Genomic DNA, 56477 nt, shown 5'->3' on the forward strand with positions numbered 1-56477 from the left:
CGCCGACGGTGGGGGCGCGCACGCCGGGACCACCAGCCGGGGACATCGATCCGCGGGCAACGCACGGGCGACCTCGTAAGCCAGCAGCGCCCCGACGCCCTGAACACTCACGACCGGGGTCACCAGCCGGAGGGGAGGGGGCGGCCTTCGGCGAAGCCGGCGGCCGACTGGACGCCCAGCAGCGCGCGCTCGTGGAACTCCTCCAGGGTGCGCGCGCCCGCGTACGTGCACGACGAGCGGACGCCGGAGCCGATCGAGTCGAGCAGGTCCTCGACGCCGGGGCGGGCCGGGTCCAGGGACATCCGCGACGACGAGATGCCCTCCTCGAACAGCGCCTTCCGCGCGCGCTCGAACGAGTTGTCGGTGCGCGTCCGCGCGCCCACCGCGCGCTTCGACGCCATGCCGAACGACTCCTTGTAGGGACGGCCCTGCTCGTCGAACCGCAGGTCACCGGGGGATTCGTAGGTGCCGGCGAACCACGAGCCGACCATCGCCGCGGACGCGCCGGCGGCCAGGGCCAGCGCGACGTCGCGCGGGTGGCGGACCCCGCCGTCGGCCCAGACGTGCTTGCCCAGCTCGCGGGCGGCGGCCGCGCAGTCGGCGACCGCGGAGAACTGCGGGCGGCCCACCCCGGTCATCATCCGGGTCGTGCACATCGCGCCCGGCCCGACGCCGACCTTGACGACGTCGGCGCCGGCCTGGATCAGGTCGCGCGTGCCCTCGGCGGTGACGACGTTCCCGGCGACCACCGGGACCTTCGGCGACACCGACCGGACGGCCTTCAGCGCCGCGATCATCTTCTCCTGGTGCCCGTGCGCGGTGTCCACGACCAGCACGTCGACGCCCGCGCCGAGCACGGCTTCGGCCTTCGCCGCGACGTCGCCGTTGACGCCGACCGCGGCGGCCACGCGCAGCCTGCCCGCGTCGTCGACGGCCGGGGTGTAGATGTCCGCGCGCAGCGCCCCGACGGCGGTCAGCACGCCCGCGAGGCGGCCTTCGGCGTCGAGGCCGAGGGCCAGGGTCGCGCCGTGGCTGTGGAGCTGCTCGAAGACCTCACGCGCCGGTGTGGTCAGCGGCACCGCGACCGACGCGGGCTGCGCGACGTCGGCGAGCCGTGCGAAGCGGTCGACGCCCGCGCAGGCCGCTTCGTCGACGATGCCGACCGGGCGGCCTTCGCCGTCCACGACCACGACGGCGCCGTGCGCGCGCTTGTGGACCAGGTTGAGCGCGTCGGCGACCGCGTCACCGCCGGTCAGCACCAGCGGGGTGTCCCACACGGTGTGGCGGCTCTTGACCCAGCCGACGATCTCGCTGACGGCGTGACTGTCCACATCCTGGGGCAGCACCACCAGGCCGCCGCGGCGGGCGACGGTCTCGGCCATCCGCCGTCCGGCGACCGCGGTCATGTTGGCGACGACGATCGGGATGGTGGCGCCGGTGCCGTCCGCGGTGGCGAGGTCGACGTCGAAGCGGGACTCCACGTCCGAACGGTTCGGCAGCAGGAACACGTCGTCGTAGGTCAGGTCGTGGGCAGGCCGGTGGCCGTCGAGGAAACGCACGAGTCACCAGGCTACCCGTGGCAGGATCGGGGGCATGAGCCGCCGCGACCGCGACCCCGAAGGACGGGCACGCAACGCACGCCCGCGCGACGGCCTCGGCCGGCCGTTGCCGTACGGCGCCGACGGCGTCGAGCGCCAGCCCGAAGGCATCGCGAGAACGCCGGCGCAAACTCTTGCGGAGGCGCAACGGCTGCTCGACGACGGCAAGCCGTTCCACGCGCACGAGGTCTTCGAGGACGCGTGGAAGACGACCGACGGCCCCGACCGCGAACTCTGGCGCGGCCTGGCCCAGCTCGCGGTGGGGCTGACGCACGCGGCCCGCGGCAACAACGTCGGCGCGGTGTCCCTGCTCGAGCGCGGCGCGGCGAACATCGAGCCGTTCCGGGGTGAGCCGCCGCACGGGATCGACGTCGCCGGCCTGCAGCAGTGGGCGCTCGCGCTGGTCGAAGAGGCGAAACAGCGCGTCCGGGTGTCGCCGACGCCGCCGCGGTTGACGTGCTGACGGCGGTCGGAGCCGCGGCCATCGCGGCCGTCGCGTCGCTGATCGGCGTGACGCTGGGGGCGCTCGTCGAGCCGGTGAAGCTCAACGCCGCCCGGCGCGCGAAGCTGCGGCAGGACCGGGCCGACCGCTGTGCCGGCCTGATCGAGGCCGCGACGCGGGCGCGCAAGCACATCATCGACATCAACGTGATCCACCGCCGTCGGGAGCTCGACGTGGACTCCGAGGCTGAAGCGGAACGCGAAGCGACGTATGAGGACGCGTACTACACGGCTCGCACCGACATCCGCGCGTTCTACGGGCTGCTCGTGATGAGCGGGCCGGACGAGCTGGTCGAGCAGGCGGACCTGCTCCGCAGGAAGGAAGTGGAACTCCACCGCACCCGGTGGGAGCTCGACGACGACAAGAAGTTCGACCGGGAGTTCCTGCCCACGCCGGTCCGGCAGGCCAGCGCCGCCTTCGACCGGGCGATCGAGGAGTTCGCCCTCGTCGCCCGGAAGCACACCTCTTAAGGCTGGTCCCAGCCGCTCGAAGCGGCCTTCTCGGCGCCGATCGTGGTGCCGTCGCCGTGGCCGGTGTGGACCTTCGTCGACTCCGGGAGGGTGAACAGCTTCTCGCGGATGGACTTCACGATGGTCGGGTAGTCCGAATAGGACCGTCCGGTGGCGCCGGGGCCGCCGTGGAACAGGGTGTCGCCGGTGAACAGCACGCCCAGTTCCTCCGCGTACAGGCAGACCGCGCCCGGGGCGTGGCCGGGCGTGTGGATGACGCGCAGGGCCGTGCCCGCGATCGTGAGGGTCTGGCCGTCGGTCAGCTCGCCGTCCGGGGCGCGGTCGGGGTGGGTGAGGTTCCAGACGACCCGGTCGTCCGGGTGGAGCAGGATCGGCGCGCCGGTCGCGTCGGCGAGTTCCGGGGCGGCGTTGACGTGGTCGTTGTGCGCGTGGGTGCAGACGATCGCGACCAGCTTCCGCTCGCCGACGACGTTTTCGATCGCCTTCGCGTCGTGCGCCGCGTCGATCACGATCACTTCCGCGTCGTCGCCCACCAGCCACACGTTGTTGTCGACGTCCCAGCTGCCTCCGTCGAGCCGGAAGACACCGGACGTCACCAAGTTCTGCACGATCGCCGTCATGCGCCCGACCCTAACGGTCATTCGACGGGTAGATGACATACCGGCAGTATGCTACTGTCGCGTCACCTTACTGCGAGTAAGTTCGAGGAGCGACGCGATGACCGCGACCCGGGAACTCCTGGCGGAGCCGCTGAAACTGCGCTGCGGCGCGGTCCTGCCGAACCGCCTGGTCAAGTCGGCGCTGAGCGAGCAGCTCGGCGACCGCCGCAACGCGCCCACCCGCGAGCTGGCCGAGCTGTACCGCACCTGGGCCCGCGGGGGCGCCGGCGCGCTGATCACCGGGAACGTCATGGTCGACCCGGCCGCCTTGGGCGAGCCGCGCAACGTCGCCGCCGCCGGAGACCCGGACGGCTACCGGCCCTGGGCCCGCTCGGTCGAGGGCACGGACACGCAGCTGTGGGTGCAGCTGAACCACCCGGGCCGGCAGAGCCCGCGCTACCTCTCGCGCGAGCCGGTGGCGCCGTCCGCCGTGCCCTTCGGCAACCGCGGCATCCGTACCGCCTTCGCCGCTCCGCGCGCGTTGTCCGGCGAAGAGATCGAAGCGATCATCGAACGCTTCGCCGTCGCGGCGCGCACGTTCGTCGAAGCGGGCTTCGCGGGGGTGCAGATCCACGGCGCCCACGGCTACCTCGTGTCCCAGTTCCTTTCCCCGCTGACGAACCTGCGCACGGACGAGTGGGGCGGCGACGCGGTCCGCCGGCGCCGCTTCCTGCTGGAAGTCGTGCGGCGCGTGCGGGCGGCCGTCGGCGACGGCGTCCCGGTGTCGGTGAAGCTCAACAGCGCGGACTTCCAGCGCGGCGGCTTCACCGAGGAGGAATCGCTCGAAGTCGTGCGTGAGCTCGGGGAAACCGGGCTGGACCTGCTCGAGGTATCGGGCGGCACGTACGAAAAGGCCGCGATGATGGGCTCCGGGCGGGCCAGTTCGCTGGCGCGCGAAGCGTATTTCCTGGACTACGCGGCGAAAGCACGTTCGGTGTCCGACGTCGCCCTGATGGTCACCGGCGGGTTCGCGACGCCGGGCGGGATGAGCGAGGCGCTGCGCTCGGGCGCGCTGGACGTCATCGGGCTCGGCCGGCCGCTGATCGTCGACCCCGGGCTGCCCGCGCGGCTGCTCGACGGCGAGGACGCCCGCGCGGAGCGGCGGTGCCCCCAGACCGGCGTCCGGCTGGCCGACAGCCTCCTCGAGATCCAGTGGCACACCCGGCAGATGCACCGGATCGCGGCGGGCAAGCCGGTCGACCGGCGCGGCGCGCTGCCGACGCTGGTCCAGGCCGGGCTGACCGACGGGCTCAACGCGTTCCGTCGGGTGCGAGGCTGAGCCGGCGGTCGTAGTAGCGCGCGCCCGCGGCGAGCGCGGTGAAGAACAGGCCGATGAAGACGCAGTTGAGCGCCACCTGGCCGTAGCCGAGCGCGCCGGCGTCGACGAACGGGTACGGGTAGAAGCCGGTGATCGCGCCGCGCGGCAGGGTGAACGCGAGCCAGGCCAGCGGGTAGAGCAGCGACCACCAGACCGTGCGCCAGGTCAGGACGCCGCGCGGGGCCGCGAGGAGCCAGCCGAGCACGAACAGGATCGGCGTCACCTTGTGCAGCATGGTGTCGGCGAAGAAGGCCAGGCCGTCCAGCTCGTACAGTCCGGCGAGGGCGACCTGGTAGACGATGCCGGTCACGATGATGCCGACCAGCGCGTCGAGCCACAGCACGGTGAACAGGCGCCCGCGGGCCCGGCCCAGCGCGACCAGCGCCGAGGTGAGCGCGACCAGCAGGTTCGAGTCGATGGTGAAGAAGCAGAGCAGGTTCGCGACCCGGCCGTCCCCGGACGCGGTGGACACCACCTGGCTGACGAGCCCGGTCAGCGCGACCACGGCGGTGACCGCGAACCAGGCGCGGGTGAGCTTCTCGCTGCGCATTTCGGGAGCTTAGCTCCACAGTGGACTCCTCGATCGGGATGACTCGATCGAGGCGCGTCGGGTTGCCGGGGTGATCGTGCCGCTCTGTTCGCCGAGCGGCACGATCACGAGGTCAGCGGAGTGCTTTCACCAGGGCCGGCACGAAGACCGACGCGTCGACGGTGCCCCAGCCGCTGGCGATGTCGAAGCCCTTCGCCGCGGTGAAGCCGACGACGCCGTCCTGGCTGTTGTCACCTTCGGTGACGTCCACGATGCCCGCCTTCGCACCCGCCGGGCCCAGCTTCGTGTACAGCGCCGGGTTGATCTGGCCGAGCTTGCCGTGCTTGGCCTGCACCGCGAGCGCGAGGACGCCGGCGAACAGCGGCGCGGACTGCGACGTCCCGTAGACGCCTTCCATGCTGATGTCCGGGAACGAGCGCATCTTGCTGCCGGTGATCTTCTTGACGCCGTCCTGCCAGTTCGGCCGCGCGTAGGCCTTCGACAGCCCGGCGCCTTCGGAGAAGCCGTTGTCGGCGACGTTCACCACGTCGTCGGCCCTGGTGCGGGTGCCGTTCGCGTCGAGGTGCAGCTGCGTGCCGCCGAGCGTCGTGACGCGCGGGTCGGACGCCGGCCAGCTCGCGACGCGGTACGGGTAGTTGCCCGGGCCGTAGAGGTAGCCGCCGGTCGGGCCGTCGTCGCCGGAGGAGGCGACCATCGTGATGCCCGCCTTGCTCGCGCGGTCCAGCGCCGGGTCGAGCGTCTTGATCGAGTCGAACGACGGGAAGTTCTCTTCGGTCGTCCCGAAGCTCATCGAGATCACGTCGACGAGCTTGTGCTCGGTCATGTAGTCGACCGCGTGCATCATCTCGGGCAGGCCGGTGAAGCCCTGCGTCTCGGCGACCGGCGTCGCCGCGACGACGATCTTCGCGTTCGGCGCCATGGCGTGCATCATCGTGACGTCGAGGTCGGTCTCGCCGCCCCAGCCCTGGCAGGTGGCGGTGTCGACACCCGGGTCGGTGCACGCGGGCACGGCGCCGGACGGCTCGATCACCTCGACGTTCGCCGGCGGCAGGCCGTGGTTCTTCGAGTAGGTGTCGAGCACCTCCTTCACCTTGTCGTCCCCGAAGGACACCAGTGTCGCCACGGTGCTGCCCGCGCCGGTGATGCCGGCGTTCCACAGCTTCGTCGCGTTGTACGCGGTGCTCTCCTTCGGCAGCGACGCCATCGCCGCCTCGAGCTTCGCGACGCGCTTCTGCACGGTGTCGGCGCCGACGAACGACCGCGCGGCCGCCGAGAAGTGGTGCTTCGACGGCTGGTGCCCGGCGTCCGGCGTGCTCGGCACGGGCGTGGCGAGAGCCGGTGCCGCGAACGCGGTCACGAGCAGGGTCGTGCTCGCGAGCAAGCCGGACACAGCGCGCAATCTCATGCTTTTCTCCCGTGGCTGAAGGAAACTCCGTCAGCCACTCTGGCCAGAACCGGGAGGGGGCAACATCGACTTTCGTCTTTCCTTTTACGAGGAAAGCACCCCGGAGACGCGCGATGTCGTGATCGAGACTTTCGTAGTCAGCTCCTTTCGCGTCCACGTCGGTCTGGAGGTCCTCTGCGAGCAGCTGATGCTCCGGGCCACCCTCGCTGGCCTTTCCGGCCGTTTGCGTTCAGCTGGATGTACTGCAGTAGTGCTGCACGAAGCACGGCCGACCGATCTCGGTGCTGCCTGGCGGCGAGATCGTGAAGGCATCCAGGACTGCCTCGTCGACGCGGAGTGAAATTCGAGCTGTCATGGGATCCAGTGGGCCCACCGGATGCGCAGGGGGGATGCCCGTAGTCAGCTCCCTTCCGACCGGTCGCCGTGCAGGAGGCCGCGGACCGTGTCGATCGTGTCCGCGTCGGCCGGGTCCTTGTCCGGGCGGTAGCGGACCACCCGGGCGAACCGCAGCGCGAGGCCGCCCGGGTAGCGCGTCGAAACCTGGGCGCTGTCCAGCTCGATCTCCACCACCACCTCGGGCCGCACGTACACCGTCCAGTCGTCGCGGTGGGTCTCGATCTCCTGGAACCTCGTCGTCTGCCACGCGAGGATCTCGTCGGTCATGCCCTTGAACGTCTTGCCCACCATGATCGGCGGGCCGCCGTCCGGGTCGCGGGCGCCCAGGTGGAGGTTGGACAGCTTGCCGGTGCGCCGGCCGTGCCCCCACTCCGCCGCGAGCACCACCAGGTCGATCGTGTGCACCGGCTTGACCTTCAGCCACGCCCGCCCGCGCCGCCCGGCCGCGTACGGCGACGCCAGGTCCTTGACCATCACCCCTTCGTGCCCGGCCTCCATCGCCGCCTCCAGCACGGCATCCGCCCCCGCCACGCCCACCTCGCCGGGGATCACGTGCGCCCCGGCGACCTTGCGCAGCGCCGCGTTGCGCTCGGACAGCGGCGCGTCCAGCAGGTCGACGCCGTCGAGGTGCAGGCAGTCGAAGAAGTACGGCCGCAGCAGCAGCGCCTTGACCTGTTCCTCGCGCGTGCTGCCGAACCGGCTCATCGTGTCCTGGAACGGCCGCGGCCGCCCCGCGTCGGTCAGGGCGAGCGTTTCGCCGTCCAGCACCACCGATTCGCACGGCAGCGCCCGCACGAGCTCGACCAGCTCCTGCACGCTGGAGGTGATCTCGCGCAGCGTCCTCGTCCAGACGTGCACCTCGTCGCCGTGGCGGTGCACCTGGATCCGCGCACCGTCCATCTTGTACTCGACGATCGCCTCGGCGTGCTCGGCGACGGCCTCCTCCAGCGACTCCGCCGGTGAGGCCAGCATCGGCTTGACCGGCGTGCCCAGCGTCAGCCGGAACTCCGCCAGCGCGGCCTGCCCGCCGGTCATCGCCGCGACCCCGGTGGTGCCCAGCTTCCCGGACAGCATGAAGGCCCGCCGCACGTCCTCGGCCGGCACCTCGGCCGCGGCCGCGACGGCGTCGACCATCACGCCTTCCAGCGCGCCCTGCCGCAGCTCGCCGGTGACCAGCCGGAACAGGAACTGCTGCTCCTCCTCGGTGAGCCGGACGAACAGCGCCCGCAGCACGTCCTGCCGCCGCGTCGACGAGCCCGTGCCCGCCGCGACGCCCGCGGCCTCCGTCAAGGCCGCGTCCACCTCCAGCACCGTGATCGTGGGCTCCGACGCGGGCGACGCGCCGAGCCCGGCCAGGGTGCGCCAGCCCGCACCCAGCCGGTCCTGCGCCGTCTGCCCGGTCAGGTACGCGATCACCGTGGCCAGCTCGGGGAACTCGGCGGCATGCAGCAGCGCGGCCAGGACGGCGATCTTCGCCTTCCTGGACCTCGTCGCCGCCAGCTCGGCGGACGCCCGGACTATCTCGCTCAGCAACACCCGGACATCATGACCCGCACCACCGACAATTTCAGTCCGGTCAGATGTCTCCCCTGGTGCAGAGGGGGTCGAGCAGGCCGTCCCTGGTCACGCAGGGGGTGTACCCGGCGTCCTGCAGCTCGGCGCGGGCGGTCGCGCTCGCCAGGTAGTCGAGGAACCGCTTCAGCACGCTCTCGCCGTCCGGTACGCCCTTCGTGTAGAGGTACTCGACGGTCCAGAAGCGGTAGCCGGCACCGATCGTCGTGGTGTCCGGGTAGTGGCCGTCGAGCTGCACGATCGTCACCTGCTGGTCGCGGGCGGCCGCGGTTTTGGCCGCCGGGACGTCGGCGTAGCCGATCGCGCCCGGCACGTTCGCGACCTCGGTGAGCACCTCGGCCGTCGTGCCGCGCTCGCAGCGGGTGGTCGCCGCGGCCGGGTCGCGCTCCGGCTTGCGGCACGAGTCCGACGTCAGCCGGTCCTCGGCCCCGCCGAGCACCTTCTGCTCGAACGTCTTGCGCGTGCCGGACTCCTGTCCGCGCCCGACGATCCCGATCGGCACCGACGGCCCCGGCCGCAGCTGGTCCCAGTTCCGCACGCGGCCGCTGAAGACGTCCTCGACCTGCTGGGTCGTCAGCTTGTCGACGCCGGCGGCGCGGTTGACGACCAGGCTGTAGACGACCACCGCGACGGCCTTCGCCTCGAGGTCAGGCCCGGCTTCCCCGGACCGGCCGTCCGACAGCACCGCCAGCCCGTTCTTGCCCGCCGCGTCGACCGGGGCGAGCGCGCGGACCCCGGTGACGCTGCCGGTCGCGCGGGTCGTGATCGCGGCGCCGTCGCACTGGCCGTGGTACTCGGCGGCGATGCGGTCGATGATCGGGACGAACGCGCTCGACCCCTCGACCGACAGCTTCCCGGTGGCGCACTGCGCGGAGACGGCCGGTCGCGACCAGGACACGAGCAGCGTGGCCAGCAGGGCACCGGTGAGCAGCACCCCGACCGCGGTCGTGATGACCGGCCAGCCGAACCGGCGCTGCTTGCGGTCGTCCTTGATCCGGCCGGCGGCGAGCCGCGCGTGGTGCTCGATCTCCTTGCTGATCTCGCCGTCGTGCCCGGCCGATTCGCGCAGGACGACGACGAGCTTGAACTTCTCCTTGCGCTTCAGGGAAAGCCGCGCCAGCCGCACGCCGTGCCACTCGGGCGCCTCGGGCGGGGGCTCGGCCGCGGTCAGCCCGGCGAACCGCTTCGGCAGCCACGCGCGCACGCGGGCCAGCTGCACGGCTTCGACCGGCCGTTGCGGGCTCTCGCGCGTGAAGAACTCGAGGCCGTCGCGGACGTGCTGGCGCAGGCCGTCGTCGGTCGCGTCGGACACCCGCGCGTCCCAGACGATCCGGCTGCCGAAGGTGAACGACAGCGGGATTTCGAAGTCGCCGGGCGCGATGTCGAACCCGCCGGTGTTGTGGATCCGGATGACGACGATGCTCATCCGATCGAGCAGCCGCCCGACCTGTTCGAGCTGCGGGGCCGCCTGCGCCGAGCCGTTCTCGCCGTCGTGCAGGTCGATCGGGGACAGCCCGATCTTGGAGTTGTAGAGCACGCGGAACGTCAGCCGGCGCCGCCGGATGAAGTAGCGGTCGATGAACGGCGCGGCGATCGCGACCAGCGCGGCGACGCCGAGGACGAGGCTGCCGGAGTCGGAGCTCAGTATCTCGGCGAGGGACTGCATGGTCGCGCCGACACCCACCGTGCTGCTCCCCACCCCCGGCTCCCCAGGACAAGGAGCCTAGGCAGGGCTCACCCGGCGTGGGGCTGCGACGACCGAGTGTTCACCGGCCGTTCATCGGCGGCGATCCAGCTGGCCAGCAGGCCGAGCGCGCGTTCGGTTTCCGACCCCGGTTCGGCGTGGTAGACGACCAGGCCCTGGTCGGGGTCCTGGGGCAGCCGCAGCGTCTCGTAGCGCAGCCGCAGCTCGCCGACGACGGGGTTCATCAGCACCTTCCACCCCTGCGCCTTCTCCCGCACGGCGTGCTCGGCCCACAGCTTCCGGAACTGCTCGCTGGCCAGCGAAAGCTCGCCGATCAGCTGGGCGAACCGCGGGTCGCCGGGGTGCCGGCCGCTTTCCGCGCGCAGGTTCGCGACGAGCTCGCGGCAGACGGCGTCGTACTCCGGGTGCAGCTGCTTCGCGCGTTCGTCGGTGAAGACGAGCTTCGGCATGTTGCGCTCGTCGAGGTCGGCGAAGGCGAACGCGACGGCGCCGCCGAGGGCGTTCCAGGCGAGCACGTCCATGTACCGCCCGAAGACGAACGCCGGCGTCCCGATGGCGTCGAGCAGCTGCTGCAGCTCGGGCCGGACCCGCTGCGGCGCGCGCTCGTCCCGGCGCTTCGGCGCGGCGAGGTTGCGCAGGTAGGCCTCCTCGCCGGGGTTGAGCCGCAGCGCGCGGGCCAGCGCGTCGAGGACGGCGTCCGAGACGTTCTTCGCGCGTCCCTGCTCCAGCCGCGTGTAGTAGTCGACGCTGATGCCGGACAGCTGCGCCAGCTCTTCGCGGCGCAGGCCCTTGACCCGCCGCTGCGTGATCCCGGGCGGCAGGCCCAGGCCGGCGGGGTCCAGTGCGGCGCGGCGCGCCTTCAGGAAGGCGCCGAGCTCGGCTGCGTCACTCATGCCCTCCAGTATCCCCGGCTCACGGCCGCCCGCCTGGTACTGCCGGACCCAGGTTGCGCGTGACCTGGTCCGGCGTCCCCGCCGGCCGCAGGGTGGTGGCATGGAACGACGAGTTCTGGGCGGCACGGGGATTTCGGTCAGCGAGTACGCGTTCGGCGCGATGATGCTGGGGCAGTGGGGCAACCCGGACCACGAAGAGGGGGTCCGGATGCTGCACACGGCGCTCGACGCCGGGGTCAACTTCTGGGACACCGCGGACATGTACAGCCACGGCGAGAACGAGCGGATCGTGGGGAAGGCGCTGAAGGGCCGCCGCGACGACGTCGTGCTGGCCACCAAGGGCTTCTTCCGGATGGGCGATGACCCGAACCAGGGCGGGCTGTCCCGGCGCTGGCTCACCCGCGCGCTGGACGACAGCCTCCGGCGGCTCGACACCGACTACGTCGACCTCTACCAGGTGCACCGGCCGGATCCTGCGACCGACATCGAGGAAACGCTTTCGGTGCTCACGGACTTCGTGCGGGCGGGGAAGGTGCGCGCGATCGGGTCGTCGGACTTCCCGGCCGAGCAGATCGTGGAAGCCCAGTGGGTGGCGGAAAAGCGGGGCCTGGCGCGGTTCCGCGCCGAGCAGCCGCCGTACTCGATCTTCAACCGGGCGATCGAGGCCGCCGTGCTGCCGACCGCGCGGAAGTACGGCATGGGCGTGCTGACGTGGAGCCCGCTGGCCAGCGGCTGGCTGTCGGGCAAGTACCTGAAACCGTCCGATGTGGACCTTTCCGAAGGCCGCCGGACGTTGCAGATCCACAAGTTCGACCCGGCGCTGCCGGAGAACGCCGTCAAGTTCGAGGCGATCGCGCAGCTCAAGAAGATCGCCGACGACCTCGGCCGGCCGCTCACGCACCTCGCGACGGCGTTCGTCCGCGCCCACCCGGACGTGACGTCGGCGATCATCGGCCCGCGCACGCCCGCCCAGCTCGACGACCTGCTCGCGGGCGCGGACCTGGTGCTGGACGGTGACGTGCTGGACCGGATCGACGAGATCGTCCCGCCGGGCACGGACCTGAACCCGGCGGAGAAGGACTACACCCCGCCTTCGCTGGCGGACAAGAGCCTGCGCCGGCGGTGAGCTACTTGCCGCCGCGGGCCATGCGGAGGACGTCGAGCGCTTCGTCGAGCTGGGCTTCGGTGAGCTTGCCGTCCTGCACGTACCCGCGTTCGATGACGACCTCGCGGATCGTCTTCAGCTCCTTCAACGCCTGCTTCGCGACCGCGGCGGCTTCTTCGTAGCCGATGTACTTGTTCAGCGGCGTCACGATCGACGGCGAACCTTCGGCGTAGGTGCGGGCGCGGTCGACGTTGGCCTGGACGCCGTCGAAGACCTTGTCCGCCAGCAGCCGCGAGACGGCCGCGAGCAGGCGCGCCGATTCGAGGACGTTGCGGGCGATCACCGGCAGGTTGACGTTCAGCTGGAAGTTGCCCGCGGCGCCCGCGAACGCGACGGCCGCGTCGTTGCCGATCACCTGCGCGACGACCTGCAGCGTCGCCTCCGGGATCACCGGGTTCACCTTGCCCGGCATGATCGACGAGCCCGGCTGCAGGTCCGGCAGCGCCAGCTCGGCGAGGCCGGTGCGCGGGCCGGAACCCAGCCAGCGCAGGTCGTTCGCGATCTTGTTGAGCGACACGGCGACCGTGCGCAGGTGCCCGGACGTCTCGACGACGCTGTCCTGCGTCGCCTGCGCCTCGAAGTGGTCGCGGGCCTCGGTCAGCGGCAGGCCGGTCACGGTCGCGAGTTCGGCGGCCACGCTGGAGCCGAAGCCTTCGGGCGCGTTGAGGCCCGACCCGACGGCCGTGCCCCCGATCGGCAGCTCGCCGAGGCGAGGCAGGCCGGACTTCAGCCGTTCGACGCCGAAGCGGACCTGCGAAGCCCAGGCGCCGGCTTCCTGGCCGAGCGTGATCGGCACGGCGTCCATCAGGTGCGTGCGCCCGGACTTCACGACGCCGGCCCACTCGGCGGCGCGGACCTCGATGGCACCGGCGAGGTGTTCGAGCGCCGGGACGACGTCCTTGAGCACGGCTTCGGTGGCAGCGACGTGGATGGTCGTCGGGAAGGTGTCGTTCGAGGACTGCGACGCGTTGACGTGATCGTTCGGGTGCACGTCCCGGCCGAGGGCCCGGCTGGCGAGCGTGGCGATGACCTCGTTGGCGTTCATGTTCGACGAGGTACCGGACCCGGTCTGGAAGACGTCGATCGGGAAGTGCGCGTCGTGCAGCCCTTCGGCGACCTCGTCGGCGGCCTCGGCGATGGCCTCCGCGACATCGGCGTCGAGCACACCGAGCTTGAGGTTGACGCGCGCGGCGGCGGCCTTGAGCAGGCCGAGCGCACGGATCTGAGCCCGCTCCAGCCCCCGGCCGGAGATGGGGAAGTTCTCGACGGCCCGCTGGGTCTGCGCGCGGTAGAGCGCGTCGGCAGGCACGCGGACCTCGCCCATGGTGTCGTGTTCGATCCGGTATTCCTGATCAGCCATGACACCGATTCTGGACCTGTTCGGGAGTTACCGCGTGGTGGCGTTGCGCACCCTGCGACGGCGGGGGTGGTTTCCAGGGATGTGTGGCAAGGTCCCGAACCTTTGACCGGGCCGTCTGCCTTGCGCTGGTGGGTCAGGGTGTGGGCAGCCGGGAGGCGGCGCGGCGGGTCGGGGTCGGCTACCGGACGGCGAAGTACTGGCGGGCCGCGGCGAAGGCCGCCACCACGACCGCCAGAAACCGCCTCCCTGGGGGCGTCCCCTTGGCCAGTCCATCGGCGGCCACCGGTAAGACCCGGTGTTCGGGGTGTCAGGCTGCCGGGTGTCCACAACCGCGCGAGGCTGTGGATCGTCGGCCGAGCCGTCTCGTCCGGAGCGGGCGAAAGGCAGGGGACGAGACCAAGCCGTCAGCGCGTGGTGGCGTTGCGCACCCTGCGCCGCTCGCCGGCCGTCGCCGTCACGGCCACCGAACCGATGAGGCCACCCGCGCCCAGGCACGCGAAAACCAGCGGCACCGCCGGGTCCTGCTTTCCCGCCCGCTGGGTCGCGACGAGGCCGCCGGGGTCTTCGACGACCGGTACCCGGCTGCCGACCTTTAGGCGGGTGTCGACGCCCGGGTCGAGTGAGCCGGTGCTGCCGTCCGGGTTCCGCAGGTCGTACGTGTAGTCGATGCCGGCCTTGAGGCGGTGCGGGGTCTCCGCCGCCACCACGGCGTCGACCGGCCGGCCCCGGGCGAGCAGGATCTCGTCACCCGTCGCCGCCCAGCCGCCGAAGAACGCGGAGTACGCCGGCAGCAGGCCGAGCAGCACGAGCAACGCGCCCGTCCTGGCCAGCCAGCGGCCGAGCACCAGCAGGAGCACGAAGGACCCGGCCACGAAGAACACCAGACCGTCCGCTTCCGCCGACGGCAGCGAGAGCCAGACCGCGAGCACGAACCAGCCGAGCAGCACGACGGCCGCGGCCAACCCGCTCAGCAGCGTCCGCCGCACGCCCCAGGGTGGCCGCCGGTCGTCCGGACGCCGGTGTCGCACCACGTCGAGTGAACTCCGATCCGGCTAGGATCGGATGTGTTCTCGATCACCGCCATCCACCACTGGCTGGAGCGAGCATGACTGAAGTCCCTGGGGACTCCTACGACCTCGTGATCATCGGCGCGGGCCCGACCGGCCTGTTCGCCGCCTACTACGCCGGGTTCCGCGGCCTCTCCATGGCGGTGGTCGATTCGCTGCCCGAGCCCGGCGGCCAGGTCACCGCGATGTACCCCGAGAAGATGATCTACGACGTCGGCGGGTTCGCCGAGGTCCGCGGCCGCGATCTGGTCGACGGCCTGGTCAAGCAGGCCGCGCCGTTCAAGCCGAAGTACCTGCTGGGGCGCAAGGCCGAGAAGCTCGAGACCGTCGGCGACGAGGTCGAACTGACCCTCGACGGCGGCGAGACCCTCAAGGCCGGCGCCGTCCTCATCACCGCGGGCATCGGCGAGTTCACCCCGCGCCCGCTGCCCGCCGGCGACGGCTGGCTCGGGCGCGGCATGGTCCACTTCGTCCCGGCGCTGCAGGCGCACGCCGGGCAGCACGTCGTGGTCGTCGGCGGCGGGGACTCCGCGTTCGACTGGATCCTCGCGCTGCACCCGGTCGCGGCGAGCGTGACGCTCGTGCACCGCCGCGCCAAGTTCCGCGCCGCCGAGTCCATCGTCCGGCAGGCGCGCGAGCTCGGGACCCGGATCATCACCGACGCCGAGGTCACGCGGTTCGTCGAGAACGCCGACGGCGCGCTCGAAGCCGTCGACATCGCGGTCAAGGGCGCCGAAGAAGAGCGGCTGCCGGCCAACGCCGTCGTCGCGGCGCTCGGGTTCACCGCCGACCTCGGGCCGATCGAGAGCTGGGGGCTGGAGATCGACCACCGCGCCATCGCCGTCGACTCGACGATGGCGACCGCGCGCGAACGCGTCTACGCGGCCGGCGACGTCGCCGCGTACCCGGGGAAGGTCAAGCTGATCGCGACCGGCTTCGGCGAGGCCGCGACGGCCGTCAACAACATCGCCGTCGCGCTCGACCCGGACGCCCACCTGTTCCCCGGGCATTCGAGCAACGCCGAGTAGTTCAGGCCTTCGTCTTCTCCGCGATCCACGGCGCGTACGCGACCACGGACGTGTAGATCGACGGCGCCGTCGCGCATTCCGGGTCGTTGTTGCCCGGGCGGCTCGTGACGCCGACGAGGGACCAGTGGTCGCCGTCGCGCACGATTTCGGGACCGCCGGAGTCGCCGAAGCACGCCCCGGACTTGCCGCCGGGGTTGTCCGTGCACAGCTCGGCCGTGCCGTCGAACACCGAAGTGCACTTCGCGCCCTCGACGATGTGCGTGTCGAGCTGCTGCAGCGTCTTCGGGATCTGGCCGCAGTTCAGCTTCGGGCACGTCTGACCCCAGCCGAGGAGCCGGGTCGCCGTGCCCGGTGCCGCCGCCGTCGCGAGCCCGACCGGCGCCGCCCGCACCGGAGCCGCCAGCCGCAGCAGCGCGATGTCGCCCGCCGGGCTCTGGGTGTTGAAGGCCGGGTTGACGACGATGCCGGCGAGCTTGGCGACCTCGCCGCCTTCGCCGGCGTCGTTCGTCCCTACCCGCACCGACACCGCGGCCGGGGACTTGTCGAACGCGCAGTGCGCCGCGGTGACCACCCAGGTGGGGGCGATCAGCGCGCCGGCGCAGAACAGCCTGCCGCTCGAGGAGTGCAGCGACGCCGCGAACGGGTACGGCTCGCCGGCGTCGCCGCCCCCGACGATGCCGGGTTCGGCCGATGCGGTGGCGGGGACCAGGGCGAACACCAGAACCAGCAGGACCAGCAGTCGCCTGGGCACGGATCTCCTTACGGCAGCGGGGGCACGACGTCGTCGTCGGGCGCGTCCAGCTGGCCGTCGAAGTTGACCGAGGAGTACGCCCGGAGCTTGGTGAGCCGGTGGTAACCGTCGATCATTCTGACGGTCCCGGACTTGGACCGCATCACGATGGACTGCGTCGTCGCGCCGCCCTCGCGGTAGTGGACGCCGCGCAGCAGGTCGCCGTCGGTGACGCCGGTGGCGCAGAAGAAGACGTTGTCGCCGGTCACGAGGTCGTCGTTCAGCAGCACGCGGTCGAGGTCGTGCCCGGCGGCGATGGCCTTCTCGCGCTCGGCGTCGTCCTTCGGCCACAGCCGGCCCTGCAGCTCGCCGCCGAGGCACTTCATCGCGCAGGCGGCGATGATGCCCTCGGGGGTGCCGCCGATGCCGACCAGCATGTCGACACCGGTGGTCGGGCGGGCCGCGGCGATCGCGCCCGCGACGTCGCCGTCGGAGATGAACCGGATCCGCGCACCCGCGTCGCGGATCTCCTTGATGAGCTGCTCGTGGCGCGGGCGGTCGAGGACGCACACGGTGACGTCGCCGACGCTGCTGTTCTTCGCCTTGGCCACGCGGCGGATGTTCTCCGCGATCGGCGCGCCGAGCTCGACCTTGCCCGCCGCCTCCGGCCCGACGGCCAGCTTCTCCATGTAGAACACCGCGGACGGGTCGAACATCGCGCCGCGCTCGGCGACCGCGAGGACCGCGAGCGCGTTCGGCATGCCCTTGGCCATCAGCGTGGTGCCGTCGACCGGGTCCACCGCGACGTCGCAGTCCGGCCCGTCGCCGTTGCCGACCTCTTCGCCGTTGAACAGCATCGGGGCTTCGTCCTTCTCGCCCTCGCCGATCACGACGACACCGCGCATCGACACCGTCGACACCAGCTGGCGCATCGCGTCGACGGCCGCACCGTCCCCGCCGATCTTGTCGCCACGGCCGACCCAGCGACCGGCGGCCATGGCGGCGGCTTCGGTCACCCGGACCAGCTCCATCGCGAGGTTGCGGTCGGGTGCTTCACGACGACGCGGCTCGGTGGACATCAGGCCTCCCGGATCGTGGAACTGGCGGGTGCTAAGTCTGTCAGATCCCTGTCCGGTTTCCCGATGCCGAAGACATGGCAAACGTCACTGACCGTCGCCGGTTTCGTCCTCCGAAGACTCCACGGACGCGAGAGCAGCTTCGACGCGTTCGCGTGCGCCTTCGAGATGGCGCTCACAGACCTTCGCGAGCTTCTCGCCCTTCTCCCACAACGCGAGCGACTGCTCGAGGGACAGGCCACCGGCTTCGAGCTCGCGGACGACCTCGACGAGGCGGTCGCGGGCCTGCTCGTAGCCGAGTTCCTCGCTGGCTGCTTCACTCACGCTCGGTGCTCTCCGACCTTCCGGGCTTCCACGCTGTTCGCGCACACTACCGCGCTGGCCATGGCGTGGTCGTACCCGACGAACGCCAGCGCGAACTCCTGGCCGTCACCGTCCGCGATCGCCTCTTCGAGGTTCTCCTGCGCGCCGGCCACCCGCCGCCGGTGCCCGGCACCCTCGGCGAACCACCAGCGCGAGCCGACCTGCATCGACGTCGCTTCGGACAGCCGGCGCAGCTGCGGGCCCAGGTCGCGGCGGCCGGCGCTGTGGCAGCCGGCGAGCAGCGCCGTCCAGCACTCGGCGGCGGCCCGGTCGGTGCGCTCCGCCTGGTCCAGCAGCGGCCGCGCGCCCAGGCGCCGGGCCGCGTCCACCGTGAGCGGGAGGAACGTCGCTCTCACTCCTGTGCCCCTTCCGCCACCGCGCCGATCGCGCCGTCGCCCACGCGCACGCGCAGCTGGGCACCGGCCTCGACCTCGGAGACGGAGCGGAGTACCTGGAGGTTGCCTTCGGCGTCGATGAACTGCACGACCGCGTACCCGCGGGCCAGCGTCGCGGCCGGGCCGAGCGCGGTGAGCCGGGCCCGCGCGCTGGCGATCTCGGCCTGGTCCTTGGCGAGCAAGGTCAGCATGGCCCGGCGCGCGCGCTCGCGGTGGACGTCGATGTCGTCCTGGCGCCGTTGGATCGGTCCGAGGGGATCGGCCAGCGCCGGACGGCTGCGGATCTGGTTCAGCAGCCGCGCCTGGGTGTCGACCCAGCCGTGCAGGGCGCGGCGCCCGCGGTCGCGCATCTGCCGGACGCGTTCGGTCTCCTCGCGCAGGTCCGGGACGATCCGCTTGCCCGCGTCGGTCGGCGTCGAACAGCGCAGGTCGGCGACGTAGTCGAGCAGCGGCGTGTCCGGCTCGTGCCCGATCGCGCTGACGACCGGCGTGCCGGTGGCCGACACCGCGCGGCAGAGCGCTTCGTCGGAAAACGGCAGCAGGTCCTCGACGCTGCCGCCGCCGCGGGCGATGACGATCACGTCGATCTCGGGGTCGGCGTCCAGCATCTTCAGCGCGCGCATGACCTGCGGCACCGCCTGCGAGCCCTGGACGGCGGTGTTGAACACCTTGATCCGCACGTGCGGCCACCGCCCCTGCGCGTTGGCCAGGACGTCCCGCTCGGCCGCCGACGCGCGGCCGGTGATCAGCCCGACGCCCTTCGGCAGGAACGGGATCGGCCGCTTGCGCTGGGCCGAGAACAGGCCCTCGGCGGTCAGCAGCTTCTTGAGGCGTTCGATCCGGGCCAGCAGCTCACCGATGCCGACCGCGCGGATCTGGTCGGCGCGCAGGCTGATGGTGCCGCGGCCGAAGAAGAACGACGGCTTCGCGTGCACCACCACGCTCGCGCCTTCGCGCAGCGGCGGCTCCATCTCGCGGATCAGCCAGTTCGGGCAGGTCACCGACATCGAGACGTCCGCCGACGGGTCGCGCAGGGTGAGGAACGCCGTCTGCGTGTTCGGGCGGGAGCTGACCTGCGTGACCTGGCCTTCGACCCAGACGGCGCCGAGGCGGTGGATCCAGTCGCCGATCTTGCGCGCGACCGTGCGTACCGGCCACGGCTTCTCGGCGGTGCTCGCTTCGGTTTCGGTCACTGGCCTTCCGCGTCGTCGCCGGTTTCTTCGGGCGGCTCGGTCCCGGCTCGTTCGGCCTTGCGCGCGTTGGCGATCCGGCGGGACAGCATCCCGGTGAACGACGAGCGGTCGGCGTGCGCGCGCTCGTAGTCGAGGATGGTTTCGAGCTGCGGGATCGACAGCTGGCGCAACCGGGCCCGCAGCTGCGGGAGGGTGAGCTGGTCGTAGCCGGTCAGCCCGGCCGGACCCTCGTACCCGCCGGCGCTGGTCCGCGGAACCTCGCTCTTGGCCTTCTTGTCGATCTTGGGCGTGCCGGGCTGCGGTTTGTTGTCCTCCGGGGCGTCGTTCTCGCCGTCGGCGTGGTCCTCGGCGAGCGCGCGCTCCTCGTCGGCCCACGGATCACCCAGTTCCGCTTCGAGGTCGGAAAGTGACCCAGGGTGACCGTTGAGTTCCGAACGGGGTTCCGGGACGTCGGCGACCGGCGTCAGGTTCGGCCGCACGTCTTCGAGGTCCTCGTCGAAGGTCGCCCAGCTGGGCGCGTCCTCGACGGGACGCAGGCCGGAGAGGGCGTTGTCGCCCTTGATCGCCAGCTCGGTGACGTGCTGCTGGACGCGCATGGAGGCCTGCAGCACCTGGCTGACCACGGTCACCGGGAGTCCGGCGAGCTGCCGGGGAAGCTCACGAACCCGCTCGGCGGTGGAGACGGCGAGGCCCGCGGCGACCCGGAGGGGGAGCGGGAATGGCTTCATGCGTCTAGCCTGCCCCATGTCCGCCATCCTGCCCAACCGAACGGGTGGGTTCGGGCGCGTTGCGTGACCCCGGGCACAGCACCGAAGGGGGACGAAGCTCACCCGAAAGGGACTTCGAGTTCGGCTCCGGGCTGCCCGTACCCTGGGTGCCATGAGTTCAGCGAGTCCCGGAATCGAGCCCGCGGGTACCCCGACGATCACCGGAACCGCCTCCGGCAAGCGGGTGCTGCTCGCCAAACCGCGTGGTTACTGCGCCGGCGTGGACCGGGCGGTGATCGCCGTCGAGAAGGCCCTGGAGGTCTACGGCGCCCCGGTGTACGTCCGCAAGGAGATCGTGCACAACAAGCACGTCGTCGAGACGCTGCGCGAGCGCGGCGCGATCTTCGTCGACGAGACGTCCGAGGTGCCCGAAGGCGCGCTCGTGGTGTTCTCCGCCCACGGCGTCTCGCCGATGGTGCACCAGGAGGCCGCGGACCGGAACCTGCGCACGATCGACGCGACCTGCCCCCTCGTCACGAAGGTGCACAAGGAGGTCAACCGGTTCGCGAACGACGACTACGACATCCTGCTGATCGGCCACGAAGGCCACGAAGAGGTCGAGGGCACGGCCGGCGAGGCGCCGGACAAGGTCCAGCTGGTCGACAAGGCCGAGGACGTCGACAAGGTCGAGGTGCGCGACCCGTCGAAGGTGATCTGGCTGTCCCAGACGACGCTGTCGGTCGACGAGACGATGGAGCGCGTCGACCAGCTCCGCGAGCGCTTCCCGGGTCTGGCGGACCCGCCGAGCGACGACATCTGCTACGCGACGACGAACCGCCAGGTCGCGGTCAAGGCCATGGCCGCCGAGTGCGACCTGGTGCTGGTGGTCGGGTCGACGAACTCGTCCAACTCGAAGCGCCTGGTCGAGGTGGCGCTGAAGGCCGGGGCTCGGGCGTCCTACCTGGTCGACTTCGCGCACGAGGTCGACGAGGCGTGGCTGTCCGGGGTGACGACGGTGGGCGTCACGTCGGGTGCGTCGGTGCCGGACGAGCTGGTCATGCAGCTGCTGGACTGGCTGGCCGAGCGCGGCTACGGCGACGTCAACGAGGTGACGACGGCGAACGAGAAGATCACCTTCGCGCCGCCCAAGGAACTGCGCAAGGTCTGAGGTTCCTCCGCGAACCGGCGGTCATCTCCTGGCTGGAGGTGACCGCCGGTCTCGTTGCTTCAGCGCTCTTCGTCGTCCCAGGGACGGTTCCGCCGAGGCGGCGCACCCCGCCCACCGGACGGACGTCGAGGCGGCGGAGCGTCCCGGCCGTCTTCGGGCGGCCGCGGACGGCGTCGCGGAGCATCACCGCGAGGCTCACGCCGACGCGGGTCGGCGTCGTCCGGACGCGGCCGCCGGTTCGCGGGCGGCGGCTTGCGGGCGCCCCGGGTGTTCGGGTCACCGGCGGGCGGGCGCGGCGTCCGGCGTTCGCCTTCCGCAGGGGGACGCGGACGTCGAGGCGGTTCCCCGTCCCGGCCACGTCGCGGCGGCACGGGCGTCTGACCGGTCCGGTTCGCCGGCCGCGGCCGGCTCGGCCGGGGTTGCTCGTCGTCGTCCTCGACGGCCTTGGCCTTCTTCGGGGCGTCCGGGTCGCGCTCGCGGAAGATGCGGACGAAGCCGATCAGCAGCGTGATGCCGGTGGTGATGGCCATCATGGGGAAGCTGTTGATCAGCGGGCTGCCGATGTTGAGGGCCTTAGCCAGCATGTCGTCACCCTGCGAACCCGAGGTCAGCAGGATGACGCCGGGCACGGTGACGGCCAGCACGAGCGGCGGCATCACCATCGGCCCGAACAGTCCCCGCCGCCGCACCGCGCAGACCGCGATCACGGCCCCGGCGATGTAGCAGACGACGAAGACCACCGGAATGTTCGCCTGACTCGGCTTGCCGAGGAGGGCGCCTACGACCGCCAGGACGAGGCCGACCAGGACCGCCGCCCACCAGGGCAGTCCGCGCCTCGAACCGACGACAGGACGCTCATCCCACGGGACAGGGACGTCGTCGGCATCTGGATCGCTCTGGCGATCGCGAATCGCGGTCACAGGGCAACACCGTATCTCGTGGTTGTGAAGATCTTGCCAGCACCGCCGCCGACGTGGGGCTAAAGCCACCCGGCGGCCTGACCCGGAGGCCAGGCCGAAGCGGACGGTAACGGTGCTGGGGACCTTCGCCACGAGTGCTCAGGCGAGGGTGCGGAGGTGTGCGGTTGGGCTTCGAGCGACTTGCGCAGGGCTCACTCGGCGGCGGATCGTGCCTGGTCACGACGGCCGCGAGCATGCTCGCGGTACGGCGCCGGTCCTTGAGGCTACCTGCGCGGGCTTGGCCGCCGCTGGAGGTGGCTTGCGCCGCTGATCGCGTCGCCCGCGCGGCTGCTCGCCGTGTGCGTGGCCACGTGGTCGAGGGCCCGCGCCGCCGCTCGCCCGGCTCGGCATGCGCTCGGGTCGCCCGGGCCGCCGGTGGCTCATGCGCCGCCGGCCGGCGGCTCGCCGGCCGAGACGGCCTGCGCTACCGATCGCGCCCGGCCTGCGCGGCTGCTGGCAACCGGCGTCGCCGCAAGAGCGCGCCCGGCCTGCGCTGCTGCTCGCGCCCGGCGTCGCCGCAAGAGCGCGCCCGGCCTGCGCTGCTGCTCGCGCCCGGCGTCGCCGCAAGAGCGCGCCCGGCCTGCGCCGCTGCTCGCCATCGGCCTGCGCCGCCGATCCCACCTGGCCTGCGCCGCCGAACGCAACCGGCCTCGCCGCAAGGCCGCGACCGGTCTCGCCGCAGGAGCCGGAGTGCCGCTGCCGTCCGGCTTGGCCGCGTAGCCGCCTGTAGAAGCCGCCGCAGGAGCGTCCGGAGTGCCGCTGCCGCCTGCCTGGCCGCGGAGCCCGGAGTGCCGCCGCCGTCTGGCCTGGCCGTGTAGCCGCCTGTCGAAGCCGCCTAGGTGCCGTGCCGATGCCGCCTGGCCGCCGCCGGGGTGCGGGTCGCTCAGCTTGCCGCCAGTTCGTCTCCCTTCCGCACCGTCGGGACCGGCGCCGGACTACCCGACGCGTCCGTCAACGGCGCCACCGTCGCCCGGAACGTTTCCAGCGCCTCCAGCTCCCGCCGCCGGGCCGACAGGAACCGCTGCAGGTGCGTGCTCGACAGGTTCAGCGCCTCCACCGCGCCACCGGCCGCCCGGTGGGCCGCCGCCGCTCCCGCGCGGACCTGCTCGACGTCCGCCTCCAGCGTCCGGTCGCTCGCCGCGAACAGGGCCGCCGAAGCCAGGACCCCGAAGCCCGTCGGGCCGCACAGGAACACCCGGCGGTCGATCAGCCACCTCAGCAGCTCCGGGTCCGTGTCCATCGCCGCGACCACCGCCGCGTCCGAGGGGACGAACATGATCGTGCCGTAGATCGCGTCCGCCCAGCGCTGGTAACCCTTGCCCGCCAGCTCGGCCGCGCGTGAACGGATCTGACGGACGTGCGCGCGCAACGCGTCGATCCGCTCGTCCGGGTCGTCGGTCTCGATCGCCTCCGACCACGTCGCCATGCTCGCCTTCGCGTCGACCGGCACCGTGCGGCCGCCGCCGACGCTCAGCACCATGTCCGGTTTCGCCGCGCCGCCGCCCGCCAGGTCGGTCTGCAGCGTGAAGTGGAGGTCTTCGCGCAGCCCGAGCGCGCGCGCCGTCTCGACCAGCACCTGCTCGCCCAGCTCGCCGCGCCCGCTGATCGACGCGAACGCCACCTCGTAGCGCCGCAGCGCCAGCTGCTGCTGATCCGCCTTCGCGCGCTCGGCCGCCACCAGCCGGGCCGCCGCGTCCGCCCGGCGCATCCCGTCGTTGTACAGCCGCCACAGCACCGCGACGGCGACGAGCAGCAGGACCGCCAGCACGATCGCCGCGGTGGTCAGCACTGTCGCCACTTCGTCTCCTCCCTCCGGCCGGAATCGGACCGCGGGGACATCATGGCGGACCCCACCGACAAAAACCGCACCCGGACCGTCGCTCTGGGTAGCTGACCTGCGAACACTTCGATTCCCCGCAGGGCGTGTCCGAACCGGCACTCTCGTGTTAGTACACACGTTCGAGTGAGCGGGCGGCGAGCCTCCGGGTTTTCGTCGGACCCGGGTCGTACCTTGGCTTCCGTGAGATTCCTGCACACCTCCGACTGGCACATCGGCCGCACGTTCCACGGCGCCGATCTGCTCGCGGAACAGGAAGCGGTGCTCGGGCACCTCGCCGACCTCGTGGCCGGCGAGGCGATCGACGCCGTCCTGGTGGCAGGCGACGTCTACGACCGCGCGGTGCCCTCCGCCGAGGCGGTCCGGGTGGCCACCGCGGCCGTCGCCCGGATCCGCGCGGCCGGCGCCCAGCTGATCGTCACGCCCGGAAACCACGACTCCGCGCCCCGGCTCGGCGCCTTCGCGGAGTTCGCCGCGGCGGGCGGCCTGCACCTGCGCACCACCGTCGGCGGGCTGGCCGAACCGGTGCTGCTCGACGACGACCACGGGCCGGTCGCCGTCTACGGCATCCCTTACCTGGAACCGGAACCGGCGCGCCACGCGCTGGGCGTGCCGGAGGCTCGCGGCCACACCGGCGTGCTCACCGAGGCCATGCGCCGGATCCGCGCGGACCTCGCCACCCGGCCGGGCGTGCGGTCGGTCGTGCTCGCGCACGCGTTCGTCACCGGCGGCGAACCGACCGAGTCCGAGCGGACGATCGCGGTCGGCGGCGTCGAGCAGGTGCCCGGCTCGGTCTTCGACGGCGTCGACTACGTGGGCCTCGGCCACCTCCACGGCCCGCAGACGCTCGCCGAGCACCTCCGCTACTCCGGCAGCCCGCTGGCGTACTCGTTTTCCGAAGCGCGCCAACGGAAATCGGTCTGGCTGGTCGACGTGGACGCCGGTGGCCTCGGCGAGGTGCGCCGGCACGAGCTGCCGGTGCCCCGGGCGCTCGCCACGATCAGCGGCGAGATCGAGGACCTCCTGCACGACCCGGCGCACGAGGTCCACCTCGGCCACTTCCTCTCGGTCACGGTCACCGACCGGGTCCGCCCGGTGGACGCGATGCGGCGCCTGCGCGAGCGGTTCCCGTACGCGGTGCACCTGGAGTGGGAGCCCGCGGGCGGCCACGACGGCGCCCCGCTGCGCTATTCCGAAGCCGTCCGCGGCCGGTCCGACATCGAGATCTCGCGCAGCTTCCTCGACGACTGCCGCGGCGCCCCGCCGACCGAGAGCGAAGAGCAGCTCCTCTTCAAGGCACTGGAAGCGGCCGACCGGGGGGCCCTCGCGAAATGAGGCTGCACAGGCTGGAGGTCGAAGCCTTCGGGCCGTACTGCGCACGCGAAGTGGTCGACTTCGACGTGCTCGGCGCCGACGGTCTCTTCCTCCTGCACGGCGAAACCGGGGCGGGCAAGACCACGCTGCTCGACGCGATCGCGTTCGCGTTGTTCGGCGTGGTCCCGGGCGCCCGCAACGAAGCCAAGCGGCTGCGCTGCGACCTCGCCGATTCCGACCAGGTCACCGAGGTCGCGCTGGAGCTCACCGTGCAGGGGCACCGGCTGAAGATTGTGCGCAACCCGGAGTACCAGCGGCCTAAGCGGCGCGGCGAGGGCACGACCACTCAGCAGGCCCGGGTGTCCCTGAGCTGGATCGGCACCGCGCCCGCCGGCCTGGCCCCCGAGGGCCTGATCCGGATCGAGGAGGTCGCACGCACCGTCGAGCGGCTGCTCGGGATGACCGCGGCGCAGTTCTTCCAGGTGGTGCTGCTGCCGCAGGGCGAGTTCGCCCGGTTCCTGCGGTCGGACACCGCCGAGCGCGAGAAGCTCCTCGAGCGGCTCTTCGGCACCGAGCGCTTCGCCGACGTCGAACGCTGGTTCGCCGACCTGCGGGCCGAGCGCGGCCGCGAGCTGGAAAAACGGCAGCAGGACGTGCGGGAGCTGCTGGCCCGGTACGCGCAGGAGGCACAGCAGGATCCACCGGAGACCGACGTCGCCGAGTGGGTCGCCGGCGTGCTCGCCGCCTCGGGCGAACGCGTCGGGCAGGTCACGGCCGAGGAGGAACGCGCGCGGGCGGCCGCCCAGCGCGCGGACGTCTACCTGCAGGAAGAGCGCGCGGGCGCGGAGAAGATCCGGCGCGTCCGCACCGCGCACCTGCGGCTCCTGGAGATCACCGAGCAGGCGCCGCAGCGGGCCGAGTGGGCGCAGGAGGTCGCGGCCGCGCGGCGGGCGGCCGGGGTCGCCGTCGAAGCCGACCTGCTGGACCGCCGGGCCGCCGAACTCGCCGAAGCCGAGCAGGCGGAGAAGGCGTGCGGTGGGCACCTGCGGGAGTTCGGCACCCGCGCGACCGGTGACCTGAAGGCGCGGGCGGCCACCGCGCGGGAAGAGGCCGGCGCGGTCGCCGAGCTGGTCGCCGAAGCCGAGCAGCAGCAGATCGACGTGATGCGGCGCGACGACCGGAAGCTGGCCGCCGTCACGGCCCAGCAGCAGGCCGAGCAGCTGACCGCCGAGCTGGCCGCGATCCCCGGCCGGCTGGCCAAGCTGCGGGCGGACGCCCTCGAAGCGGCCGAGGCGGAAGCCAAGCTCGACGGGGCCCGCGCCAAGGTCGAGGAGCTGGCGGCCGCGGCGCGTGACGCGGCCGAGCTGCCCGAGGCGCAAGCGAAAGTCGGACGCGGCGAGGCGAAGCTGCGCGAGGTGATCGACACGCACCAAGCGGCGCGGCAGCGGCGACTCGACCTGCGCGAGCGGCGGCTCGACGGGATGGCGGCCGAGCTGGCCGCCGCATTGCCGGAGGGGGCGCCGTGCCCGGTGTGCGGGTCGGCCGAGCACCCGTCGCCGGCGAACCGGGACGCCGAGCTGGTCGACCCGGCCGAGGAGCGGGCCGCCGAAGAAGCCGAGCAGGCGGCGGACGCGATACGGCAGCGGGTCGTGGTCGCGCTCGAAGAGGCGAAGGCGCGGCTGGCCGGCTTGCTCGAACGGCTGGCCGGGCGCACGGCGGAGTCGATCGCCGCCGAGCTGGCGGAAGCCCGGTCGACGGTCGCGGTGCTGACCCAGCAAGCGGCCGGCAAGGCGAAACTGGGGCAGCAGGTCGTCCTCTTGGAGCGAGACCTCGAGGCGCGCACCGAGCGCCGCCGTCAGGCCGAGCAGGCGGCGACCGAGGCGACGACCGACGTCCGCGCCCTCGAAGAACGGCTGGCCGAGCGCGAACGGCGGCTGGTCGCCGGACGCGGCGAGTTCGCGGACGTCGCGGCCCGGCGTGGGCACCTGATCGGCCTGGCGGAGGCTCTCGAAGCAGTCGCCGAGGCCCGGACGGCGGTCATCGGCGCCCGGGAACGGGTGGCCGAGCAACGCACGCTGGTCGAAGCGGCGGTCACGGCGAAGGGGTTCACGTCGCTGAAGAAGGCGCGGGCCGCGATGCTGCCGGACGAGCAGATCGAGAAGCTCGAACAGGGCATCGCCGAAGCCGAGGCGACCGCGGCCGGGGCACGGGCGCTGCTGTCCGAGCCGGACCTGTTCGGGATCTCGCCGGACGACGTCGCGGACGTCGACCGCGCGGCCGACGCGGCCGAACTGGCGCGGGCGCGGGCCGACTCGGCGTACGCGGCGCTGCGGGTGGCCGCCGCGCAGCACGAGGAGCTGACGAGGCTGGCCGGCCTGCTGCGGAAGGCGCTCGCCGGGCTGGCGCCGGCCGAAGCGGCGTACGCCGAACTGCGGGCGCTGGCGGAGGTCGTCAACGGGCGCGGGCAGAACAGCCGGAAGATGTCGCTGCGGTCGTACGTGCTGGCGGCGCGGCTGGAAGAGGTGGCGGTCGCGGCCACACACCGGCTGCGCACCATGAGCCAGGGGCGCTACTCGTTCGTGCACTCGGACGCGGCCGGCGCGCGCGGCACCCGCGGCGGGCTCGGCATCGACGTGCTGGACGACTACTCGGGCACCATCCGCCCGGCGAAGACGCTGTCCGGCGGCGAATCCTTCCTCGCGTCGCTCGCTCTCGCGCTGGGGCTGGCCGACGTCGTCGCGGGAGAGACCGGCGGCGCGCTGCTGGACACGCTGTTCGTCGACGAGGGCTTCGGCACCCTGGACGCCGAAACGCTCGACGTCGTGATGAACATCCTCGACGAGCTGCGAGCCGGCGGCCGGGTGGTGGGCCTCGTGTCGCACGTCGAGGAACTGCGGCAGCGCATCCCGACGCGGCTGCGGGTCCGCAAGTCCCGCACGGGCTCGACATTGGAGGTGCGCGCCGGCTGATCGCTCGGACAAGATGAAGCCATGACGGACCAGCCGCCGAACGGCCTGCCCCGCTACCGCCTGCTCACCGGCCCCGACGACGCGAAGTTCTGCCACCGCGTCAGCGAGGCACTGGAGCTCGGCTACCGCCTGCACGGCTCGCCGGCCGCGACGTTCGACGGCGACCAGGTGATCGTGGCCCAGGCCCTGCTGTGGCAGGGCGAGCAGGGCTGACGCGGCTCAGCCGGCGGCGCGCTGGAGGTATCTGCTGGCGTAGGAGCACCACGGGGTCCACCGGCGCGCGTGCTCCGGCAACGACTCCGGAGCGATGCCCAGTGCTTCCGCGCCGTGCCGGACCGCGGCGTCCTCGACGAGCAGGACGTCCGGGGCGCCGAGGACGCGCATCAGCACGTAGTCCGCGGTCGACGCGTCGATCCCCGGGCACGCCAGCAGCTCCGCCCGCAGGTCGGCGGCATCCCGGCCGACGTGCACGTCGAGCCGCCCCTCGGCCAGCGCGACCGCGACGGGGTGGCCGGTGGCCGCCAGCTGGGCCGTGGCCGGGAAGAGCCGCGTGACGCCCCACTCGCCGGGGATCTCCTCGCCGAGGCCGCCGAGGGTGCTGGGCGAACGGAGCGAGTCGAACGCCCTGAGCGGGCCGGGCGCTCCGGGCGAGTTGAGCTGGCCGAGCGACCCGGGCGAGTTGAGCGCCCCCGGCGAGCTGAGCGGATCGGGCGCTCCGGGCGAGTTGAGCACCCCCGGCGAGCTGAGCGGATCGGGCGCTCCGGGAGAGCCGAGCACCCCAGGCGAGCTGAGCGGACCGGGCGCTCCGAGCGAGTTGAGTACCCCGGATGACCCGAGCGACCCGAGCGACCCGAGCGACCCGAGCGGGCCGAGCGAGCCGGGCACCTCGTCGCCGAGCAGGGTGCGGAGCAGCAGTTCCTCGCCGTCTACCGTGCCTGGCACCCGGATCCCCGGCGCCGCCGCCACCAGCGGGGCCAGCGCCGGGTCGGCGCCGAGTACGCGCGTGACCGCCGCCGGGTCGGCGTCGAGGTCGAGGAGGCGGCGGACCCGGCTGACCGCGCTGCCGAGGTCACGCAGGTCGGTGAGCACCAGCTCGCAGCGCACGTGGTCCGGTCGCGGCGTCAGCCGGACGACGCCGGTGCCGTGGGCGAGCCACAGCGACCGGGCGTAGGACTCCGAAGTGACGACCTCTACCCCCGGCAACGCGTGGTCGGCGAAGAACCGAAGCAGGCCCAGAGCGTCGAACGGTGGCCGGAACGGCAGGCGCAGGCTGAGGCGCGTCCCGCTCACGTCGCCGTGGCGCCCCCGTCGTGAAGCCGCGAAAGCGCGAAGCTGCGAAGGCGTTGTCGCAAACCCCTCGCGGATCGTCTCGTTGAACTGCCGCACACTCGAGAACCCCGCCGCGAACGCGACGTCGGTCAGCGGCAGCTCGGACAGCTCGATGAGCAGCCGCGCCGAGTGGGCGCGGTGCGCCCGGGCCAAGGCGAGCGGGCCCGCGCCGAGTTCGGCGGTCAGGACCCGGCCGAGCTGACGTTCCGAATAACCGAGCCGGCGCGCGAGGCCGGGGACACCTTCGCGCTCCACAGTCCCGTCCGAGATCAGGCGCATCGCCCGCGCCGCGAGGTCGGCGCGGACGTTCCAGTCGGGCGAGCCGGGTACGGCGTCGGGCAGGCAGCGGCGGCAGGCGCGGAAGCCGTTGGCCTGCGCGGCCGCCGACGTCGGGAAGAAGCGGACGTTCTGCGCCTTCGGCGTCGACGCCGGGCACGACGGGCGGCAGTAGATGCCGGTGGTGCGGACGGCCATGATGAACTGGCCGTCGAAGCGCGAGTCGCGGGCGGTGACCACGCGGTAGCAGCGTTCGACGTCGCGCCAGAGCGCCGGCGCTTCGGTTGTCGTGACCATGGATTCGAGCATGCCAGCAGGTCAGCGCCGTGGCTGGCGGAAATCCGACGCGGCGTTGGGTGCGTGGGGCCCGACCGGGGCAGCCACGTAGACTGCGGGGTCGTGAGCCTCACCCTCGGTATCGTCGGCCTGCCCAACGTCGGCAAGTCCACCCTGTTCAACGCGCTGACCCGCAACGACGTGCTCGCCGCGAACTACCCGTTCGCGACGATCGAGCCGAACGTCGGCGTGGTCCCGCTGCCGGACCCCCGGCTGGACAAGCTGGCCGAGCTGCACAAGTCGGAGAAGATCGTCCCGGCGGTCGTGTCCTTCGTGGACATCGCGGGCATCGTGAAGGGCGCCTCCGAGGGTGCCGGGCTGGGCAACAAGTTCCTCGCGAACATCCGTGAGGCCAACGCGATCTGCCAGGTCATCCGGGTGTTCGACGACCCGGACGTGATCCACGTCGACGGCCGGATCGATCCGCTGAGCGACATCGAGACGATCAACACCGAGCTGATCCTGGCCGACCTGCAGACCCTCGAGAAGGCCGTCTGGCGGCTGGAGAAGGAAGCGCGGACCAAGAAGGAAGCGAAGCCCGCGCTCGAGGCCGCGCAGAAGGCGAAGGAGATCCTCGACAGCGGGCGCACGCTCTTCTCGGCTCAGAAGGACGTCGACCTCGAACTGCTTCGCGAGCACAGCCTCCTGACGACGAAGCCGTTCCTGTACGTCTTCAACGCCGACGAAGGCGTCCTCACCGACGAAGCCCGCCGCGAGGAGCTGACCAAGCTGGTCGCCCCGGCGGACGCGGTGTTCCTCGACGCGAAGGTCGAAGCGGAGCTGCTGGAACTGGACGACGAGGAGTCGGTCCGCGAGCTCCTGGAGTCGGTCGGCCAGCCGGAGCCGGGCCTCTACTCGCTGGCCCGTGCGGGCTTCCACACGCTCGGCCTGCAGACGTACCTGACGGCAGGCCCGAAGGAGTCCCGCGCCTGGACGATCCCCCAGGGCGCGACGGCCCCCCAGGCCGCGGGCGTCATCCACACGGACTTCGAGCGCGGCTTCATCAAGGCGGAAATCGTCTCCTACGACGACCTGATGGCCGCCGGCTCGATGGCGGCCGCCCGCGCGGCGGGCAAGGTCCGCATGGAGGGCAAGGACTACGTCATGACCGACGGCGACGTGGTCGAGTTCCGCTTCAACGTGTGAGAATTCAGACGGCTCCTCGCCAAAGATCTGGCTCGGCCTCTGCAAAACGGCGCTCCAACGACTCCAGGTCTCCGAGCACCATGCGCATTCTGCGCCGGAACGCGGCACCATGAGCTGAGACCTTCAGATGCGTCAGTTCGTGGACGAGAACCAGGTCCACCAAACTCGCTGGCAACTGCATTAGCGCCCAATGCAGTGCGATCGAACCGTCTGGTTCACAAGCTCCCCAGCGCTCGCTGAGATCTCGGACGGTCACTTCTCTCGGGGTGACGCCTGTGCGTTCGGCCAAGGGCGCCACGCGGGTGGTCACCCATCGACTGCCTCGCGCGGCGTACCACTCGGCGAGCAAGCGAGCACCCTGTTGCGAGGATCCGGTGTCGGGAAGCTCCAGCCAACCTTGATGCAATCGCACTCGCCGATGGGGCTCGGCGGCCACAACCTTCAACCGATGATGCCGCCCGAGGTACGCGAAGCTTGCGCCGCCCACCAGTTCCTTGATCGGCTGTCCTCCGCTACGCTTACGCCGCCCGACCTCATCGGCGAGGCGTGACAGCCGGGTACGTACAGCCTCGGCGACTGCCTGCGGATCGGCGTCCGGTGGTACCGCGAAGAGCAGACCGCCGTCCTCTTGGATCTCGATTCCCAGCGTCCGACGCCGCGGTCGGACGACCACATGCCACCTCCACTCCCTTGGCATGGGAAGTGAAGCGAGGGCGGACTGGACGGTCGTGCTCACGTGGCATTCGTACCATCAGGCACCGACAGAAGCCGCCCGCGCCACTCCCACCGATGTGATCATGCCCCATAGCGCCGGAAGTCGTCGCATCGCTCCACGGCGAGTTCCAGAAGCTCCGCCGCCATGTCGGCGGTCCTCTCCCATTCCACGCGGAGGTGTTCGGCCACCTTGAGGCGGAGTTCTTTGCGCACGTCGTTGCGCGCATCGGCTTGAGCGGGAAAGTGCGGGTTTCTCACAAGGAGCGCTATATCCGTAGAGAGCTGGTGCGCCGCCCAGGCCAGGTCATCCTCCGTCGGCTCAGGGATCGCGACAATTCGCTCCAGCCCCCTCACCAGCGAGCGGTACACCGGTCCGTCGGTTCGCGGGTCGAGACTTGGCCCCGAGTCTTCGACGTCCTCGGTGACGTCACCGACAAGCTGTGCGAGCTCGGTCGCGGCCTGCTCGAAGTCCTGGTGCATCCGCTGGACGATCTCTTCCAGCCGGCGGCTGAAAAGTTCGTAGCGAGCCCGGTCCGCGCCGATGTTGGCTGTGATGTGCGTTCGAAGCCGGCTCACCATGTAGCGGGTCCTGGCGCGTGCGTCCTGGTTGGCGTCGACGCGTTCGAAGAAGTCGGGCGCGGTCAACTCCACAGGGGGAATCCGCAGCTCGACGCCAGTGACCCGAAGATGGTCGGCGATGAGCCTGCGCACCTTCGCCGCGTACCGGCGCGGGCTGAACTCGTCGCGCCCGTCCAAGTACCTCTGCCGTGCGAGGTACTGAACCTCTCCGAGGTGGCCTGCGAGTTGTTCGTAGACGAGTGCGTATGGCCGAGGCAGGACGGCTCCGAGTGCTTCAAGGAAGTCGCGCGCCAATTCGTCGAACTCGCCGCGCTCCAACGGGTCGGCAAGCAGGTCGAGAAGGTCCTCTCGGCGTTGATTGTCGGCGAGGGTGACCGAGCCGTGTGCGTCGTACGACGCCAGGTTTCGCCCTTCGAGGAAGCGGGCGACGGAGCCGTGCAGGTCTTGGAGGAGCCGATCGGCGGCGGCATCCGCCTGGAGGAGTAGGCCGTCACCGGTGGGCTGCGTTCCCTCGAAGTCCGGGCTGAGGTGGTCGACGGTGACGTTCTGGTAGCCGTAGACCTCACGCAGGTGGTGCTGCTCGTACGCGTGCAGGGAGCGCGCCAGTTCGGGACCGATGCCAATGAAGTCGACGACCAGCCCCCACCTCTTGCGTGGATAGGGTCGGTTGGTGCGGGCCACAGCTTGAAGAAGGCCCACCCCCGAGAGGGCGCAGTCCAGGTAGAGCACCTGTTCGACGGGTGCGTCAAAGCCGGTGAGCAGCATCGACTGAACGACGAGGAAGGCCAGCGGCTCGGTGGCTTCCCGGGCGCTACCGTCGGCACCCTCTCGGCTGCCGTCTCCCACGCCGACGGCGTCTCCTGTCAGCCAAACGTCAGTCATGGGCGCGTTGGGCGAGGGAAGCCCCTGGCCGGCCATGCTATGTGGGTCTACGTCCCACGAGGGGTCGATAGCGGCGTCGAGTGGGTCGCCGAGGCCCGCCTTGAAACGCTTGATGTACGCGTCTTGCCGGGACTTCAAAGTCCAGTCCCGCCATTCTCGGGGATCTTTCCGGTTGTCGCCGTGGATCACCACAGCGACATCGATGGAGGCGAGGACGTCACGATGCGGCAGCACGGTGAGGAGGTTGCGTGTCTCCTCATCGGCGCCGAGCATCGCTGTCGGGTCGTGGCGCAGGACGGGATCGAGCGCGTCGAGCTGAGCGACCAACCGGTCGCGAGCTGCGAGCAGGGCAGACCGATAGCGCACGGCCGCGCGCCGGGACACCGCCGCAAGCTGGGCGCCGAACCGGTCGGGCAGTGCGCTGATCGCCCAGTGCCGCAGCATGTAGTCGGCCTTGTCCGCGATCACCGAAGGCGCTTCCAGGATCTCTCGCTGGCGCGCGAACTTCCGCAGCACGCGCGTGCGCTGCTGGGGTTCGGCGGGCACTTGCTCATCGAACTTGGCGTCCAGGGTCGCCTTCTCGACCACTTCCAGCGGTACTTCGTACGCCTCGTAGCGCACTGGAACGACAGACCGGTCTTGCTCCGCGTCGCGTAGCGTGTACGTGTCGACGAGCGACCCGAAGATGTCCTCGGTTTTCTTGCGCGCGCCGCCGATGATGGGGGTGCCGGTGAAACCGATGAGGACGGCTTTCGGTAGCAGGGCGCGCAGTCGGGCGTGCAACCAACGGTCCTGGCCGCGGTGCGCCTCGTCAACCAGGACCACGATGTGCGGGCTGGGGTTCGCAGCCCGGGTTTGTACGCGGGCGTCCTCGCTGCCGCCCTCGGTCCCCAGGCTCTCCTCACGCCCGTCACCGGCGGTGTCGTCACGCTGTGCTTTCTGGAGCATCACCAGGACGACGTCCGGTACCCGTACCGCGAGTTGCGCGCGAGCGTCCGCGACTCCGTCGGCCCGGTAGACGGTCTCCTCGGCCGCGGCCATGGACTCCAGAATCTGCTTCTCAAGGTCGATCCGGTCGGTGACGACGACGACCTTGTGTCCCTTCAGTTCGCGGTTGCTCCTGAGGTGACGCACTAGGAAAGCCATGGTGAGGCTTTTGCCGGAGCCCTGGGTGTGCCAGACGACTCCGCCCCGCTGGCCGGCGTCATGTCCCGCCGCGATCGACGCTGTACGTTCCCGCAGCGTACGGGCGAGCCTCAGTACCGCCCGGAACTGCTGGTAGCGGCCGACGACTTTGAGCGTACGTTCGCCCTGCCCGCGCTCGGTGGTGAAGTCTCGCACCAGGGTGAGGAGATGGGCCGGGGTAAGTACGCCGGCGGTGAGAATGGCCATGTCGGTATCGCAGCCGTCGGCGGATGCGGGTTCGGTCGTACGCCACGGAGTGAAGTACTCGGGAGTCGAGGTGACGGAGCCCAATTCGGCGTACGTGCGATCGGTGCCGATGAGAACCTGCGCATAGCGGGTGAACTCGGGCACGGGTACCGGGGATTCCAGGCTCGCATAGCGGCAGACCTGGCCGACGGCGTCGTCCAGGGCGGCCCTGCTGTCGCTTCCGGATGTTAGCGGCGCCTTACACTCGATGATCACCCAGGGCAGCCCGTTGACGAACAGCACCAGATCCGGGGTGACGTGGGACGAGTCCTTCCGGTCCACGCGAAACTGGCTGACGGCCAACAGGTCGTTGCGCCCGCCGTTCTCCCCTTCCCAGTCGACGAGCTGGACGTGCTCGGGGTCGCCTTTCTTCCACCCTGGCAAGGTGCGGGCGTTGACGCCGTCGCGCAAGAGTTTGGTCACCGCGAGGTTGGCTGCGACGCCGCGCTCGGCCGGGCCTTGGCCTGGGGCGGTACCAAGCACGAGGGCGAGAAGACGGTTGAGCTGGGCGGCGGTCAGCCAGGTGTCGCTGCTTTTGGGAGCCGGGTTGAGCCGCGCCACGGCGTTCCGGAAGCGCTCCTCGTATACGACCTCGTCAAAGGTCGCCCGCTTGGATGGTGCCGGGCTGCCGACGGGCCTGCCAGGAGGGGCGCCTTCCAGGTGTTCCCACCCAAGCTCGATCAGCTGCTCGATCAGCGGCTTCTCGGTGTTGACGTACTCTGGTCCCGCGTACTCCGACGCACTTTGCGTCTCTGTGTTGTGCTCCCCACTCAACGCCAAATCCCACCCTCATCGTTCGCTCAAGTGTCGTCCTGCAGCGTACGGGCCACTCTACTTCCAGGCGAGAGTTTGCCAGATGCGTTCGATCGGGTGTGAGGCTTAAGGCCGGCGTTCAGGCGTCGGACGCTTTTGAGTGGCCGGCGAGCAGGTCTTCGACAATGCCGCGCTGCACCGTACGAATTTTGGTGATCTGTTTTCCGAGCACCTCAGCCCGCTTCCGGACTGCCCAGATCGGCCCGAGTAGGCGCTCTTGCTCATCCATCGGCGGCACAGGAACCGGCATCTTCTTCACCTGAGTCGAGTTGATAGATGCGAGATTGGTTGTTTGCTTGCCGACTCGCTGGAAATAGGCGCGACCTGCGGCCGAAGCGGTGTACAACGCAAGGAAGTCCGGCATCAGGCGTTCCCGGCAGCGCACCCGAAATACGTGGTTTTGGTGCAGGCACTGTTCGATGCGGCTGTCCCAGACTGCGCCTCGACCAAGTTTGTCGAGATCGCCGCCCTCCGTTAGGAGCAGATCACCCTGCTTGAGGGCGTACCGCGCGTACTGCGTGCTGAGAATCCGGACCTGTTTCAAATCAGTCGTGTCGATGCGGCCGTCCAGCACGTTAGCGACACGCAGGTATGGCAGTACAACGGTTCCGCCGCCCACGGGCTCGGAGCCGAGTGTGACACCAGCTGCCACGGTAGCGACAGACTCCAAGGGGACCCGGTCCCACTCGTTGCGCTGGGCGGGTGTCAGCGCCTGTGTAGACAGGGCTTGTTCGGCAACTCGCAGCTTGCCGAGTACCCCTTTTACAGATCCAATCCGCCGCTCGAAGGCGGCATGCATGGCGATGATCCTGCGCTGTTCCGTCAAGGAAACGTCAGGGACAACGAGTTCTCTCAGGTCCATCTGCGAGATGTTGTTCTGCCCAGTCCCGCCATTTAGAAGGTTTCCGATCTGCTGGCGGACGCCCGCCGAACGGAGCAGAATAGCTAGAAAAGCGGATTCGGCAAGGTTGCCGTCCGGAATGAGGCGTAGAATCTTGTCCGAAAGCATGAGCTTCCGGCGCGTGGGTCCCACCTGGCACACAGCGCCAACCAACGACCGAGCACCATTGGCCCGCGCAACGAGGACATCGCCGGGCTGAATCTCCAGATGCTGGCGGGGCTGCAGACTGGCTGGCAATCGTTTTGCCTCGTTGGGATCAAAATTTCCTGAAGTTACCCCGCTTACCTTGATGACGCCCCACTCATCGACAGCCGGCGGGTACGCATCACAGGCCGGGCTCCAACCAGTCTCGACCCGTGCCAGCAACGAACCTAGTGAGACTTCACCGCGCATAACCCAGCTCCTTGAGCCAATTCTCCAGCGCTCCCTGGGCCACCTTGCTGGCTTCCTCCAGTTCGGACAACGATACCGAGTACTTCTCCCCCCACCGTCGGAACACTGCTGTCAGTTCGCGCCTCCCCACCGCGACCGCCGCGCCGAGCCGCCTCGTCAAGTCTTCGTCCACCACGGCCAGAACGACCTCGCGGGTTCGATGGTCGTCCGAGAGGACCTGTTCCATCGCCGCCATCAGCTCGGGCAAGAAGTGATCATCCAGTGCCTTGCGCTTCTTCGTCGCGGCCGTCCGGGTCTTCCGGCAGGACGTTAACTCGCCCTCCAGGCGGGCCAGTTTCTCGGGCGAGACCGGTTCGGCGATTTCCTCCATGGAGGAGCCGTCGTCCTCGCCGTCGTCCACCGACGGCTTCGCCGCGGCAACCGCGTCAGCTGCCTCCTTATACGCCGCCTCGGCCGCCGCGACCTCAGCCTCCACTATCGCGTACTGCTTGAGGAAGTGCGGAATGAGGTGACGGACGACTGGCTGGTCCATCGCGCGCCGGCGGTCGGCAGCCGAGATCGTCATCTTCGTCTTCTGGGCGGATCCAGAGCTCACCGAACCCTCTGCAGGCCTCACGATCGCCTCCGTCGAGTCGACCCAGCCTTCGAGAACCCGACCGAAGCCGCCTGCTGCCAGAGCCTTCATGTCGTAGCGTGCGTGAGTCCACCAGTCGGCGATGATGCCCGCCGTGCGGTATTCGTCGAGGACGCCTACGCTCCCGATCGATTCGGTGAATCCCGCAAGCATCCCAGCTCTCAGGTCCATCAACTTCCCGTCCTTGGCAAGTTTGCCGAAGAGGATCGAGTCCTTTGTCCACCACTCTGCATACGCGGTCCGCAGCGAGGCTTCCTTTGCTGCGGCCTGTTCCGCGATGCGATTGACTGTGGCTTCTTGCCCTTCAGGCAGGAAGTCGTAATAGTCCGTATCGTCGGCCCGGGAAGCGAACAACGTCGACGCATCGACCCCGTATGCACCGAACAGCTCGGCTTGCGCCGCGACCTCCGCGACCGGTACTCCGCCGTACAGATGCGCTCGTACATCCTGCGGCTCTGCGGGCGGCGAGTTGTCCACCCAACGGCGGATGTTGAGGTTGGCTCCCTCGGCGAGTAGATCGTCCCTCTCGACCCATCGGGAGTAGCCCGGAATTGGTGTTCCTTTCTGGAACACCGTTACGATCTTCTCGACGTGCTCGGGGCCCAGCTCGTTCTGGTTACGGCCGACCGTGAACTCACGGTCGGCGTTGATGAAGAGGACCTTCTTGCTGCGGTCGGGATGCTTTCGGCGTGGGCGGCGCAGGATGAGGACGCATGCCGGGATACCGACGCCGTAGAAGAGATTTGGGCCGAGGCCGATCACGGCCTCCACGCAGTCGTCGCGAAGAAGTTCCTCTCGGATCTCCTTCTCCTTACCGCCACGGAAGAGCACCCCGTGCGGCATGACGACGGCAGCCACGCCCCGCTCCTCCAGCACCGACACCATGTGCTGAACGAACATCAGGTCGGCCTTCTTGCCCTTCTCTGGTGCCCAGCCCCACCGCATGCGCGTTCCGTGCAATTCGTCGGCGGCCGCCACCTGCGCCCTGTCATACGGCTGGGAGAAGGGCGGGTTGGAAAGCACCTTGGTGAACGTCGACAGGCGCTTGTTCTCGTCGAGGTGAAGCGGCTCGGTGAGGGTGTCGCCGTGCTGGAGGTCGAACTTGCGGATGCCGTGCAGCACCATGTTCATGCTGGCCATCGACCAGGACGCGGGGTTGCGGTCCTGGCCGTTGATGCCGAGTTGATCGGGGTTGCCGCCATGCTCCTCGACGTGCTCGCGGGCGGCGATGAGCATGCCGCCCGAACCCATGCAGGGGTCGTAGACGCTGTCCATCGGCCGCGGGTCGACGAGACGCACCAGCATCCGTACCACCGACCGCGGCGTGTAAAACTCCCCGCCGCTCTGGCCGGCGGAATCCGCGAACCGACCGAGGAGGTACTCGTACGCTGCACCCAGCATGTCGGGAAACTCGAAGTCTTCGTTGCGGAGCCGATAGAGGCTGAAATGCCTGATCAGCGCGAGGAGTTCGCTCGGGGTGAAGCGGGACTTATTGCCGGCGATCGCGTTGAATTGGATGTGCGAGGCGACGCCGGACAGCCGTGAGTTGCCGTCCTGGAGGGCGACGAGCGCTATGTCCAGGTACTCTCCCACCTTCATGAGATTGCCGTCCGGACCCCGGGTTTCCGCAGTGAGCCCCTCGATGCCCGGGACGGTTTTCTCCGGATGCGCGGGATCGAGCACGTGCGGCCCCGTCCACCAGCGTGCGCGTGGCGGGACGTAGAAGACGTGCGGGTAGTAGTCCGGGCTGTCGGCACGTTGCAGCGCCTTTGTCTTGCTGCCCGTCTCCGTCAACCGCTCCTGGTAGACGCGAGCCCATTCAGGCTGGAACTCGTCCGATGCTCGCTTGAGGAACAGCATCCCGAAGATGTAGTCCCGGTAGTCGGAGGGCTCCATGCGTCCGCGCAGAATGTCCGCGGCGGCGAAGAGGTGCCGCTCCAGCTGGGGCAGAGTGATTCGGGCCACACGCCGGTCCTTTGTCGGAAATGAGTGGGGAAGTGCCAGGGCAGCGTAGACGCCCGGCGGGCATCGAGTTGAGAGGCCCGAGGCACTTGATTTCGAGCACCCTGTCAGTCGTCCTCGATGCCGAGGCTGACGAGGAGACGCCACACGTCAGTGGACGGGTCCCGGTCCAGGACCTTGCAGTCCAGAGCATGGCCGGAACGGGCGGCCCACTTGCGCGGTGACTGGGGTAGGTTGTCGGGGTTGCGAGGGCTGATGCGGTCGACAGGGGCGGCCTGATAGTGGCTGACTTTGCACGCTCCGTGCTCGCACTGGGAGACGAGGCTCTTGGCGTGTGCGATGGCAGCTTTGGCCTTACCCTCCAATGCTTGGCGGCGCTGCCCCTGGACACTTTTGTCGTTCTTCTTGTCGAAGCGTCTGAAGGCTGGATCGGCCTTGCGGAGCTTGTCCACCACATTGGTGCTCTTGCCGCTCTGCTGCCCGCCGAATGCCTGGAAGTGCAGGAGTAGCCACAGGTCGAAGGACGGGTGGGAGAAGCAGAACTCCGTACCATCGGCTGCCGCATCGTCCACGGCCTGCGGGATCCGTGTGTGCTCGTCGCGGTCGAACAATGCCCAGGTCTCGTCGTTCGCGGCGTACTGGCGTACGGCTTCCACCACCTGCTCGGGCAGAAGACCGTTCGCCTTGTAAACGGGGACGATTCGAAACGGCTGTCCCGTGCGCTCACCTGATCCGAACCTCTTGACCAGGTAATCCAGGTAGTCTGGCTCGGTTGACTCACCCTCACAGCCGACGTAGAGGACCCGCTCCTGCTTGTGCTCGGGCCGCCGGACGAGTGTCAGCGACCGTTCCTCGTCGCTGCTCCCTCTGCGCCTCTTCTGCTTTTTCGATACCGCCTCGGACTCGTGGTCGCCCATGGTCTGCTCCTGCTCGCCCCGCTCACTCACGCCGGCGCCTTCGCCTCCTTCTCGCGATCCCGTTCCGTCTCGATCCAGATAAGAGCGCGAGCGATCTCGCCCACGCTGACTCGTGGTGAACCGCCATATCGGCCGCGCAGGTATCCACGTTCCAAGTCCTCGTCGTCTCCAGGGCCGGCCGCCGTCAGCGGATAGAGCTCGGTCTCACCTGATGTTTTCTTCGAGGTGATCCATATTTGCTCACGGGCGAGCGGGCGGTCCAAGACCGCACTGCCGAGCAGCGTCGCGTCATGCGTGGTGAAGAGCAGTTGCGCACACCGCGGATTGGACTTGGGGTTTTGGAAGAGGCGTACTACTTCAGCGGCCAGTGTGGGATGAAGGCTGGAGTCGAGTTCATCCACCAAGAGCACAGTACCGGCCTCGAGGACAGAGAGCATCGGGCCGAGGAAAGCGAACCATGAGTGAGTACCGAGCGACTCTTCACCGAGGAAGTCAAGTGCGAGATCACTGCTGTCGGAACTGCGGTGTCGCAGGGCGATCTCGCCTGTCTCCCGGTCGATGTCGATTCCAGTGATTCCCAGATCGGCGATGGAGAGCAGCTCGACGAGCCATTTCCGGTAGCTTTTCCCGTGTTTCGGATCGGCCAGCATACGCTGCGTCCAATCACTTCTGGCCTTGACATCCTGCCCGGGGGTTACCATCCAGAGGTTGTCGACGAACCACCTGTGCAGAGCGGCCAGCTGAGGATCGTTCAGAGTGGCGCCCGTGGACAAGAAGAGCGCGTTGGGGCGAGTGACGGACACAAGTACGTCGCGCTTTCCCTGGAAGCCGTGGCTGGAGCGGGGGAAGAGGAACTCGCCGCCCTCGGCCTCTGGACGCCCGGCTTCACGGTCGAACCAGACGGCGCGCCTTCCGTCGGGGTATGCATGCAGCCATTCCGCCTCGACCCGTTCGTCCGAGAGTTCGAAGCCGTAGGTGTAGCGGGTCGGGTTTGCACCCAGCATCAGGTCGACCTCGAAGAGAGTCGTCTCGTCCGTGGAGGCCAGGTCCAGCTTGAACGGTTGACGCGGGACCCGAGACTGGGTCGCCCACTCTGCGAATGAGGTTCGTACGGCGTCGCGCATGTCGAACAGAGCCCGCAGGAGGTTCGTCTTGCCGGACGCGTTCGCACCGAAGATGCCGATGATCGGAAGGACTGACACCTCCTGGCCGCGGTCGCGCAGCGCCGTAGCACGCGCCACGCCGTCGTCCGCCGATGTACTGACGAACGACAGCTCGCACTCACCACGAATCGAGCGGTGATTGGCCACCCGAAAGCGGAGGAGCACTCTCGACCTCCCTCAGGACGGGGAGGCAGCCCCGTCTCCTATCCGAACCTCTGCGGACGCCCCGCACTCGAAGCCTATGACGACGACTGATCGGAGGCCAGTCCGGTCCTGCCGCCGGAAGCGGGACTTCTCGCGCTCTGACCAGGCTGTTGCCCGGCCGGGCCCGTAATCGCAGGAGTCCTCGGCCCTGCCACGCGACTCTCGTCGGCGGCATGAGCGCTGCTGGCCGGCCAGTGGATATGTGGCGCCGGACCAACCCCACGGCCGGAGAACTGGCCAAGAGAGGCTCCCTTCCAGCGGTCGCCTCACCCCCTTCACCTGCACTAGGCACGTTTGTAGCCCAGCAGAACAGAATATCCGAGACAAAGGTTACTCAAGGTCACATCGCGTAGTTGCTGGTTGCTCAGGTAGGTCCAAGTTCCCGAGACAGGTCGGGAGAGCCTCCGCCCGCCCTTCAGCGGGAGTGTGACCAGCTGAGACGAGTCGGGCCACCACGAGCGCGACGTCGATGGCCGGTGCTCCCCTGCACGATCAAGCTCACCGATGATCCGAGCCCGATCGGAGCCAACCAGCACCTGCGGCTGACGGCCTGGGCCTGCTGAGTCGGCCAGGCATCTTGTGTCGCGAATCGAATCCCAAGCCGAGATCGTTGTTGGCTCTTGCTCGGCAGAGCCTCCGATGCTCCGCGGACTATCAGCTCCCCTGTCACCCCCGGTGATACCGTTGAGTTAGCGACAGCAGGTCGTACCTGACTAACTCACTCACTCTCGTCCTCGTTGACGAGGGGTGGCAACGCCGGTACATGCAGTGCCGGTACCCCTCGGATCACCATTGCCCAGTGCACCGGTTGCGTGGCTCGCCTTGCTTGGCTAGCTGTTGCGAGTCGTGACGTTGGTGACGGCTGGCAGGGCCTCGAGACTGAGGGACGGGTCTTTCGGCGGCAGGATGAGAAGTGCGAACAACACATCCGCCGATCAGAAAGACCCGTCCAAGCACCACCGTAACGCCCCGCTGTCCCTCGATGGCCGCCGCCGGCTCGTCACGCGCTACCAGACCCGCCCGATCGCCCACGTCGCCGCCGAGATGGGTATCTCCCGCCAATGCGCCAGCAAGTGGGTCAATCGCTGGCGCAACCACGGCGAAACCGGCCTGACCGACCGGCCCAGCGTCCCGCACCACCACCCGACCGCCACCCCCGCCGAGGTGGTGACCCGCATCGAGCAACTACGCCGGCAACGCAAGTACTCCGCCCGCCGCATCGCCACCGAACTGGCCGCCGAGGGCATCACCATCTCGGTCCACACCGTCGGCTGGCACCTGTTGCACCTCGGCCTCAACCGCGGCCGGTTCCTCGACCCCACCGGCGCGACCAACCGGCAATCACGCCGGATCATCGCCCGCTGGCCCGGGCACATGGTCCATCTCGACGTGAAGAAAACCGGTCAGATCCCCGACGGCGGGGGCTGGCGCGTCCACGGCAAAGACAGCGACCACGCCCGGCAGGTCGCCCGCGGCAAAACCCGCGGTGCACGGGCCCGCTACACCTATCTGCACTCCGCCGTCGACGGCTACTCCCGCCTGGCCTACACCGAAGCGCTACCGGACGAGAAAGCCTCCACCGCGATCGGGTTCACCCACCGCGCCCGGGCGTTCTTCGCCCGCCACGGCATCACCCACATCCACCGGCTGGTCACCGATAACGGTGCCTGCTACCGCGCCCACGACTTCGCCACTGTCCTGCGCGGGCCCACCACCAGCGGATCACGCCCTACACCCCGCGCCACAACGGCAAGGTCTGTGAAGACTGGGGCTTGGTGCTGCGTCGGGCTGGTCTGACCCCGGCCAAGGTGTGACCCACGGGTAGTTCGTGGTGTCCTGCGTTCGATTTGTCGGCCCGCTCGGGCGCAGCACCGCATGCGCACCGGCCAGACGGGTCTGACCTGATAGGAGCTTGGATCAGAAGCCCCGTCACAGACCTCTCGCCCGTCCGGTCGGTTCGCCCATCCGCCAGCGCGAACACACCGGAGGAGCGAGTTCCAGCATGACAACTTCTGCCACCCGTGTCATCGGCGGCGTCGACACGCACAAGCACACCCACTACGCAGCCGTGGTCGATGAGCACGGCCGGCTTCTCGGACATCGCGAGTTCCCTGCCCGCGACCGCGGCTACGCCCATTTGCTGGACTGGATCACAAGCCACGGTGTCGTCACCGCGGTCGGTGTCGAAAGCACCGGGTCGTTCGGGGCCACCCTGAGCAGGTTCCTCACCACCGCCGACGTCCGAGTCATCGAGGTCAACCGGACAAACCGGCTGGCCCGGCGGATGGACGGCAAGTCCGATCGCCTGGATGCCGAGCAGATCGCCCGGGCTGTTCTGGGACAGACGTCGACCGCAACTCCGAAGGCCAAGTCCGGCATTGTCGAGGTGATTCGCACCCTGCGGATCACCCGTTCCAGCGCGGTCAAGGCCCGGACTCAAACCTTCAACACCCTGTGGGGCGTGATGATCGGTGCCCCTTCGCCGCTGCGTGACGACCTGGTGGCACTGACCAAGAGGACCCTGATCAACCGATGCCTGCAGCTGCATCCCGAGACCGATGACGTCCTCACCCTCATCGATGCACCCGCACGGCTGCTCACGGCCGGAGTGACCACGGCACTGCGTGATCTCGCCCGCCGCTGGAAAACCTTGGACGCGGAGATCAAAACCCTCGACAAGCAGATCGAGGCTCTGGTCCGCGCCACAGCCCCGGAACTGGTCGAGCTTCACGGTGTCGGGATCGAGCTGGCCGGACAGTTCCTCGTCACCGCCGGCGACAACGCGCACCGCATCCGCAGCGAGGCTGCCTTCGCCAAACTCTGCGGGGTCGCCCCGCAACCAGCCAGCAGCGGCCGCACCACCGGACGTCACCGCCTCAGCCGCAGCGGTGATCGCGCCGCCAACAGCGCGCTCTACATCGTGACCATTGTCCGGATGCGCCGCCATCAACCCACCCGTGACTACGTCGAACGACGCACGGCCGAAGGACTCAGCAAACGCGAGAGCATCCGCTGCCTCAAGCGCTACATCGCCCGCGAAATCTACGCCAACCTTCCTCGAACAACACCCCACTCACAACCACGCACCCCCATGCCGCTTGACGAATATAGGAGCATCGAACGCTACAACCGGATCCTGGCCGAAGAGTTTCTCTACGCCCGCGTCTGGACCAGCGAAGCTCAACGCACAGCCGCGCTTGCGGTCTGGAACGTGCACTACAACTACCATCGACCACACACCACCGCCGGAAACCAGCCACCAGCTTCTCGGCTTCCCGCCGGCGTCACTGACGTCAGGGCCTCATGCAGCTAGCCGGCGCGATTAGTGAGGGGGAGTGGATCCAGCACACTTCGCGGTTTCTGGCGCTGCTCGGACTCACCAGGTGCTGACGAGCGACCTGGCCACGGCGTCGGCATCCTGGCCCGAAAGCTGCGCGGCCATGGCGGCCTTCAGCACGGCTGCCGCCTGCCCGAAGATCATTTCGGACGAATTGACGAGGTCGAAGCCGGCGCGGTCGATGGTGAGTGTCCCAGCTGGGAGACCAGGTCCCCCGCCAAGTGCAGTGGCCACTGCTCGGGCGAACTCGCTGGGCAGCCCGACAGTGAACGGTTCCTTCCACAACTCGCTCGGGCAGGTCGGCTCCTCGTCGGCGTCGAACAATCCGAAGGTCGCCACAGCAACGGCGAACTGCGTCTGGTCGCCCTGGCCGGGTATGAACTGTCCGCCGACAAGAGCGCGTGGAGCGAGACCGCCAAACCGTCGCAGGACTTCGACGTGCATTCGGACGGCGTTCGCCGGGGCACCGATCGCCGATCGGGACGACCGCAGCCACTCCGCGGGCTGGTATGCCGCTGGGTGATCGCCTTCGCCGATCGCGACCAGGCCGTGCCGTTCCACTTCAACGATCGTCATCGCGGTCCCAACCCGTTCATCTTCCGCCACCACGGACCGAACAGGGGTTCCTGATCGATCACGTCGGGATCATAATTCTTGCCGGGAGGATGGGTCTGCAAAGCCTCGGCGTGCGCTTCTTCGTAGCCCATCCCGCCATCCATCAGCTTCGCCTCGAGCGTTTCGTGACGCATGAAGTTGGTCTGTGCCTCTGACAGCGGCTTTCCCTCAGCCAGAGCCTTCCCGATTCGGTCCAGCATCACGTCGTTCGGTCCGAAATGGTCAAGGCCGGGCCGGGAAAGATGCTCCTTGACCTTGGACACGTCGGTAGGCGCGAAGCTGGTGGGTACGTCCGGGGTGCCGCTCTCTCCCGGGAGACCGCGCTCCGAATCGGGCTCGTGCTCGCCGTGCCCGGGTGCGCGCTCCTTGAGCAGCTTTCCCGCGCCGAACGCGGTGAACCCCAGCAGCATGGTGCCGGTGATCTTGCCCAGGGCGCGGTCGCCGTGGCCGTTGGCCCAGTCATCCCAGGCGACCATCTCCTTGAACGTGTCGACCGGATGCGCGATGTTGTGCGCCATCGACGCGACGACTTCAGCCGGATCCGCGAGGATCTGGTAGAGGACTTCACCTGCCCCCTTGATGCTGTCCCAGATGCCGCCGAAGAAGTTCGCATCGGCCTGCTTGCGGGAGTCCTGCGGCGAACCTGCTCCCTCATAGCGGAGTGCGTCAGCCGTCAGGTTGCCTACGCTCGCCAACTGCTGCCGAGCGCGGTTCAGAATGTCTCGCGCGGCTTGGCGCTGGGCCTCGCCGGGGTCGGTGAACGGCGGGGCCTGCACCACGGTCGGGTCACCGTGTTGTGCGTTCGCCCTGGTTTTCGCGTCGGCATCGGCAACAGCGCGATCATGGTCGGTCTTCGCTTGCTGGGTGGCCTTGTCGCCCTGCTGCCACTGGGTAATGGCTTCGGCTGCCTGCCCCTGCGCCCAGGAGAGGCAGTTCGCGAAGTCCGTCAGCGCGAGAGCGGCGTTGGCCAACGAGTCGCCGGCCTGCCCCCAACGAGGCACCTCGGTCTGGTGGTCCTCGTGAAACTTGTCCGCCGCCGGTCCCTGCCAGGCGCCGGTGTCGATCCGCCGGAGCGCGTCCCCAACTGCGTGGGCCGTCTTGGCTCGTTCGCTCAGTACTCGGGCGTTCTCGAACACGGCCGGCGGATCGCCGGGGATCAAGGCCTTCGGATCGGCCGTCTGGCCGAGCTCCGCCATCAGACAGCGCCAATCGTCGGCTCGTCGGGCGAGACTGCGTCCCACCCGGGATCGGACTTCAGAGCCGCTGTGTTGGTGTGCTCGATCGCCCGGTAGGCGGATGCTGCCTTGCCGAGCAGGTCCCCGAGGTCACTGGCGCGATCAGACAGCGCGTCGAGTCCGACACTCCATCGGCCACACAACTCCGCGAGTGCGTCATGAACGCCGCTGTGGCCATACAGACCTGGTTCACCGCACAGCCCGCGAAGTTCGAAGCTGTCCTGGTCGTGTACGACAGCGCTCATGTTTTTCGATGCGTTCTCCAGCACCTCGATGTCGACGTGAAAGCCTGGACCATCCACCCCTCTTCGTCCCCTCTGCCACTTGCGTCAGGCAACTACTCCGCCTTGCGTCCCCGCTCTCCCGCGGATGCCCATGCCCGCGCGATCAATTCCGGCGGCGCCATCCGAGACAGGACCGGGAACCGATGCGCATCGTCGGGGTCGACCATCAGACCCACGCCAGGCGGGACCAGTTCCAACAGATCCGCACCCGTTGTAGTGAAGTAGCTGCACTCGCCCACGTGCGCGGCCAGCCGTTCGAGGGTCGTGAAGACGGCCATCCATTTGCCGCGTTCGCCAAGGTCGGTCACCAGCAGCGCCGGCTCCTCCGGTCGCTGCGCGTAGACCAGCGCGCTCACGAATGCGTCGACGAAGTCGCCTGGACCCCGGTTGCCGCTCCAAACCTGCTGCGCAACGAGCGCCAGCCGAGCTTCAGCTGCCCCTTCGTCACGTTTCACACTCGGTACAATACTTGCTGTAACCGGCCTGCTCAACGAGCGCATACAGCGGCGGCTTTCCAGCTCATGCCGCCTTCCCTCGCGATTGCGGGCGACGCGACGGCGGACGGTGTGCGGTCCACAGGGCAGCCAGCCGGTCCCGCTGCCTGGGTGTCAGCGGCGGTGCTGCGTCGAGTAGCTCGTGAGCCTGGGCGTCCAAGTCCGCTGGGGTTCCATGGACGGCCGTGACGAGTGGAGACGTCGGCTTCGGTGAGCCACGCGGCAAGCGCGCGGAGAGAATCCCCGGCGGCGAACCGATCGAAGAGTTCGCGCACGATGACGGCTTCGCTCTCGATGACCTCGCGTGCCGAGGTGTAGCCCGTCGACCGAACGCCGAGAGGAGACTTACCGTGCTCCGCACGCTGGAGGGCAGCGGCGCGCTGTCGTGCGGCCTTCCGCTCGATCTCGCCGCGGGCGACAGTCGCCTGGATCCGGGCGAACATCCGGCCGCTGTCGGTCGGCAGATCGGCCTCGCCGTTCGCGGTGACCAGCAACAGGTCGCGTTCTTGCGCTGCGTCGACCCAGTGTTCGAGCTGACGGGCGGCCGATCCAAGTCCCAACAGACCAGTGCGTCGAACTCGCCGGCTTCGTACGCGGCGACCAACCGGTCGTACTCGGGGCGGGACTTGTGCCGACGGCATGCCATCCGCGCTGGTCAGCGACGCGTAGACAGTCCGCCCGCTGTCGTTGAACAGCCAGCTGCTCGCCAGCCGCGTCTAAGCTGACTCGTAGGTAGATGGCGCAACGACGGGTTGTTGCCACACTTCAAGTGTTTCGCAGCGACGTGGTCGAGTTCCGCTTCAACGTCTGACGCACGCTTGGTGAGCAAGAACTACTGAGTGTTGCTTTCATTCGGCGCAGGGTATGCTGCGTCCAATGAAAGCTTCGCCGAGTTTGCTGCCTTTGCTGCGTTCGCGCATGCAGGGCGAGCTGCTGGCGCTGGTCCTGCTGCACCCGGAGCGCGAATACAGCATCACCGAGCTCGCCGAGGCCTGTGGTGTCACGCCGACGGCCGTGCTGCGCGAGGTCGAACGGCTCGTGGGTGGCGGCATCCTGGAAGACCGGCGAGTCGGCCGGAGCCGGCTTGTCAAAGCCCGCACGGACACCCCGCTCTACCGGCCGTTGAGCGAGGTCATCGCGGTCACCTTCGGGCCGCTGCCGCTGCTCGCCGAGGCTTTGTCGGGTCTGACGGGTGTGCACGAGGCCTACATCTACGGGTCCTGGGCCGCGCGCTACCGCGGCGAACCGGGCCCGCCGCCCGGGGACGTCGACGTGCTCGTCGTCGGTTCGCCTGACCCGGACGTGCTCTTCGACCTGGCCGAAGGCGTGTCGCGCCGGCTGGGCCGCGAGGTCAACGTCCACCGGATCTCGCCGGCCTCGTGGGCGGCAGGCAGCACGGATCCGTTTCTCGTCAGCGTGCGTGAGCGTCCGCTGGTCCCGTTGTCCCTCGACCAGGAGCCATCCCGATGACCCCGTGGAACCAAGGGCGCGCCACGATCGACGCGCTCATCGCGCGCGGTTCCCTCGAACACGTCCCGGCTTCACGGGAAGCCGCGGAAGGGGAGCTCGCCAGGGCTCGTACCCACGTCGGTTCAGCGCGGCAGCTGCTGAACTCGGATCCGGAAGGCGCCTACACGCTGGCGTACGACGGCGCCCGCCGGGCTTTGGCGGCCATCCTGCAGAACCAGGGCCTGCGTGCGACGAGCCGCGGTGGCCACATCGCCGTCTACGAAGCGGTTCTCGCGCAGCTCGATCCGCCGCTGGGGCCGCTTCTGCGTCCCTTCAACCGGATGCGGGTTCGGCGCAACGAAGTCGCCTACCGTTCTTCCGAGGCACCTTCGGTGACTGCTGAAGATGTGACAGCCGACGTGGCGAAGGTCGAGGACCTCATCGGGGTCGCGGAGAAGGCGATCCCGAACATGTCCCGCTACTGATGGTGAGCCGCCCGCTCACGCGGAACGAGCGCGAGACCCTGGAAGTCCTTCTCGCGGGGGACTTCCCGGGCGCGGCCGAACTGCGGGTGCAGGCCGCCACCGCGAAGGTGAGCGGCCGCTGCGGTTGCGGGTGCCCGACCGTCGACCTCGAAGTCGATGCGGACGCGCCCACGTTCGAGGTCACCGAGCGGGTGGCGGTCGAAGCGGGTGTGCCGGGCGGCGGGCTCATCGTGTTCGTCGACGAAGGCCGGTTGTCGGCGCTCGAATACTGGACCGTCGAAGACGAGACGCCGGCTGCGTTCCCGGCGCCGGACGTGATCCGGGTGGAGTGAAAACGCCGCCGCGCCGGGATCAGAGCGGCGGCGCGGGCGAACTCAGCCGAGCAGGCCCATCAGGGCGATGGTGATCAGCACCACCGCGGGGGCGAGGGCGTTGATCCAGGCGCGCTGCGCGGAGGTGAGGGTAGCGGTGCTGTTCATGGCGTTTCCTAGGGCCGAAAACCGATGCTTCCGCCCTGCTCAGCGCGCTGATCTTGCCCTTCGTTAGCGGCTGTGATCGAACTCACCGGCATCCGGGTGACGGCGACCCTTGGCGGTGAACCAGAGCACACCGCCGGCTGCCGCCACCATCGTTGCGAATGCTGCTGTGCCGACCACGATGGCCTGGGTCATGTCCGTCTCTCCTAGCAAAAGTCGTTTACCGAGAGACGTCGAACCGGTGAAAAAGTGCACTCAGAGTAACCAGGATCACAGCGCCGAAAGCACCGAGTCGATCTCGGCCGCCAGGGAGAAGTCCTTCGCCGTCAGGCCGCCCGCCGAGTGCGTGCTGAGGCGGAACGTCAGGGTGCGCCAGCGGATGTCGATGTCCGGGTGGTGGTCGGCCGCCTCGGCGAGGACCGCCACCCGGTCCACCACCTCGATCGCCTGGGAGAACGAAGCCAGCTCCACCTCCCGGGAGATCACCGCTCCGCTACGCGTCCAGTTCGCGCCCAGTCGTCCGTCGGTCTCGGAGTCGCTCAAGATTTCCGTCATGTCTCCATGGTCGTCCGTCCTGGACTACGCTGCACGGTTGCCACGGGAGTCCGGTCAGCCGGGCTGAGAGGCGGGTCACCCCGCGACCGTTCGCACCTGACCGGATCATGCCGGCGAAGGGAGGGCTTCCTCTCCTCGTCCGGCGAAGTGCAGGAGGGGTAGATGAAACGCAGGGCTGTTCGCGCCGCGACGGCCATCGCCGTCGTCAGCGTCGTCGCCGCGGGGTGCTCGCTGTCGGACGGCGACGGTGGCACGCAGCAGACGCCCACCGTCACCCTCGTGACGCACGACTCCTTCCTGGCGCCGCAGGAGGTGCTCGACGCCTTCCAGAAGCAGTCGGGCATCAAGATTTCCGTGCTCAAGCAGGGCGACGCCGGATCGCTGACCAACAAGCTCGTGCTGACCAAGGCGAACCCGGTCGGCGACGTCGCGTACGGCGTCGACTCGACCTTCGCCTCGCGCGCGCTCTCCGAAGGCGTCTTCGAGCCTTACACCAGCCCGGAAGCCGACCGTGGGCCGCAGCGCTACGCCGTCGATCCCGAGCACCGGCTCTCCGCCGTCGACGTCGGGGACGTCTGCGTCAACGTCGACACGAACTACTTCGCCACCAAGGGGATCCCGGCGCCGTCGAGCTACGACGACCTGGCCGACCCGAAGTACAAGGACCTCCTCGTCGCCGAGGACCCGGCCACGGCGTCGCCCGGGCTCGCGTTCCTCCTCGGCACCATCGCGAAGTACGGCGAGTCCGGCTGGCAGGGCTACTGGACGAAGCTGAAGGCCAACGGCCTCAAGGTGGTCAGCGGCTGGGAAGAGGCCTACACCAAGGACTTCTCCGGCTCCGCGGGCAAGGGGCCGCGGCCGATCGTCGTCTCGTACGCGTCTTCGCCGGCCGCCGAGGTCGGCGACGACGGCAAGCCGCGCACCAAGGCGCTGCTCGACACCTGCTACCGCCAGGTCGAGTACGCCGGCGTGCTGGCCGGCGGCAAGCAGACCGAGAGCGCGCGCAAGGTCGTCGACTTCCTTTTGTCGCAGCAGTTCCAGGCGACCGTCGCGGCCAACATGTACGTCTACCCGGCGCGCCAGGGCGTCGACCTGCCCGCCGGCTGGGCGCAGGTCGCGCCGCTGCCGCAGAAGCCGCAAGCGCTGACGGCGGACCAGGTGCAGGCCGGCCGGGAGAAGTGGATCGGCGAATGGCGCACGCTCGTGCAGTCGTAGCTCCACCCCGGACCGCCCGCGGACTCGGCTTGGCGCTGCTCGGGCTGGCCCCGATCGGGTTCCTGGTGGTGTTCTTCGCCTGGCCCGTGCTGGCGATCATCGAGCGCGGGTTCGCCGAGGGCGGGCTCGACGTCGTCCTCGGCGACGCGCGGACCTGGCAGCTGGCCGCGTTCACGGTCGGCAGCGCGGCGGCGTCGACGGTCGTCGCCGTCGTGGCCGGGCTGCCGGTGGCGTTCCTGCTGGCACGCGTGCGGCTGCCCGGCGTCGGCCTGGCGCGGACGCTGGTGCTGGTGCCGTTCGTGCTGCCGACGGTCGTCGTCGGGCTCGCGTTCCGGGCGCTCTGGCCGGACGGCGGCGTGCTGTCCATCGTGCTGGCCAACGCCTTCTTCAACGTCGCGGTCGTCGCGCGCACGGTCGCCGGGCTGTGGGCGCGGCTCGATCCGCGGACGACCGACGCCGCCCGCGCGCTCGGTGCGTCCCCGTGGCGGGCCTTCCGCTCGGTGACGCTGCCCGCGCTGGCCCCGGCGGTCGCGTCCGCCGCGGCCGTGGTGTTCCTGTTCTGCGCCACCAGTTTCGGGGTCGTCCTGATCCTCGGCGGCGCGAAGTACCGGACGTTGGAAACCGAGATCTACCTGCGCACGGTCGACCTGCTGGACCTCTCGGGCGCGGCGGCGCTGTCGGTCATCCAGTTCGTGGCCGTGGTCGCCGCGCTGGTGCTCGGCGGGCTGGCCCGGCGGCGCAAGGACGGCGCCCGGATCGGCTCCGGCGGGCCGCGGCGGCCGAGAGGCGGCGAATGGTGGGGCGTCGGCGCGGCCGGCGTCGTGCTCGCCCTGCTGCTGACGCCGATCGTCGCGCTGCTCGCCGAGTCCGTGTCCACTGAGGACGGCTGGAGCCTCGCCGGGTACCGGGCACTCACGAGCACCGGCGAGAAGGGCGCGCTGCAGGTGTCCGGTTGGGACGCCGCGGTGAACTCGCTGAAGGTCGCGATCGACGCGACGCTGCTCGCGATGGCCGTCGGCGTGCTCGCGTCCGTGGTGCTGGTGGCGCTGCGGCGGTCGCCGTCGAAACCCGCGCGCGGGCTCGGGGAAACCATGGACGCCGTGCTGATGCTGCCGCTGGGCGTGTCCGCGGTGACCGTCGGCTTCGGCTACCTCGTCACGCTCGACGCGCTGCCCGGCGACCTGCGGACGTCGCCCTACCTCGTCCCGCTGGCCCAGGCGCTGGTGATCACGCCGCTGATCGTGCGGATGGTGCTGCCGGTGCTGCGCTCGGTCGACGTCCGGCTGCGGCAGGCCGCGTCGACGCTCGGCGCGAGCCCGCTGCGCGTGTGGCGCGAGATCGACCTGCCGCTGGCGCTGCGCCCGCTGGTCGCCGCCGCCGGGTTCGGCTTCGTCGTGGCGCTCGGCGAGTTCGGCGCGACCAGCTTCCTGGCCCGGCCGACGGCACCGACGCTGCCGGTGGCGATCGCGTCGCTGATGGGACGGCCGGGGGAGCTCAACAACCAGATGGCGTACGCCGCGTGCGCGCTGCTGATGCTCGTGACGGTGCTGGCGGTCGCGCTGATCGACCGGCTCGGACGCGGCCGGGTGGGAGAGTTCTGATGGCGTTGTCGGTGCGGGACCTGACCGTCCACTACGGAACGTTCGCCGCGGTGCGCGACGCCCGCCTGGACATCGCGGACGGCGAAGTGCTGGCCCTGCTCGGCCCGTCGGGGTCGGGGAAGTCGACGCTGCTGCGCGCGATCACGGGGCTCGAACCGGGCGCGCGCGGTTCGGTGAGCTGGGACGGCGAGGACCTCGGCGCGGTGCCGGTGCACAAGCGCGGCTTCGGGCTGGTGTTCCAGGACGGCCAGCTCTTCGGCCACCGCGACGTCGCCGCGAACATCGCGTTCGGCCTGCGCATGCACGGCGTGCCGCGCGCGCAGTGGGCGCCGCGGGTCGCCGAGCTGCTGGCGCTGGTCGGCCTGACCGGCTTCGAAAAGCGGCGCGTCACCGAGCTTTCCGGCGGTCAGGCCCAGCGGGTCGCGCTGGCCAGGGCGCTGGCACCGGAGCCGCGGCTGCTGCTGCTCGACGAGCCGCTGTCCGGATTGGACGCCGGGTTGCGCGAGCAGCTGGCCATCGACCTGGCGGAGCTGCTGCGACGCAGCAAGATCACCGCGCTGCTGGTCACGCACGACCAGGAGGAGGCGTTCACGCTCGCCGACCGGGTGGCGGTGCTCGACGCCGGGGAGGTCCGGCAGGAGGGCGCGGTCCGGCGCGTGTGGCGCAACCCGGCCGACGACGACGTGGCCCGCTTCCTCGGGGTGACGACGTTCGTGGACGGCGTCGCGGCGGCCGGCGTGGTGCGCACGGCGCTGGGTGACGTCGCACTGCCCGATGCGGACGACGGTCCGGTGCGGCTGGGGCTGCGGCCGCACGCGCTGCGGGTCGCGGACTCCGGCGTGGCAGGAGAAGTGTTCGCGGCGGTGCACCGCCGCGAACACTCACGCCTGGTGGTTCGCCTCGAGGAATCCACTGTGGACGCCGTCGCACCCGCGACATCGGACCTGCGCGCCGGGGACCAGGTGCACCTCGCACTGGACCCCGACGGGCTGGCGGTGGTCGGGATTCAGCCGTCGCGGGTCGAGAGGCGCGCGTAGGCCAGCGACAGCCCGATGACGATGTAGCACACCGCGCGCAGCGCGCCTTCGCCGAGCATCTGCGTGCCCATCGGGTCCTGCAGCACCTCCGCCGGTGCCATCGACCAGTTCTGCGTCAGCAGGAACGGGTGCAGCCAGTCCAAAGAGGACAGGAACCCGAGGATGGTGAACACGATGTCGGTCGCCAGGACCGACGCCACCACCAGCATCGGGTGCTCGGTCCAGCTGGAGATCGCCAGCGCGACCGCGCCGACCGCCCACAGCTGGAGCACCACCCAGCCCGCCACCAGCAGGATCCGGGCCAGCGCGCCGCCGAGCGACAACGTCGTGCCCGACAACGTGAACAGCGAATCCGTACCGTTGATGATCAGCCCGGTCACGACGCCGGTCACGCACATCGCGAGCACCGAGACGACCGACACGGTCGCGACGCCGAACGCCTTCACCGCCAGGAGCCGGCCGCGGCCGACCGGGGCGATCAGCCAGCCGCGCAGCGTTCCGTGCGCCGTCTCGCCGGCGATCGCGTCCGCGCCCGCCATGGCCGAGGCCAGCGGGAGCAGCAGTGCCAGCGACATCACGATCGCCGCGATCGGCAGGACGAACGCGTTGTTGACCGCGGACGCCAGCAGCGCGCCGCCGCCGTCGTCCGGGCCGCCGCCGCTGCCCGGCTGGTCGTCGACCAGGGTCAGGCCGATGCCGATGATCACCGGGATCAGGGCCAGCAGCCCGAGCACGGCCAACGTGCGCGGCCGCCGGAAGATCCAGCGCAGCTCCGCGGCCAGCAGCCGGGGCAGCGGCACCGTGTCGTGGCCCGTGCGGGCCGCCGGTGCGTCGAGTACCGCGGTCATTCCGCCCCCTCCGTCAGCCGGGCGAACAAGTCTTCGAGCCCGGTGCGCGCCCGCGTCGCCTCGTGGACCGCGACCCCCGCGCCCACCAGGACCTGCAGCACCCGCGGTGCTTCCGCCGCCGTCAGGTCGACGCGGACGCCGTCCGGCGTCAGCCGGGCGCCGATCCGGTTCTCCCGCAGCACTTCCACCGCCTGCTCCGCGTCCGGCGTGCGGACCAGCAGGGCCGCGTTCCCGGACTCCAGCAGCTCCGCCAGCTCACCCTGCGCGACGACGTTCCCGCTCTGCAGCACGGCGACGTGCGTGCAGGTCGCTTCGACCTCGGCCAGCAGGTGCGACGACACCAGCACGGTGACGCCCTCGGCGTGCAGCTCGGCGACGATCCTGCGGATCTCCCTGGTACCAGCGGGGTCGAGGCCGTTGGTCGGCTCGTCGAGCACGACCATCTTGCGCGGCACGAGCAACGCCGAAGCGAGCCCGAGCCGTTGCTTCATGCCGAGCGAGTAACCCTTGTACCGGCGGCGCGCTGCGACCGTCAGCCCGACGCGCTCCAGCGCGGAGTCGACGGCGGCGGGGATCCCGGCCGAAGCCAGCCGGGGTTCCGCGGCGGCGAAGCGCAGCAGGTTGTCGCGCCCGGACAGGAACGGGTGGAAGCCCGGCCCCTCGACGAGCGCGCCGACGTCGGGCAGCGCGTGCGCGGCGGCGTCCGGCATCGGGCGGCCGAGCAGCTCGACCTCGCCCTCGGTCGGCCGGACCAGGCCGAGCAGCAT

50 protein-coding genes, 1 pseudogene and 1 riboswitch (1 of these 52 running past the window's edge) are annotated in these 56477 nt (G+C 70.0%); of the genes and pseudogenes, 18 read left to right on the plus strand and 33 right to left on the minus strand.

What is annotated here, in order from left to right; genetic code table 11:
• Positions 1-119 precede the first annotated feature (119 nt).
• The gene (locus tag AB0B33_RS00005) at positions 120-1559 is read right to left on the minus strand and encodes a GuaB1 family IMP dehydrogenase-related protein (protein WP_247018711.1); all 1440 of its coding nucleotides are present in this window, start codon (positions 1557-1559) and stop codon (positions 120-122) included.
• 34 nt (positions 1560-1593) lie between these two features.
• Here AB0B33_RS00005 and AB0B33_RS00010 point away from each other — a divergent pair, with 34 nt between their 5' ends.
• Both AB0B33_RS00010 and AB0B33_RS00015 read left to right on the plus strand, forming a co-directional pair.
• The gene (locus tag AB0B33_RS00010) at positions 1594-2061 is read left to right on the plus strand and encodes a DUF309 domain-containing protein (protein ID WP_360764808.1); all 468 of its coding nucleotides are present in this window, start codon (positions 1594-1596) and stop codon (positions 2059-2061) included.
• Positions 2055-2570 (plus strand): hypothetical protein, encoded by a 516-nt coding sequence (locus AB0B33_RS00015; protein WP_360764811.1) that lies wholly within the window; start codon positions 2055-2057, stop codon positions 2568-2570. The genes AB0B33_RS00010 and AB0B33_RS00015 overlap by 7 nt, the downstream gene beginning before the upstream one ends.
• Here AB0B33_RS00015 and AB0B33_RS00020 read toward each other — a convergent pair.
• Positions 2567-3190: an MBL fold metallo-hydrolase gene (locus tag AB0B33_RS00020; protein WP_247018714.1), complete on the minus strand. Its 624-nt coding sequence runs from the start codon at positions 3188-3190 to the stop codon at positions 2567-2569. The two genes, AB0B33_RS00015 and AB0B33_RS00020, sit on opposite strands and share 4 nt — an antisense overlap.
• 97 nt (positions 3191-3287) lie before the next feature.
• On the opposite strand from AB0B33_RS00020, the gene AB0B33_RS00025 reads away from it, so the two are divergent.
• Entirely contained in the window at positions 3288-4508 is a 1221-nt protein-coding gene (locus tag AB0B33_RS00025; RefSeq protein ID WP_360764814.1) for an NADH:flavin oxidoreductase/NADH oxidase family protein, read from the plus strand.
• On the opposite strand, the gene AB0B33_RS00030 is transcribed toward AB0B33_RS00025, so the two are convergent.
• From AB0B33_RS00030 to AB0B33_RS00050, 5 genes are all read right to left on the minus strand, one after another.
• Entirely contained in the window at positions 4480-5097 is a 618-nt protein-coding gene (locus AB0B33_RS00030) for a Pr6Pr family membrane protein (RefSeq protein ID WP_360764817.1), read from the minus strand. The two genes, AB0B33_RS00025 and AB0B33_RS00030, sit on opposite strands and share 29 nt — an antisense overlap.
• Before the next feature lie 112 nt (positions 5098-5209).
• Positions 5210-6502: a S53 family peptidase gene (locus AB0B33_RS00035; protein WP_360764820.1), complete on the minus strand. Its 1293-nt coding sequence runs from the start codon at positions 6500-6502 to the stop codon at positions 5210-5212.
• Positions 6503-6901: 399 nt separating this feature from the next.
• Positions 6902-8434 (minus strand): ATP-dependent DNA ligase, encoded by a 1533-nt coding sequence (locus AB0B33_RS00040; RefSeq protein ID WP_360764823.1) that lies wholly within the window; start codon positions 8432-8434, stop codon positions 6902-6904.
• A 40-nt stretch (positions 8435-8474) separates the two neighbouring features.
• On the minus strand, positions 8475-10169 hold the full coding sequence (locus AB0B33_RS00045) for a substrate-binding domain-containing protein (protein ID WP_360764826.1): 1695 nt from the start codon (positions 10167-10169) through the stop codon (positions 8475-8477).
• 35 nt (positions 10170-10204) lie between these two features.
• The gene (locus tag AB0B33_RS00050; RefSeq protein ID WP_360764829.1) at positions 10205-11068 is read right to left on the minus strand and encodes a helix-turn-helix transcriptional regulator; all 864 of its coding nucleotides are present in this window, start codon (positions 11066-11068) and stop codon (positions 10205-10207) included.
• Positions 11069-11168: 100 nt separating this feature from the next.
• Between AB0B33_RS00050 and AB0B33_RS00055 the strand changes: the two genes are divergently transcribed.
• Positions 11169-12194, plus strand: a complete 1026-nt coding sequence (locus tag AB0B33_RS00055; protein WP_360764831.1) for an aldo/keto reductase — start codon at positions 11169-11171, stop codon at positions 12192-12194.
• Position 12195: 1 nt separating this feature from the next.
• Here the strand turns inward: AB0B33_RS00055 and AB0B33_RS00060 are convergent, their stop codons facing one another.
• Both AB0B33_RS00060 and AB0B33_RS00065 read right to left on the minus strand, forming a co-directional pair.
• Positions 12196-13593 (minus strand): class II fumarate hydratase, encoded by a 1398-nt coding sequence (locus AB0B33_RS00060; protein ID WP_360764834.1) that lies wholly within the window; start codon positions 13591-13593, stop codon positions 12196-12198.
• A 404-nt stretch (positions 13594-13997) separates the two neighbouring features.
• Positions 13998-14621, minus strand: a complete 624-nt coding sequence (locus AB0B33_RS00065; RefSeq protein WP_360764837.1) for a hypothetical protein — start codon at positions 14619-14621, stop codon at positions 13998-14000.
• A gap of 77 nt (positions 14622-14698) precedes the next feature.
• Between AB0B33_RS00065 and AB0B33_RS00070 the strand changes: the two genes are divergently transcribed.
• A complete protein-coding gene (locus AB0B33_RS00070; protein ID WP_360764840.1) occupies positions 14699-15688 on the plus strand; it encodes an NAD(P)/FAD-dependent oxidoreductase in 990 nt (329 codons plus the stop codon).
• A 1-nt stretch (position 15689) separates the two neighbouring features.
• Here AB0B33_RS00070 and AB0B33_RS00075 read toward each other — a convergent pair whose 3' ends face one another.
• The 6 genes from AB0B33_RS00075 to AB0B33_RS00100 form a co-directional block, all read right to left on the minus strand.
• Positions 15690-16439, minus strand: coding sequence for a serine protease (locus tag AB0B33_RS00075; protein ID WP_360764843.1), 750 nt, complete (start codon positions 16437-16439; stop codon positions 15690-15692).
• Between the two features lie 8 nt (positions 16440-16447).
• Positions 16448-17497 (minus strand): class II fructose-bisphosphatase, encoded by a 1050-nt coding sequence (glpX, locus tag AB0B33_RS00080; protein ID WP_247018730.1) that lies wholly within the window; start codon positions 17495-17497, stop codon positions 16448-16450.
• A gap of 84 nt (positions 17498-17581) precedes the next feature.
• Positions 17582-17818, minus strand: a complete 237-nt coding sequence (locus AB0B33_RS00085; RefSeq protein WP_360764847.1) for an exodeoxyribonuclease VII small subunit — start codon at positions 17816-17818, stop codon at positions 17582-17584.
• Positions 17815-18213: a hypothetical protein gene (locus tag AB0B33_RS00090; protein WP_247018740.1), complete on the minus strand. Its 399-nt coding sequence runs from the start codon at positions 18211-18213 to the stop codon at positions 17815-17817. The genes AB0B33_RS00085 and AB0B33_RS00090 overlap by 4 nt, the downstream gene beginning before the upstream one ends.
• Positions 18210-19445: an exodeoxyribonuclease VII large subunit gene (gene xseA, locus AB0B33_RS00095; RefSeq protein WP_360764850.1), complete on the minus strand. Its 1236-nt coding sequence runs from the start codon at positions 19443-19445 to the stop codon at positions 18210-18212. Before xseA ends, AB0B33_RS00090 begins: the two co-directional genes overlap by 4 nt.
• A complete protein-coding gene (locus AB0B33_RS00100; protein ID WP_360764853.1) occupies positions 19442-20173 on the minus strand; it encodes a lipid droplet-associated protein in 732 nt (243 codons plus the stop codon). The genes xseA and AB0B33_RS00100 overlap by 4 nt, the downstream gene beginning before the upstream one ends.
• 151 nt (positions 20174-20324) lie before the next feature.
• On the opposite strand from AB0B33_RS00100, the gene AB0B33_RS00105 reads away from it, so the two are divergent.
• Positions 20325-21320, plus strand: a complete 996-nt coding sequence (locus AB0B33_RS00105) for a 4-hydroxy-3-methylbut-2-enyl diphosphate reductase (RefSeq protein WP_360764856.1) — start codon at positions 20325-20327, stop codon at positions 21318-21320.
• 59 nt (positions 21321-21379) lie between these two features.
• On the opposite strand, the gene AB0B33_RS00110 is transcribed toward AB0B33_RS00105, so the two are convergent.
• A complete protein-coding gene (locus tag AB0B33_RS00110) occupies positions 21380-22240 on the minus strand; it encodes a DUF6542 domain-containing protein (protein WP_247018748.1) in 861 nt (286 codons plus the stop codon).
• 922 nt (positions 22241-23162) lie between these two features.
• On the minus strand, positions 23163-24077 hold the full coding sequence (rmuC, locus tag AB0B33_RS00115; protein ID WP_247018750.1) for a DNA recombination protein RmuC: 915 nt from the start codon (positions 24075-24077) through the stop codon (positions 23163-23165).
• A gap of 222 nt (positions 24078-24299) precedes the next feature.
• Here rmuC and AB0B33_RS00120 point away from each other — a divergent pair, with 222 nt between their 5' ends.
• From AB0B33_RS00120 to AB0B33_RS00130, 3 genes are read left to right on the plus strand one after another with little or no spacing between them, the layout of a single operon-like run.
• A complete protein-coding gene (locus AB0B33_RS00120; RefSeq protein WP_360764859.1) occupies positions 24300-25451 on the plus strand; it encodes an exonuclease SbcCD subunit D in 1152 nt (383 codons plus the stop codon).
• Positions 25448-28399: an SMC family ATPase gene (locus AB0B33_RS00125; protein ID WP_360764862.1), complete on the plus strand. Its 2952-nt coding sequence runs from the start codon at positions 25448-25450 to the stop codon at positions 28397-28399. The genes AB0B33_RS00120 and AB0B33_RS00125 overlap by 4 nt, the downstream gene beginning before the upstream one ends.
• A gap of 21 nt (positions 28400-28420) precedes the next feature.
• The gene (locus tag AB0B33_RS00130) at positions 28421-28612 is read left to right on the plus strand and encodes a DUF1737 domain-containing protein (protein WP_125312655.1); all 192 of its coding nucleotides are present in this window, start codon (positions 28421-28423) and stop codon (positions 28610-28612) included.
• Between the two features lie 6 nt (positions 28613-28618).
• On the opposite strand, the gene AB0B33_RS00135 is transcribed toward AB0B33_RS00130, so the two are convergent.
• Positions 28619-30301 carry an AlkA N-terminal domain-containing protein gene (locus tag AB0B33_RS00135; RefSeq protein WP_360764866.1) on the minus strand — a complete coding sequence of 561 codons (1683 nt, stop codon included), beginning with the start codon at positions 30299-30301 and terminating at the stop codon, positions 28619-28621.
• A 102-nt stretch (positions 30302-30403) separates the two neighbouring features.
• On the opposite strand from AB0B33_RS00135, the gene ychF reads away from it, so the two are divergent.
• A complete protein-coding gene (ychF, locus tag AB0B33_RS00140; RefSeq protein WP_360764869.1) occupies positions 30404-31486 on the plus strand; it encodes a redox-regulated ATPase YchF in 1083 nt (360 codons plus the stop codon).
• Between the two features lie 4 nt (positions 31487-31490).
• Here ychF and AB0B33_RS00145 read toward each other — a convergent pair whose 3' ends face one another.
• From AB0B33_RS00145 to AB0B33_RS00170, 6 genes are all read right to left on the minus strand, one after another.
• Positions 31491-32222: a SprT family zinc-dependent metalloprotease gene (locus AB0B33_RS00145; RefSeq protein ID WP_360764872.1), complete on the minus strand. Its 732-nt coding sequence runs from the start codon at positions 32220-32222 to the stop codon at positions 31491-31493.
• 59 nt (positions 32223-32281) lie between these two features.
• Positions 32282-35866 carry a type I restriction endonuclease gene (locus tag AB0B33_RS00150; protein ID WP_360764875.1) on the minus strand — a complete coding sequence of 1195 codons (3585 nt, stop codon included), beginning with the start codon at positions 35864-35866 and terminating at the stop codon, positions 32282-32284.
• Positions 35867-35984: 118 nt separating this feature from the next.
• Complete coding sequence (locus tag AB0B33_RS00155) at positions 35985-37199, minus strand: restriction endonuclease subunit S (RefSeq protein WP_360764878.1); 1215 nt, start codon at positions 37197-37199, stop codon at positions 35985-35987.
• The gene (locus tag AB0B33_RS00160) at positions 37189-39798 is read right to left on the minus strand and encodes a class I SAM-dependent DNA methyltransferase (RefSeq protein WP_360764881.1); all 2610 of its coding nucleotides are present in this window, start codon (positions 39796-39798) and stop codon (positions 37189-37191) included. The genes AB0B33_RS00155 and AB0B33_RS00160 overlap by 11 nt, the downstream gene beginning before the upstream one ends.
• A gap of 104 nt (positions 39799-39902) precedes the next feature.
• Positions 39903-40742, minus strand: coding sequence for an RloB family protein (locus AB0B33_RS00165; protein WP_360764884.1), 840 nt, complete (start codon positions 40740-40742; stop codon positions 39903-39905).
• Positions 40739-42040: an ATP-binding protein gene (locus tag AB0B33_RS00170; RefSeq protein WP_360764887.1), complete on the minus strand. Its 1302-nt coding sequence runs from the start codon at positions 42038-42040 to the stop codon at positions 40739-40741. Before AB0B33_RS00170 ends, AB0B33_RS00165 begins: the two co-directional genes overlap by 4 nt.
• A 945-nt stretch (positions 42041-42985) precedes the next feature.
• Here AB0B33_RS00170 and AB0B33_RS00175 point away from each other — a divergent pair.
• Positions 42986-43860: pseudogene (locus tag AB0B33_RS00175) on the plus strand (IS481 family transposase); the annotation flags it as partial.
• A gap of 221 nt (positions 43861-44081) precedes the next feature.
• A complete protein-coding gene (locus AB0B33_RS00180) occupies positions 44082-45392 on the plus strand; it encodes an IS110 family transposase (RefSeq protein ID WP_360764890.1) in 1311 nt (436 codons plus the stop codon).
• Between the two features lie 63 nt (positions 45393-45455).
• Here the strand turns inward: AB0B33_RS00180 and AB0B33_RS00185 are convergent, their stop codons facing one another.
• From AB0B33_RS00185 to AB0B33_RS00205, 5 genes are read right to left on the minus strand one after another with little or no spacing between them, the layout of a single operon-like run.
• Positions 45456-45992, minus strand: a complete 537-nt coding sequence (locus AB0B33_RS00185; RefSeq protein WP_360764893.1) for a hypothetical protein — start codon at positions 45990-45992, stop codon at positions 45456-45458.
• Positions 45989-47227 carry a putative T7SS-secreted protein gene (locus AB0B33_RS00190; protein ID WP_360764896.1) on the minus strand — a complete coding sequence of 413 codons (1239 nt, stop codon included), beginning with the start codon at positions 47225-47227 and terminating at the stop codon, positions 45989-45991. The genes AB0B33_RS00185 and AB0B33_RS00190 overlap by 4 nt, the downstream gene beginning before the upstream one ends.
• On the minus strand, positions 47227-47568 hold the full coding sequence (locus AB0B33_RS00195; protein WP_360764898.1) for a hypothetical protein: 342 nt from the start codon (positions 47566-47568) through the stop codon (positions 47227-47229). The genes AB0B33_RS00190 and AB0B33_RS00195 overlap by 1 nt, the downstream gene beginning before the upstream one ends.
• A 35-nt stretch (positions 47569-47603) precedes the next feature.
• Complete coding sequence (locus AB0B33_RS00200) at positions 47604-48005, minus strand: SseB family protein (protein ID WP_360764901.1); 402 nt, start codon at positions 48003-48005, stop codon at positions 47604-47606.
• A gap of 32 nt (positions 48006-48037) precedes the next feature.
• Positions 48038-48538 carry a recombinase family protein gene (locus AB0B33_RS00205; RefSeq protein ID WP_360764904.1) on the minus strand — a complete coding sequence of 167 codons (501 nt, stop codon included), beginning with the start codon at positions 48536-48538 and terminating at the stop codon, positions 48038-48040.
• A gap of 382 nt (positions 48539-48920) precedes the next feature.
• Between AB0B33_RS00205 and AB0B33_RS00210 the strand changes: the two genes are divergently transcribed.
• From AB0B33_RS00210 to AB0B33_RS00220, 3 genes are read left to right on the plus strand one after another with little or no spacing between them, the layout of a single operon-like run.
• Positions 48921-49514 (plus strand): ArsR family transcriptional regulator, encoded by a 594-nt coding sequence (locus tag AB0B33_RS00210; RefSeq protein ID WP_247018758.1) that lies wholly within the window; start codon positions 48921-48923, stop codon positions 49512-49514.
• The gene (locus AB0B33_RS00215) at positions 49511-49978 is read left to right on the plus strand and encodes a hypothetical protein (protein WP_360764907.1); all 468 of its coding nucleotides are present in this window, start codon (positions 49511-49513) and stop codon (positions 49976-49978) included. The genes AB0B33_RS00210 and AB0B33_RS00215 overlap by 4 nt, the downstream gene beginning before the upstream one ends.
• A complete protein-coding gene (locus AB0B33_RS00220; RefSeq protein WP_360764911.1) occupies positions 49978-50310 on the plus strand; it encodes a hypothetical protein in 333 nt (110 codons plus the stop codon). The genes AB0B33_RS00215 and AB0B33_RS00220 overlap by 1 nt, the downstream gene beginning before the upstream one ends.
• Positions 50311-50520: 210 nt before the next feature.
• Here AB0B33_RS00220 and AB0B33_RS00225 read toward each other — a convergent pair whose 3' ends face one another.
• Positions 50521-50649, minus strand: coding sequence for a hypothetical protein (locus AB0B33_RS00225; protein ID WP_281506229.1), 129 nt, complete (start codon positions 50647-50649; stop codon positions 50521-50523).
• Between the two features lie 75 nt (positions 50650-50724).
• Positions 50725-51009, minus strand: coding sequence for a 4a-hydroxytetrahydrobiopterin dehydratase (locus tag AB0B33_RS00230; protein ID WP_360764914.1), 285 nt, complete (start codon positions 51007-51009; stop codon positions 50725-50727).
• Positions 51010-51041: 32 nt separating this feature from the next.
• A riboswitch (TPP riboswitch) is annotated at positions 51042-51149 on the plus strand.
• Positions 51150-51171: 22 nt separating this feature from the next.
• Here AB0B33_RS00230 and AB0B33_RS00235 point away from each other — a divergent pair.
• The 3 genes from AB0B33_RS00235 to AB0B33_RS00245 are packed head-to-tail and all read left to right on the plus strand — an operon-like array spanning position 51172 to position 54862.
• Complete coding sequence (locus AB0B33_RS00235) at positions 51172-52224, plus strand: thiamine ABC transporter substrate-binding protein (RefSeq protein ID WP_360764917.1); 1053 nt, start codon at positions 51172-51174, stop codon at positions 52222-52224.
• A 44-nt stretch (positions 52225-52268) separates the two neighbouring features.
• Positions 52269-53825 carry an iron ABC transporter permease gene (locus AB0B33_RS00240; RefSeq protein ID WP_360766168.1) on the plus strand — a complete coding sequence of 519 codons (1557 nt, stop codon included), beginning with the start codon at positions 52269-52271 and terminating at the stop codon, positions 53823-53825.
• Positions 53825-54862: an ABC transporter ATP-binding protein gene (locus tag AB0B33_RS00245; RefSeq protein ID WP_360764920.1), complete on the plus strand. Its 1038-nt coding sequence runs from the start codon at positions 53825-53827 to the stop codon at positions 54860-54862. Before AB0B33_RS00240 ends, AB0B33_RS00245 begins: the two co-directional genes overlap by 1 nt.
• On the opposite strand, the gene AB0B33_RS00250 is transcribed toward AB0B33_RS00245, so the two are convergent.
• Complete coding sequence (locus tag AB0B33_RS00250) at positions 54832-55710, minus strand: ABC transporter permease subunit (protein ID WP_360764923.1); 879 nt, start codon at positions 55708-55710, stop codon at positions 54832-54834. The two genes, AB0B33_RS00245 and AB0B33_RS00250, sit on opposite strands and share 31 nt — an antisense overlap.
• Positions 55707-56477: the 3' portion of an ABC transporter ATP-binding protein gene (locus AB0B33_RS00255; RefSeq protein WP_360764926.1), read on the minus strand. It continues 204 nt past the right edge of the window; only the last 771 of its 975 coding nucleotides appear in the window; its start codon lies beyond the right edge, outside the window; its stop codon occupies positions 55707-55709. The genes AB0B33_RS00250 and AB0B33_RS00255 overlap by 4 nt, the downstream gene beginning before the upstream one ends.

Origin of the sequence: Amycolatopsis sp. NPDC049159, assembly GCF_040648295.1 — a bacterium.
Lineage (GTDB): Bacteria > Actinomycetota > Actinomycetes > Mycobacteriales > Pseudonocardiaceae > Amycolatopsis > Amycolatopsis pretoriensis_A.

Bases quoted from the DNA above. Each gene is read 5' to 3' on its own strand.
- AB0B33_RS00135 (WP_360764866.1), bottom strand. From the start codon at position 30,301: ATGGTCACGACAACCGAAGCGCCGGCGCTCTGGCGCGACGTCGAACGC.
- AB0B33_RS00125 (WP_360764862.1), top strand. From the start codon at position 25,448: ATGAGGCTGCACAGGCTGGAGGTCGAAGCCTTCGGGCCGTACTGCGCA.
- AB0B33_RS00070 (WP_360764840.1), top strand. From the start codon at position 14,699: ATGACTGAAGTCCCTGGGGACTCCTACGACCTCGTGATCATCGGCGCG.
- AB0B33_RS00030 (WP_360764817.1), bottom strand. From the start codon at position 5,097: ATGCGCAGCGAGAAGCTCACCCGCGCCTGGTTCGCGGTCACCGCCGTG.
- AB0B33_RS00100 (WP_360764853.1), bottom strand. From the start codon at position 20,173: ATGAAGCCATTCCCGCTCCCCCTCCGGGTCGCCGCGGGCCTCGCCGTC.
- AB0B33_RS00185 (WP_360764893.1), bottom strand. From the start codon at position 45,992: ATGACGATCGTTGAAGTGGAACGGCACGGCCTGGTCGCGATCGGCGAA.
- AB0B33_RS00225 (WP_281506229.1), bottom strand. From the start codon at position 50,649: ATGACCCAGGCCATCGTGGTCGGCACAGCAGCATTCGCAACGATGGTG.
- AB0B33_RS00230 (WP_360764914.1), bottom strand. From the start codon at position 51,009: ATGACGGAAATCTTGAGCGACTCCGAGACCGACGGACGACTGGGCGCG.
- AB0B33_RS00025 (WP_360764814.1), top strand. From the start codon at position 3,288: ATGACCGCGACCCGGGAACTCCTGGCGGAGCCGCTGAAACTGCGCTGC.
- AB0B33_RS00010 (WP_360764808.1), top strand. From the start codon at position 1,594: ATGAGCCGCCGCGACCGCGACCCCGAAGGACGGGCACGCAACGCACGC.
- AB0B33_RS00210 (WP_247018758.1), top strand. From the start codon at position 48,921: ATGAAAGCTTCGCCGAGTTTGCTGCCTTTGCTGCGTTCGCGCATGCAG.
- AB0B33_RS00060 (WP_360764834.1), bottom strand. From the start codon at position 13,593: ATGGCTGATCAGGAATACCGGATCGAACACGACACCATGGGCGAGGTC.
- AB0B33_RS00250 (WP_360764923.1), bottom strand. From the start codon at position 55,710: ATGACCGCGGTACTCGACGCACCGGCGGCCCGCACGGGCCACGACACG.
- AB0B33_RS00220 (WP_360764911.1), top strand. From the start codon at position 49,978: ATGGTGAGCCGCCCGCTCACGCGGAACGAGCGCGAGACCCTGGAAGTC.
- AB0B33_RS00130 (WP_125312655.1), top strand. From the start codon at position 28,421: ATGACGGACCAGCCGCCGAACGGCCTGCCCCGCTACCGCCTGCTCACC.
- glpX (WP_247018730.1), bottom strand. From the start codon at position 17,497: ATGTCCACCGAGCCGCGTCGTCGTGAAGCACCCGACCGCAACCTCGCG.
- AB0B33_RS00215 (WP_360764907.1), top strand. From the start codon at position 49,511: ATGACCCCGTGGAACCAAGGGCGCGCCACGATCGACGCGCTCATCGCG.
- AB0B33_RS00020 (WP_247018714.1), bottom strand. From the start codon at position 3,190: ATGACGGCGATCGTGCAGAACTTGGTGACGTCCGGTGTCTTCCGGCTC.
- AB0B33_RS00055 (WP_360764831.1), top strand. From the start codon at position 11,169: ATGGAACGACGAGTTCTGGGCGGCACGGGGATTTCGGTCAGCGAGTAC.
- AB0B33_RS00035 (WP_360764820.1), bottom strand. From the start codon at position 6,502: ATGAGATTGCGCGCTGTGTCCGGCTTGCTCGCGAGCACGACCCTGCTC.
- AB0B33_RS00105 (WP_360764856.1), top strand. From the start codon at position 20,325: ATGAGTTCAGCGAGTCCCGGAATCGAGCCCGCGGGTACCCCGACGATC.
- AB0B33_RS00235 (WP_360764917.1), top strand. From the start codon at position 51,172: ATGAAACGCAGGGCTGTTCGCGCCGCGACGGCCATCGCCGTCGTCAGC.
- AB0B33_RS00050 (WP_360764829.1), bottom strand. From the start codon at position 11,068: ATGAGTGACGCAGCCGAGCTCGGCGCCTTCCTGAAGGCGCGCCGCGCC.
- AB0B33_RS00180 (WP_360764890.1), top strand. From the start codon at position 44,082: ATGACAACTTCTGCCACCCGTGTCATCGGCGGCGTCGACACGCACAAG.
- AB0B33_RS00155 (WP_360764878.1), bottom strand. From the start codon at position 37,199: ATGCGCGGTGAAGTCTCACTAGGTTCGTTGCTGGCACGGGTCGAGACT.
- AB0B33_RS00190 (WP_360764896.1), bottom strand. From the start codon at position 47,227: ATGGCGGAGCTCGGCCAGACGGCCGATCCGAAGGCCTTGATCCCCGGC.
- AB0B33_RS00245 (WP_360764920.1), top strand. From the start codon at position 53,825: ATGGCGTTGTCGGTGCGGGACCTGACCGTCCACTACGGAACGTTCGCC.